Genomic DNA, 57671 nt, shown 5'->3' on the forward strand with positions numbered 1-57671 from the left:
AGGGAGACCTGGTGGCGGGCACTTGCAATCAGACATAGCGCCCCCTATTCGGTGCCAGTATTACGTTTGGACTGGTTCAGATAGTTTTGCAGCATGGACTGGATCACCCGCGGGTTCTGGCCATCCTGAATCCCCATAATGGCATCAAGGATCAGGGTACGACTGAGCTTCTCCTCCCCGCTGCGCAGCTCCAGCTTGTCGGCAATCGGGATCGCCAACATATTGGCCTCTATCGCACCGTACAGGGTGGTAAGCAAGGCCACCGCCATCGCTGGCCCGATCGACTTGGGGTCACTCATGTTGGCCAGCATGGCCACCAGACCCACCAACGTACCTATCATCCCCATGGCAGGGCCCAGATCCCCAAGGGTACGGAAGACCTTGATGGCAATGACATGGCGCTCGGCTGTCAGGTCGATATCCTTTTCCATCACGGCGCGCACCACTTCGGCATCGTGACCATCCACCAGCATATCGATCCCTTTTTTCATAAATGCATTGGGGATCTCTGCGGCCTCCAGCGCAAGAAAGCCCCCTTTGCGAGCCGCGTCAGCCAGTTCAACGGCTTTGGTAATCAGGTCTTCAAGCTTGTCGCCCTTGTACATAAAGGCTTTACCCGCCACCTTGAATGCCATCAGGAACTGGCCAAGGTTGAACTTCATCATGGCGATGAAGATTGATCCCAATACAGTGATGTAGACCGATGGCATATCAACATACATGCTCATGGGGCCACCCAACAGCATGCCGTACACCACCACCCCGAAACCCAGCACTATCCCTATCAGACTGCCTAGATCCACGTCCCTACTCCTGTCACCGGTTCTTATGTCTATTTATAGTCTGTTGAATTTTCTGCTATTGCGACCCATGCGGCAAGCATGCATCCACTGAGAATGATGGCTCATTATCGGCCAGTTTAGCGAGAGTTTGAGGGGGCAATGCTTTTCTGCCTCCCCCCTGTGGACGGTCGATGTTAATATAAGCCGTTTTTTTCAATCCCCGAGGATGGACATGGCCAGTAAAAAAATCGACCGTCTGAGTTTTGATGCCACTCTGGAAGAGCTGGAAACCATCGTTCATCAGCTGGAACAAGGTTCCCTACCCCTGGAAGAGGCACTCAAGCAGTTCGAGCAGGGCGTTCATCTGGTACGGGCCGGTCAGCAGAAGCTGGAACTGGCCGAACAGAAGATCCAGATCCTGCTCAGTCAAGCCGATGGCAGTGACCAGCTCGCCCCCTTCCAGCCAGAACAAGGAGAGGAGTGAGTGGCGCTGGACCATTTTTCCCGTCTGCATCGTCAGCGTATTGACGACTGTCTGTCAGCACAACTTGAATCCTTGCCCGCCATGGCGCCACGCCTGCGCGATGCCATGAGTTATGGCCTGCTGCTGGGCGGCAAGCGGGTTCGCCCGTTTCTGGTCTACGCGGTCGGCGAGATGCTGGGCGTCAAGAGCGAACTGCTGGATGGCCCCGCGGCTGCCGTGGAGTGCATCCACGCCTACTCCCTGCTGCACGATGACCTGCCCGCCATGGATAACGACGACCTGCGTCGTGGTCAGCCAACCGTTCACAAGGCGTTTGACGAAGGAACCGCCATTCTGGCCGGTGATGCGCTGCAGACCCTGGCGTTCTCCATTCTGGCCGACCATCCCATGCCCGATACCTTGATGGCCAACCGGGTGCGGATGCTGAGTACCCTCGCCCGCGCCTCCGGCTATCTCGGTATGTGTGGCGGTCAGGCGCTGGATCTGCAGGCCGAAGGGCGCCAGATCTCGCTCGCCGAGCTGGAGCAGGTACACCGCCACAAGACCGGTGCGCTGATTGAATGCGCCGTGGCGCTCGGCGCCCTGTGCAAAGCCGATGTCGATGACGCCACGCTGGCTGCACTGCAAACCTATGCCTCCGCGATTGGCCTCGCCTTTCAGGTGCAGGATGACATCCTCGACATCACAGGTGATACCGCCACCCTGGGCAAGCCACAAGGTTCTGACCTGGCGCTGGAGAAAAGTACCTATCCGGCCCTGCTCGGACTCGAAAATGCCCGTGAGCTGGCTCGCGAACTGCATGGGAAAGCCTTAACAGCCCTGCAATCCTTGCCCTACAATACCGACATTCTGGAAGCGTTTGCCGATTACATCATCGAGCGAACCCACTAAACGCTGGATAACAGTAACAATATGAGCGTTGATATTAGCAATTTCCCCAACCTGGCCCTCGCGGACACTCCGGTCGAGCTGCGTTCCTTGCCCAAAGATCGGCTGCCGGTGCTGTGCAACGAGCTGCGCGAATATCTGCTGCGCTCTGTCAGCCGCTCCAGCGGACACTTTGCCTCCGGTCTCGGCACGGTCGAACTGACCGTGGCCCTGCACTACGTCTACAACACCCCGTTCGATCGGCTGATCTGGGATGTGGGCCATCAAGCCTACCCCCACAAGATCCTGACCGGGCGCCGTGACCAGATCCACACCATCCGTCAGAAGGATGGCCTGCACCCCTTCCCCTGGCGTGGCGAGAGTGAATACGACGTGCTCTCCGTCGGCCACTCCAGCACCTCCATCGGTGCGGCGCTCGGTATGGCGGTCGCCGCCGAGAGCGAAGGGCTGGGTCGCAAGGTCGTTGCCGTGATCGGTGACGGCGCCATTACCGCTGGGATGGCCTTTGAAGCGCTCAATCACGCCGGCGATGTCCATAAAGACATGCTGGTGATCCTCAACGACAACGAGATGTCCATCTCCGAGAATGTCGGTGCGCTCAACAACCATCTGGCCCGGGTCATGTCCGGCAAGCTCTACACCACCATCCGCGAAGGCGGCAAGAAGGTGCTGGCGGGTTTGCCACCGGTCAAGGAGCTGGCCAAGCGGGCCGAAGAGCACCTCAAGGGGATGGTGGTGCCCGGCACCCTGTTCGAGGAGTTCGGCTTCAACTATATCGGCCCCATCGACGGTCACGATATCGAGGCACTGGTCGAGACCCTGCGCAACATGCGCAATCTCAAGGGCCCGCAGCTGCTGCATGTCAAGACCAAGAAGGGCAAGGGTTACGAGCCGGCCGAAAAAGACCCTATCGGTTATCATGCCGTGCCCAAGTTCAATCCGGACGAGTGCGCCCTGCCCAAGGCGAGCAGCGCCAAACCCACCTTCTCCGCCATCTTTGGCCAATGGCTGTGCGACATGGCTGCCAAAGACGAAAAGCTGGTCGGCATCACCCCCGCCATGCGCGAAGGCTCCGGTCTGGTGAAATTCAGCCAGCAGTATCCGGACCGCTACTTCGATGTGGCCATTGCCGAGCAGCATGCGGTCACGTTTGCTGCCGGTCTTGCCATCGCCGACAAGAAGCCGGTGGTGGCCATCTATTCGAGCTTCCTGCAGCGCGCCTACGATCAGGTGATCCACGACGTAGCGCTGCAAGATCTGCCGGTGCTGTTCGCCATCGACCGGGCCGGTCTGGTGGGCGCCGATGGCCCGACCCATCAGGGGGCGTTCGACATCAGCTTCCTGCGCACCGTGCCCAACATGGTGGTGATGACGCCATCTGATGAGAACGAGTGCCGCCAGATGCTCTATACCGGCTATCTCCATCAGGGCCCTGCCGCAGTGCGTTACCCACGCGGCAGCAGCCTGAGCGATGCCCCCATCTCATCAGAGATGCAGGCGCTGGAGCTTGGCAAGGGGCGTATCCTGCGAGAAGGCAAAGGCACCGCTATTCTGGCGTTTGGCACCCTTCTGCACCACGCCAAAGCGGCCGCCGAAGCGCTGGATGCCACCCTGGTGGACATGCGCTTTGTCAAACCGATGGATGAGGCACTGGTGCTGTCGCTGGCAGCCAGTCACGATCAGTTTGTCACCATCGAAGACAACGCGATCATGGGCGGCGCCGGTTCGGCGGTGAACGAACTGCTGATGCACAGCAAGCAGTGCAAGCCGGTGCTCAACCTCGGCCTGCCGGATCGCTTCGTCGAACAGGGCACCCAGCAGGAGATCTATGCCCTGCTCGGTCTGGACGATGCAGGCATCCAGCGCAGCATCGAAAGCTGGCTGCAAGCCTGATAAATATCTTTATTGCTAATGTGTAATGCCCGTCGAGTCACTACGACGGGCATTTCTACATAGCCCCCACCATCCTCAGAGTTCCGTTCTTCACAAAGTGTATCCTCGCCTTTCAGCAACGCCTCGTTATAAGTAGATAGACTCTCTGAAATTTTATCTCATGATGATGGTTAGCTATTTGATGAGCTCACCACGGTCAATATCTAACCTATCAATATAATCCCCTCTTGATATGAACAAATAAAGGCATGACAGGAAAACGTTTTACGTTAATTTAGTGTGCGGTAGTTCAAAGGTACAGCAGTTGTTTATTTTCATTCCTAACGTTATGTCTAAAATCTCTCCACTCCTGTTCGCTACGGAATCAACAGGACAATAACAATATGGGACTCTTACCAATGAAAAAGACACTACTAGCCGTCACTATCTCTTTATCTCTGTTTGGGCTAACAGCCTGCGATTCTGAAAATACCAGTAAAGAGCATATTCCTCTGGAACTGACTGTTGCCCATATCAATGATACCCATGCTCACCTAGATCCGACTGAAAACGCCTTGGCTATTCAACCGACAGGGCAACAACTGTTCAAGTTCAATGCCCAGCTGGGTGGTTATCCCCGTCTGAAATTCAAACTGGATGAACTGCGTGAGCAGGCTCGCAAAGATGGTCGTCACTTCCTGACCTTGTTTGGCGGTGATGCCTTCCAGGGCACTCTCTATTTCACAAAATTCGAGGGAGAGGAAGAATCACGCCTTCTATCTGAGATGGGGATTGATGCTGCGACCTTGGGCAACCATGAATTTGATCTCGGCAATACCCCCCTCAACAACTATGCAACCAAGGTCAACTACCCTATCGTGGCAGCCAACCTGGTCAAATCAAGCAGCAATGTTTTGAAAGACAACACGAATATTTACGAATATATCATTAAAGAAATCAATGGCGAAAGTGTCGGCATATTTGGCCTAGTGCTCGACAATATGCACGATATATCTTCACCAGATAAAGATACCCAGTTCCAGCCGATGATTGCATCCGCACAACGCACTGTTGATACCTTGAAGAAAAAGGGGGTCAATAAAGTCATCATGGTAACCCATATCGGCCTGCAAAATGACCAAGCTGTCGCCAAGGCTGTCAACGGTATCGACCTGATCGTCGGCGGTCACTCCCAAACATTCCTTGGCGATATCAATGAGATAAAATCCATCGGTTATAGCCAGCATAACCAGAATGAAAGCGATGATAATAGGTACGCCCAGCTGATCACCAATCCGGATGGTGGCAAAACCTGTATTGTTCAAGCCGGTGAGTGGGCCAAAGGCTATGGCTTGGTCAATGTTTCCCTGACTAAAGAAGGCACTATCACCAAGTGTGAAGGACGTAATACCCTGATGAGTGCTGACAACTTCACCAAGGAAGTAAACAAGAAGAAAGTTCCCGTGACAGACGCCGAGCAGACCAACGTTGTCGATTTTTTTGCCAAGTCGCCCATCATCGAGATAGTGCCGGAAAACCAGGCCATGCGCGATGTAATCAACACCGAATACAAACCCGCAGTTGAGGCATTGGAGAAACAGGTCATCGCCGATGTGCCCACCGAACTGAAGTGGGCAAGGATTCCGACTTCCGAAGGCTCTGATGGTGCCAGCCAAATTACCCCACTTGTAGCAGAGGGGCTGTACTGGAAATTAAATCAACTGGCAGACAACGGCCAACAAAAAATGCGCGTTGACTTCACTCTGCAAAACGCAGGCGGTGTCAGAACTAACGTTAATGCAGGCAGTCTGACCGTTGGTTATGTCATGGGGACACTGTTGCCATTTGGCAATAAGATCGCTGTTTTCAATATCAAAGGAAAAGATGTTCGAGATGCCATAGAATCAGCTGTTGATTACGCAGACTCATCAAGTGGGGCATTCCCCTATGTAGGCCACCTGAGTTACACGTATGATGGCAAACTTGCCAAAGGTTCCCGCCTTACCAAACTGGAAGTGATGGATGCCAACGGCCAATGGGCTCCATTAGATGATGCGAAAATCTACCGGATCGGTGCAAACACCTATATTGCTGCAGGCAAAGATGGCTATAGCGGTCTGCTAAAACGTTCCGAACTGCCGTTGGAGGGTGACTATATTGACTCTGGTGTCGGTGAGAACGAGATGTTTATGGATTACGCAAAAGATAAAGGAACACTCACTGCACTGCCCTATCCAACTGTTACCTACTACAAGAAGCCCTAATAAGCTTGCAGATAAATACAACGGCGCCTTAGGGCGCCGTTTTTATGGCATACTCCCTCCCCCATGCCCGAGGAGAGAGTTGATGGCCAAGTACGACAAGATTTCCCCTGAGACCCAGCAGGAGGCGATGAAAATTGCCCGTGCCAACCAGAAGCCGGGGCAGAGCAAGGAACAGACCCAGCTTATCGCGCAAGGGATCCAGAAAGGCATCGACGAATACAAGAAACAGATGAAGGCGCGGGCCCGTGAAGCGAGCCGCCAGAAAAAATTGCAGGCCAAAGCCAGGCAGCCACAGGGCGCGCCCCAAACCGAAGAACAAGACGATCAGCTGGAGCTGGTTGAAGTAAGCCATCAGCATCCCCTGCCCTGGATCTTGCTGGTGCTGAGCTGGCTGGGATTTGCTGCAGCCTGGCTCTGGTTGCACTAAGACGCGCTAGCAAACCTTTATCCGGGATCCTCTTCACAGCCCGGGCCTGGGCTGCTGGTGATTACCTGCGAAGAGTGGTTAAATCGCGCGCCTCTTGCACCGGACTCCCTGTTTTTTGACGATCAGTTTTCAGGAAAGATGTTATGAACCCCGCTCCGCTCTATCTGCTGGCCCCTTTTGTTCTGTTCCTTGTGACCATGCTGCTCTATCGCATTTCGCCGCTGCGGGCGGTCGCCGCCGGTGGGGTACGCTGGTTTATCCTGCCGGCCTTCACCCTGTTTATTTTGCTGATCATCATCAATGGAGCCGCCGATCCCGCCCTGCGCGATCCGGCATTCCACTGGTTGATGCCGGGGCTTGGCTTTGCCCTGAGCCTGTTTCCGGCCCTGCCCAAGGCGCTGGTGCCACGGCTCGCCATCAAGGAGGGGGCCTTTGCCGCCCTCGGTCTGATGCTGATGAGCCTGGCCATGGTCTACTGACCAACCGGCCACATGATGCAAGGGGCGCTCTGTGACGGGCGCCCCTTGTACAAACAATGGCCTGCAGGCATCTTGGTGACAGGATAACCAGCAAGGAGGCCAAATGGACAATCCGCCCGATTTCATGGCGCTGTGGGATTATCAGGATCCCGCCGCCAGCGCCCTGCGTTTTCACACCCTTCTTCCCGAAGCGCGCGCCGCCGCCGACCTGCAGCTCGAACTGGAGTTGCTGACCCAAATTGCCCGCACCCATTCGCTGCAGCGCCAGTTTGCCGACGCCCATCAGCTGCTCGACGAGATAGAGCCCCGCCTCACCGACACAACCCCCAGAGCGCGGATCCGGGCCCTGCTGGAACGAGGCCGCACCTTTAACTCGGCGGGCGACAAAGCCAGCGCCAAACCGCTGTTTGAACAAGCCTGGCAGTGGGGACTCAAGGAGAAGGAGACCTATCTCGCCATCGACGCCGCTCACATGATCGCCATCGCCGCACCACTTGAAGAGCAGAGCCGCTGGCATCAACTGGCGATGGAGCTGGCGGAACGCAGCAGTGACGAGAAGGTGCGTGGCTGGCTGGCCCCCCTTTACAACAATCAGGGCTGGACCCTGTTCGAATTGGGCCGCTTTGAGGAGGCGAAAATCCAGCAGCAGAAGTGTCTGGCCTGGCATCTACAACATAACCAGCCGGCCAAGGCGTTTATCGCTCGCTGGAGTCTGGCTCGCCTGACCCGGGCCCAGGGTCAGCACCAGCAGGCGCTGGCAGAGCTGCACCAGCTCAAGGCCGATATGGCCGAGGCTGGCGAACCAGAGGATGGTTATCTGTTCGAGGAGCTGGGGGAGAATGCCTTGGTGCTGGACGATCCGCTGGCCGCGGAATACTTCTCCCGTGCCTGGTTTCTGCTGTCGCAGGACCGCTGGTTCAGCGCCAACGAGGGGGAGCGACTGGCCCGCCTCAAGCGCCTCGCCAAACTCTGATCCTCAAAATAGAAAGGGCGGCACGCTAACCGCCCTCTCTGCTGGCAAGATGGTTCAGGCCCGATTGGACTCTTCCCACCCCTGCTTTTTACGGTAAATGGTGGAGGGGCTGATCTCGAGCAGGGCCGCCGCCTTGGGAATATTGCCGTCACAGCTGGCGATGGCCTGTTCGATCACCTCTTTCTCCACCAGCCAGAGCGGACGAATTGGCCCGTTAGCCACGCCGGTGGCGGCCGGAGCCGATACCACCGCTGCCGCAATCGCAGCCGGCAGCTGGGGACGAACCCCATTGAGCGGTGGCGGAAGAATATCCGGGCTCACCAACTCCTTATCGTTGAGCACCACGATATTGCGCACCACGTTTTGCAGCTCGCGTACGTTGCCAGGCCAGGGGTAGTCGAGCAGCACTCGCGCCGCCTCGACATCGAAATCCTTGAAGCGTTTGTTCTCCTCCTTGGCGTAGCTCTGCAACAGGGTACGCGCCAGCAGCAGGATATCCTCGCCCCGCTCCCGCAGCGGCGGCAGGGTGAGGGGAATGACGTGGAGCCGATAGTAGAGATCCTCGCGAAAACGGCCTGCTTTCACCTCCACCAGCGGATCACGGTTGGTGGCGCAGATAAAACGCACATCCACCGTCTCGAGCTTGCCGCTGCCGACTCGCTGCACTGTGCCGGTCTGGATAAAGCGCAGCAGCTTGCTCTGCAGATCCAGGTCCATCTCGCAGATCTCGTCGAGAAACAGGGTGCCACCATCAGCCAGACTGGCCGCCCCTTTGCGATCCCCCTGGGCGCCGGTAAAAGAGCCCTTCACATGACCGAAGATCTCGCTCTCCATCAGATCGTGGGGAATGGCGGCGCAGTTGAGGGCAATAAAGGGCTGTTCGCTGCGGGGACTGCACTGGTGAATCGCCTCGGCACACACCTCTTTGCCGGTGCCGCTCTCGCCAGTGATAAAGACGGTCGCCTTGCTGGGCGCAGCGCTCTCGATGATGCGATAGACCGCCTGCATCGACATGGAGGCACCGATAAAACCGAAGAAGGAGCTGCGTTCGAAATTCTCCCGATAGTGGGCAACCAGCGAGCTCAACTGCTGGTGTTTCAAGGCATTGCGAACGGTGGCGCAGAGTCGCTTGCTGTCAAACGGCTTGGTCAGAAAATCGAAGGCACCGAGGCGCATCGCCTCCACCGCCACATCCACCGAACCGTGGGCGGTGATCACCACCACAGAGCAGGGCAACTGCTGTTCGGTGATCATCTGCAGAATATCCATACCGGACATATCCGGCAGCTCCAGATCCAGCAGCACCACGGGGGGAGGACTTGCCAGCAACTGCGCCAACGCCTGCTGACCACAGTCGGCCAGCACTACCTCGTACCCCTCCTGGCGCAGGTACTGTTCATAGACCACCGCCAGACTACGGGTATCTTCCACCAGCAGGACACGCGATTTATTTTCAGCCACTGGACTCATCCTTGTATTTGATTCTGCGATCTATTTTGCCTTATTTTCGCGTGCAAACCCAACGCCAAGACAGCTCTGTTATCCCGCGATTGCAGGGAATACACAAGTAAAAACGGCTCCTTAAGGAGCCGTTTTTAACTACAAGAAGGGATTACTTCTTGGCGTCGTCAGCAGTAGGCTTCTCGATAGCCAGCAGCTCAACGTCAAACACCAGCACGGCATTCGCCGGGATGGAGCCTGCACCGTGCTCGCCATAGGCCAGCTTGGACGGCAGGAAGAACTTGAACTTGGAGCCAACCGGCATCAGCTGAACACCTTCGGTCCAACCCGGGATAACCTGGTTGAGCGGGAAGGTAGCCGGCTCGCCGCGATCGACGGAGCTGTCGAACTTGGTGCCGTCGGTCAGGGTACCGGTGTAGTGAACCTTGACGATGTCGGTAGATTTCGGCTTGGCGCCAGTGCCCATCTTCTCGACCACGTACTGCAGGCCGGATTCAGTGCTCTTCACACCCTCTTTCTTGGCGTTGGCAGCCAGGAACTCTTCGCCCTTCTTCAGATTCTCAACGGCGTCTTTCTCGGCCTTGGCCTTGGTCAGCTCGTTGATCTTGGCGTCGTAATCCTGCAGTACCTTCTGGATCTCTTCATCAGTCATCTTGGCTTCTTTGCCCAGACCGTCAGTCACCCCTTTCAGGATCACGGCGTTGTCCAGTTTGATGCCCAGTTCCTGCTGACGCTCCAGGGTATTGGCGATGTAACGACCCATGGAGAGGCCAATTGCGTAGCCAGATTGCTCTTCAAAGCTCTTGGCTTCGGCCTTGGTCGCCTCTGCCGGCTTGCTGGCTTCTGCCTTCACTTCGGCGGTATTGGCCGCAGCAGGCTTCTCGTCTTTTTGGCAAGCAGTCAGACCGACGGCAACGGCCGCCGCCAACAGGGACACCTTCAGAAATTTGTTCATCAGTTTCTCCAAACTCCAAATACCGCTCTCGGTTCCATCGTGAAATGAGAGGTTTATCGTGATAAGCGCCTTATACTAACGCCGTGATCGCAGGTAACAAAAGCGTGAGACCGCAAAAATGATAAAAAGTGCCATTTATCTGGTGAGCCTCTGTTTAATGCTCTCCGGTTGCGAGCAGAGCTCCCAACCCAACCAGCAAATGCCCCTCGCCAGCACGGGTCTGCTGACCGCAGATCTCTCCAGTGATGGCAAGCAGGCCATCGTCTCCAGCATCAGCCAAGGCATCATCGTCTGGGATCTGGAACAGAACCGTCAACGCTGGCGCTGGAAGCAATCCGACTCGGCGGATGATCTGGTATTCATTACCCGTTTTTCCGAAGGCAACAGCCATGCCGTCACCGCCACCCCAGACACCTTTGCAACCTGGCGGCTGAGCGACGGGCAATCACAAGGCTACTACTCACTTCCTGAATCCAGGCTGAGGGACATCGCGCTCTCTGCCGACGGTCGTTATGTGCTGATCGGGCGAGAAGATGGCAAAGCCGAGTGGCTCGATACCCGAAGCGGTCGTCGTCTGCAGTTTATGGGGCACACCGAACAGGTCAATACGGTGGATCTCTCCGCTAACGGTCGCTACGCCCTGACCGGCGGCAACGACTACAGCGCCTATCTGTGGGATACCCGTAGCGGGCAGGTGATTTGGCGCTTCAACCATGGTGGCCGGGTGATCATGGCCAGACTGGAGCCGAGCGGCCGCTACGCCTTCACCGCCGACAGCAGCCGGGCCAGCATCTGGGATCTGAAAACCGGCAAAGAGGTGAGTCAGCTGCAATATGATCACCGCTTCGAGGTCTACACCAGCGCCCGCTTTGCCAACGATGGCAAGTGGCTGATCACTGGCGCCCCTTCCCGTCAGCTCTCCCTGTGGCAAGTGAGCGATGGTGCCCTGCTGCAGAGCTGGCGCGTCTCGCCGCAACCCAAGGTGAAACCGCCCAGCGCAGTGGTCTACGGCGTCGCTTTGCGCGACAATAGCCACCTTGTCAGTGCCAGCTCCAGTGGTCTGGCCGAAATCTGGACAATCAAGTAAGGACCCGAAGGCCCATGAGTCAGCAACTTAACGATCGCATCGAAACCCTGGAAACCCGTCTCGCCTATGCGGAGTACACCATAGAGCAGCTCAACGACGAGGTAACCACCCAGGGCCGTGAACTCGATCGACTCAAATACCAGATCCAGCTGCTGATCGACAAACTGCAAAGCGTACAGCCCAGCCAGATTGCCAGCATGGCCGAAGAGACCCCGCCGCCGCACTACTGATGGGTGTGCAATCAACAAGCTGTCTGCTCAAGACCAATAAAAATCCGAAACCGGCCAAACCGGTTTCGGATTTTTTATCCAAATGACCTGATAGCTGCGACTCGGCGCCTCAGAATCAGCCCGCGTTAACCTTTGTAGATCTTGGGGTTAAACACATCCCGCAACCAGTCACCCAGCAGGTTGATGACCAGCACCAGCACCACCAGACAGATGCCCGGGAAGGCGGTGATCCACCAGGAGCCGGAGAAGATGTAGTTGAAGCCGACGCTGATAAGCGAACCGAGCGAGGGCTGATCAACCGGCATCCCCAGACCGAGGAAGGAGAGCGCCGCTTCGCTCATGATGGCGTTGGCCACCTGCACGGTGGATATCACCAGAATGGGCGACAAACAGTTGGGCAGAATGTGGCGGAACATGATGCGCGGTGCGCGGAACCCCATCACCTTGGCCGCTTCCACATACTCCTTCTTCTTCTCCGCCAGCACAGAGGCGCGCACGGTACGGGCATACTGCGGCCACTCTGCAATACCGATGATCACCACCAGCATCATGATGGCAAACTTCGAGTAAAACTCGGAGCCAAATGTTGCCTGAAAGATGGCGGAGATGATGATCGCCACCATCATGGTGGAGAACGACAACTGCACGTCGGCAAAGCGCATCAGTAGGTTGTCGATGCGGCCACCGAAGTAACCGGCAATCAGACCGATGACGATACCCAGCACCAGCTGCAGCGCCACCGCAAACAGGCCGATGGTGAGAGAGATACGGGCGCCATAGAGAATGGTGCTCCAGATATCCCGCCCCTGGTTATCGGTACCAAGCCAGAAGCGCTCCTCGCCGCCTTCGAGCCAAGAGGGGGGCAACTCGGCATCCATCAGATCAAAACTGGTCTGGTCATAGACGTTGTGCGGGGCGAGCCAGGGCGCCAGCAGCGCCGCCAGCACGAACACCACAAACACCGCAAAGCTGAACATGGCTACCTTGTCCCGCAGGAAGTAGTAGACGATGTCAGAGTTCTTGAATCGTGCCCAACGGCTTGGGCTTGCAGTTACAGCGTTACTCATGCTTACCCCTTGGCAGTCAGGTTAACGGTCGGGTTAATCAACCCGTAGAGCAGGTCGACCAGGGTATTGGTCACCACGAAGATCAGTCCCACGAAGATGACGTAGGCGGTGATGAGGGGCGTATCGACCCGGTGGATCGCCTCGAGGAACAGGAAGCCGGTACCCGGCCACTGGAACACACTCTCGGTCAGAATGGTGTAGGCCACCATGGTGCCGATCTGCACCCCGCCGACGGTAATAACCGGCAGCATGGTGTTCTTCAGAGCGTGCTGATAGTAGACCTTGTTGTTATCCAGCCCTTTGGCGCGGGCGAATTTGACGTACTCGGAGGAGAGCTGCTCCAGCATCTCGGAGCGCACCAGCCGGATAAACAGCGGCAGCATGATGGAAGAGAGGGACACCGCGGGCAGGATCAGGTGCAGGATGCCATCCCAGGTAAAGAAGCCCGACTCCCAGCCCAGCAGGTTATGGGTCTCGCCGCGGCCATAGGCAGGCAGCCAGCCCAGCTGGATGGAGAAGAGGTACATCAGCATGATGGCGGTCAAAAATACCGGGATCGAGATGCCGATACTGCTCCCCGCCATGATGATCTTGGTGGGAATGCTGCGCGGGCGGATCGCCGAATAGACACCGAGTGGAATGGAAACCACCACGATGATGAGCGCGGCAGCAAACACCAGCTCAAGGGTAGCCACCAGCTTGTCGAGGATCACCTCGAGAGCGGGTCGCTTGAAGAAATAGGAGGTGCCCAAATCCCCATGCACCGCATTTTTCAGAAAGCGGCTGTATTTGATGAGGAAGGGATCGTTAAGGCCCATCTTCTCGCGCAACTCGTGACGCTGGGCTTCGGAGACGGATTGTCCCACCAGCTCACGCAACGGGTCACCCAGGTTGTCCTGGATGGAGAAGGCGACCAGGCTGATGACGAACATCACTATCACGGCCTGATAGAACCGTTTCAGCAGGAATGTAAACATGCTTGTCCTTCTACGTGGCCTGTGTCGTGGCACAGGCTTCTGTTAGTGGGCGGAGTGGCCAGCTGACCACCCCGCCCCGTCCTTCCTTGCGACGTTCTCTTACTTGCTGACCACCAGGTCACCCAGGTAAGGGAAGTTCATCACGTTGACCACTGGCTTGATGTCGACGTTCTTCTTGGCGCCATAGGCCAGATCTTCCCAGTGCAACGGCACGTAGGCAGCATCTTCGATCAGCATGGCTTCGACCTTCTTCAGCATCTCTGCACGCTTGGCCGGATCGGTCTCGGCGTTGGCATCCATCACCAGCTTGTCAGCTTCGGCGTTGGCGTAACCGGCGCAGTTGTACTGACCCATACCGGTCTTGGCATCCTTGGTGAAGGTCAGGAACTCGAAGAAGTTCGCGGTATCTTCAGTGTCGGAGTGCCAGCCAATCAGCTGCATGTCTGCGGCGCACTTGTCAAACTCAGGCCAGTACTGGGCCACCGGCATGGTCTTCAGATCCACCTTGATGTTGATCTTGGCCAGCATGGCGGAGACAGCCTGGGCAATCTTGACGTCGTTGACGTAGCGGGCAGCCGGGGAGATGAAGGTCATCTTGAAGCCTTTCTCGTAACCGGCCTCTTTCATCAGCTCCTTGGCCTTGGCCAGATCATACTGGGGCACCAGCGCCTCGTTGTGACCGGCATAGCCTTTCGGGCTCAGCTGGCCAGCAGGGGTACCGAAGCCCTTGTTGATCTTCTCGACAATGCCCACCTGGTTGATGGCGTAGTTGATCGCCTGACGTACACGCTTGTCTTTCAGCGCCGGGTTGGTGTTCTGGTTCAGCTCGATGATGATGGCGCGGGTACCGGACAGGGTGACCAGCTGGGAATCCTTGCCATTCTTCACGCGCTCCAGATCGTTCGGCGCAACCGGATAGATCATGTCCACGTCGCCACCCAGCAGGGCTGCAACACGGGTCGCATCTTCCTTGATCGGCACCACGGTCAGGTTCTCGACGTTACCCTTGGAGGCTTTGTCCCAGTAGTTGGCGTTGCGGGCATAATCCAGCTTCACACCCTGCTCGCGGAACTTGACGGTGAACGGGCCAGTACCGGAGACGTGGGTAGAGGCATAGGAGTCGCCGTTTTTGACGATCTCGGCCTTGTCTTTGCCCGCTTCGGTCTTGCCGGTGTAGAACTTGGAGTCCATCGGGAAGATGTAGGTGACGGTCTGCAGCACCAGCGGGAACGGCTTGGCGGTGACGAGATCCACGGTGTAGTCATCGACCTTCTTCACTTCGCTGATGGGATCGAAGATCGCCTTGAAGTCGACGGAGGATTTCAGGCGGTTGACGGTCCACACCACGTCGTCTGCGGTGAAGTCGTTACCGGAGTGGAACTTGACCCCTTTGCGCAGATGGAAGCGGACGGTCTTGTCATCGACACGCTCGAACTTCTCGGCCAGACGGGGCTCGAACTGCAGGTCCTGGGTGTAACGCATCAGGGGATCGAATACCAGGTGCGACATCTCCAGGGTCTGACCGGAGAGCTGCTCCTGCGGATCCAGCGAAGTGGCGTCAGAAGCGACCCCCACCTTGATATCAGCGGCTGAGACACTGAAGGCGAAACCGGCGGCAAACAGCGCCAGGGCAATCTTGGACAATCCTTTCTTCATCTTGTTCTCCATGCTTTTGGCTTTCTTATGACACTTTTTTTGACAAGCAGACCGGCGCACCGGCGCTCTCCTAGCTTGCGATTTCCAGCCCCTCGCGGGACATTCCCTTGAACTCCGGCATGAGGGAGATCAGCTTGCGGCTGTACTCATGCTCGGCATTGGTAAAGAGTTTCTCGGTCTCGGCCACCTCCACCAGATGACCGTGCTGCATCACCCCGATGCGGTCGCACATCTGGCGGATCACCGGCAGATCGTGGCTGATAAACAGCATGGTGAGCTTGAGCTCCTGCTGCAGATCCTTGAGCAGGTTGAGGATCTGGGCCTGCACCGACACATCCAGCGCCGAGGTCGGCTCGTCGCAGATGAGGAAGCGCGGGCGAGTGGCCAGGGCGCGGGCAATGGAGATACGCTGGCGCTGACCGCCGGAGAACTCGTGGGGATACTTGACCCCGGCACCACGACCGAGACCCACGTGATCCAGCAGATCGCCGACGATCCCCTCAATCTGGCTCTCACTGCTCGCCAGCTGATGGAAGCGGATCGGCTCGGCAATGATGTCGCGCACCTTCATCCGCGGGTTCATCGAGGAATAGGGGTTCTGAAACACCATCTGCATCTGGCGACGCAGCGGGCGACGCTCGCGCTCGCTCTTGAGGGCAGTCAGATCGATCCCCTCGAAGAAAATCTTGCCGGTATCAGGCGGATAGAGACCGGTGATGGCGCGGGCAATGGTCGATTTACCGGAGCCCGACTCCCCCACCAGACCGAAGGTCTCCCCTTCGAAGATCTCGAAGCTGATGTTGTTGCAGGCGCGCACATACTGGCGGCGGCTCGGGAAAATGGAGTCCTTGGTGACGAACTTCAGATCGACGTTCTCCACCCGCAGCAGCGCCCCTTCATAGGCACGCTCGTCCTGACTCTGGCCGAGCCAGTGGGTCTTGAGGTCGATATTGGTATCCGGCGCACTGGCATCCTCGATATAGGAGACCAGCGGGAAACGCACCAGCTTCACGTCGGAGCGGGGTACCGCCGAGATGAGGCTGCGGGTATAGGGGTGATTGGGGCTGCCCAACACCTGTTCGGTCAGGCCGAACTCCACCAGATCGCCGCGATACATCACCGCCACCTTGTCGGTGACGTTGGAGACCACGCCCATGTCGTGGGTCACCAGCATGCAGCCCACCTGACGCTCTTTGCAGAGGGCGCGGATAAGCTGGAGGATCTGATCCTGAATGGAGACGTCCAGCGCCGTAGTCGGCTCATCGGCGATGATCAGCTCCGGATCGCAGGAGAGCGCAATGGCGATAACCACCCGCTGACGCATGCCACCGGAAAACTGGTGTGGATACTGCTTGATGCGCAGCTCCGGACTCGGGATCCCCACTGCCCCCATCAGCTCCAATGCCTTGGCAAAAGCAGCCTCGCGAGAGAGGTCGGTATTGGCCAGAATGGTCTCCACCAGCTGATGCTCAACGGTGAACAGCGGGTTGAGGGAGGTCATGGGGTCCTGGAAGATGAACCCGATACGGGAGCCACGGATGGCCCGCATCTCGTTCTGGCTCTTGCCGGAGATGAGCTCGCCATTGAGATAGATATCGCCACGGGCGATGCGACCCGGCGGGCTCAGGAGGTCGATAACGGCGTTGCCGATGGTGGACTTGCCGGCGCCGGATTCACCGACCACCCCGACAATCTCACCCTTTTCGATAGAGAAAGAGAGATCCTTCACCGCGGCCAGCACCCCGTAGCGGGAGGGGTACTCGATCCGCAAGTTCTTTACTTCGAGCAAGGACATGTTTACCTCTGCGGGGGACATCCGTCCCAAATAATTCGTCCGTAAATCAGCCGCAGATGCCGGTTGTTACCTTGGGCAATATTTGCTCAATCCATGAGGCAGCGAAACCAGCGATCCGGGCGGGTTTTTTGCATTTTTTTGGAATAACCCGCGAGTAACTTAGACGGTTTGACCACGGGTGTAAATGATTGAGTTATACAATTCCGCAATGTTTTGTGCAGATAACCACCAATTCATCAGAGATAAATGATGATTTTCATCACACAAATGGCCGGTGCGTCCGTACATCTATTGGTATCATTACTTTAATTTCAACAACAACGCAACAAGCAGCATTTATCACTATTTCCAAAACGATCACCAGCCCCGAATGAGTAGTGAATATTTATGTGAAATGGATGATAAACGGCAGCATATGCCGATGAATGAAAATTAAGCAGATATAAATCGGGGGATGCCAGAACGGTCATCCCCCGGAAGATGACTCTCAACCGAGCCAGAATGCCAGTAATTGCATACAAAACAGGGCGATCAGGCCAGCGATCAGATCGTCCAGCATGATGCCCAGACCACCGTGGATCCGGCGATCAAACCAGGAGATGGGCCAGGGCTTGAGCACATCAAACAACCGGAACAGCGCGAAGCCCGCCACCACCCACTCCCAGCCGGCTGGCGCTGCGATCATGGTGACGCCAAAGCCGATCACCTCGTCCCAGACGATGGCGCCGTGATCCGGCATGCCGATGGCATCGGTGGCGCTCTGGCAGATACGGATCCCCACAACAAAACCCACCGCCAGCAAGGCGATAAACCAATAGGTCGGCAGCCCGCTCACCAGCAGGTAGAGCGGAATGGCCGCCAGGGTTCCCATGGTGCCCGGCGCCTTGGGACTGAGACCGGAACCAAATCCCACCGCCAAAAAATGAAGCGGATTTTTCAGATCCAGTCGTGTCAGCTCGGGCTTTATCCTGAACAAACTCATGCGAAGTGATCCCACCCTTTCAGTTGCAACTCGACCGCTTGGTCGCCACGCAGGTAGTCGATGCCCGGCTCGCCCGCCACGATGCGGCCGATACGGCTGAACTTGACCCCGCTGTGGGCCAGCGCCGTATCGAGCGCGCCGCGGTGCTCCTCCGGTACGGTAAAGCAGAGCTCGTAGTCATCGCCACCGGCCAGCGCCAGTTGCCACGCCTCCTGCTCGCTCACCGCATCCTGCAGCACCGGCGAGAGCGGCAGCAGATCGAGATCGATCTGGGCCCGCACGCCGGAGGCCTTGAGGATATGGCCGAGATCCGATGCCAGCCCGTCGGAGAGATCCAGCGCACTGCCCGCCAGCCCGCGCAGCGCCTGACCGGCCAGAATGCGGGGATGGGGATGGTCGAGCCGTGGCAGCACCGCAGCCAGCTGGTTCTCGTTTAGGGTGCGTTTGCCCAGCAGGTGGGAGAGCGCCAGCGCGGCATCTCCCAGAGTGCCGGTCACATAGATGCCGTCACCGGCTTTGGCGCCGCTGCGCATCAGGGCGCGACCGGCAGGCACCGACCCCTTCACCGAGATGGTGATGGAGAGCGGCCCGCGGGTCATGTCTCCGCCCACCAGCGCGACGTTGTAGTACTCGGCCAGCTCCAGAAACCCTTCGGCAAAGCCGGCGACCCAGCTCTCGTTGATAGCCGGCAGGGTCAGCGCCAGCGATACCCAGCGCGGCTCGGCCCCCATGGCGGCGAGATCGGAGAGATTGACCGCCAGCGCCTTGTAGCCGAGATCCACCGGATCCATGTCGGGAAAGAAGTGTACGCCGCTCACCAGAGTGTCGGTGCTCACCGCCAGCTGGGTATCGGGGGGCAGGGTCAGCAGGGCACAGTCATCTCCAGGGCCCATCACCACGTCCTTGCGGGCGTGGGGGACCTTGAAGTACTTATCAATCAGCTCAAATTCACCCATACAGTAAAAAGCCAGCAATAAGCTGGCTCCTCTCTTAGATGCTGACGGACAGCAGGATCAACGCTTGTTCAGCGACTTGATCACCTTGTCCAGTACACCGTTGACAAACTTGTGGCTGTCATCGGCAGCAAAAGCTTTGGCCAGCTCGATCGCTTCGTTGATGACCACGCGCGGCGGTACATCATCACGACGGGTCAGCTCGTAGGTCGCCAGACGCAGGATCGCCTTGTCCACCATGTCCACTTCTTCCAGCGGACGGGAGAGGAAAGGTGCAAACACCTTGTCCAGCTCGCTGCAGTGGAGGGCTACCCCGAACAGCAGATCGCGGAAATAGTTCAGGTCTACACCCTTGGTGTCCTGATCGATCTTGAACTGCTCTTCGATGTCACCCACGTTAGCCTTGGTCATCTGCCACTGGTAGATGGCCTGGGTGGCGCAATGGCGGGCTTTACGGCGCTCAGACGGTTTCAATGTACTTCTCCTCGTTACACGTCCAGTTCTTTCAGGACGTTGATCATTTCGAGCGCTGCCAGTGCAGCCTCTGCACCCTTGTTACCCGCCTTGGTACCTGCACGCTCGATGGCTTGTTCAATGTTTTCAGTGGTCAGCACACCGAAGGCAACGGGAATTTCATATTCCATCATTACCTGGGCCATGCCCTTGCTGTTCTCGTTTGCCACCAGGTCGAAGTGGTAGGTGCCGCCACGGATGACAGTACCGACCGCCACGATGGCGTCGTATTGACCACTCTTGGCCAGCTTCTTGATGACCAATGGCATTTCAACCGCGCCCGGCACTTTTACCAGTGTCAGGTTGCTGTCCTGCACTTGACCTTGACGCTTCAGTACGTCCACCGCGCCGTTCACCAGACTGTCGTTGATGAAGCTGTTGAAACGGGCAACAACAATAGCAACGCGCGCCTCAGGAGCGGCGATATTTCCTTCGATAACCTTCATTGGAAATCCTGTATCTGTGCAATCAAAAGGGCCGGAGTCAAAAGTGCGCACATTCTAGCACAACAGACCCACGACAAAAACCATGGCCGCAATAGACGGCCATGATCGCGATGTAACCAGTCCGGCGCACTTGCTCGCCGGTAAATTCCACGACTTCCAGACCGAAACCGCCCGGAAGGGGATGGTACTTCTCTGGTAGTATGTTACTCGCCGATGTACTCAACCACTTCCAGACCGAAACCGCCGAGGGCATGGTACTTCTTCGGCGAGCTCAACAGGCGCATCTTGCTCACGCCAAGGGCCTTGAGGATCTGGGAACCCACACCAACACGGCGCGAGGTGCCTTGCCACTTGGCTCCTTCCGGCGCCAACCCCTTGTCGGCGGCTTCAAAACCCTTGACCCTAGCCAGCAGCTCGGCGCCATGGGATTCCGCCCCCAAAATCACCAGCACGCCGCCCTCGTCAGCGATGCGGGCCATGGATTTTGGCAGCGGCCAGCTTCGGGCTGCATGGCGGTCGGTCAACAGCAGATCGCTCAGCACATCGTGCAGATGAACCCGCACCAGGGTCGGCTGATCGGCCTGTACCTCACCCTTTTTGAGGGCGAAGTGCACCTGATTGTCGATGGTATCGCGGAAGGTGATGAGATCGAACTCGCCAAACTCGGTGGGCAGCTTGCACTCGGCCACCTTCTCGACCGTGGTCTCGTGCTGGTTGCGGTACTCGATAAGGTCGGCGATGGTGCCGAGCTTGATGCCGTGCTCCTCGGCGAACAGCTCCAGATCCGGACGGCGCGCCATGGTGCCATCTTCGTTGAGGATCTCGACGATGACGGCGGCAGGCTCGAAACCGGCCAGACGGGCCAGATCACAGCCCGCTTCGGTGTGACCGGCACGGGTCAGCACGCCGCCATCCTGCGCCATCAGCGGGAAGATGTGGCCCGGCTGCACCAGATCGGCCGCCTTGGCATTGGCCGCCACAGCCGCCTGCACGGTCACCGCGCGATCGGCGGCGGAGATACCTGTGGTCACCCCTTCTGCCGCCTCAATGGAGACGGTAAAGGCGGTGGAGAACTGAGCATTGTTGCGATCCACCATCAGCGGCAGCGCCAATTGCTTGCAGCGATCCCGGGTCAGGGTCAGGCAGATAAGGCCACGGCCGTAGCGGGCCATGAAGTTGATATCCTCCGGACGGACGCAGGAGGCGGCCATGATGAGGTCCCCTTCGTTCTCCCTGTCCTCGTCATCCATCAGGATCACCATCTTGCCAGCCTTGATATCGGCAATGATTTCCTGGGTTGTGCTCAGCGCCATGGGCTACTCCATCAGTGTGCTTGGGGGTTGAGCCCGCAGGCTCAACGCAAATGCGTGTGTATGTTGCTCTAGATTGGGGCTAGCGGCTCCATTTCAATCAGAGCGGGATCACAGAAAATCGTTTTGGTGGCCAGATTCAGCGCACACCGTCAGAGAAAACCGGCCTTGGCCAGCGTCTCCATGGTCAGGGTCGAGGCGCTGCTCTCCTGACTTTTCCCCATCATCAGCCGCTCCAGATAGCGGGCGATCTGATCCACCTCGAGGTTGACCTTGTGGCCCGGCTTCCAGCTGGCGATGGTGGTCTCCTGGGCTGTGTGGGGCACGATGGTCAGACGGAAAAGGTCCCCCTGCACGGCGTTGACGGTGAGGCTGATGCCATCTACCGCAATGGAGCCCTTCTCGGCGATATAGCGGGAGAGCTCGCCCGGCGCCTTGATCCAGTACTCGATGGCGCGGCCGCTGCTGGAGACGCTTTTCACCTCCCCTACCCCGTCCACGTGGCCGGAGACCAGATGGCCGCCGAGGCGGGAGGTGGGCATCAGAGCCTTCTCGAGATTGACCCGATCGCCCACCTTGGCGGCGGCAAAGCCGGTTCGGGAGAGGGTTTCCAGCGACACGTCGGCGGTATAGCTCTTGTCGCCCAGCGCCACCACGGTGAGGCAGACGCCGTTGGTGGCGATGGAGTCGCCCAGTTTGACGTCGCTAAAATCCAGACCTGGTGCGTGGACGGTGAGGGCCATGTCATCGCCCTGACGACGCAGTTCGGCCAGGGTTCCCACCGCTTCGATAATTCCGGTAAACATGCAGATCACCTTGCTGATGACGGGGGCTGATTATGCCCCCTTGAACATTGATAAATCAGGCTATTTTGGCGGTAATGCGAATATCCGGCCCCACCATGCGCACGTCCTTGATGGCGAGCTTGGGCGCCTGGAACAGCCGGGTCAGGCCCGGCAGATGGAACAGGCCGCGCCCTTCGTCACCCATCAGTTTGGGTGCCTGATAGAGCACCAGCTCATCTACCAGCCCTTTTTCCAGCAGAGCGCCGCAGAGCCGCGGGCCCGCCTCGATGAGTACCGAGTTGACATTCTGCTTGGCCAGCAGCATGAAGAGGCTGACCAGATCCAGCTTGCCATCCAGCAGCGGCAGCTCCAGCTGCTGCACCCACTCGGGCCACTCGCCGGACGCCTTGTGACGGGCCAGCAGCACTGGGCTCTCGCTCTGGAACAGCGGCAAGTCGGGTGTGAGGCGGTTTTGCGAGTCGACGATGACCCGCAGCGGCTGGCGCAGGGTCTCTTTGGGATAACTTGCCTTGACCGAGGGGGAAGCTCGTCCCAGCGCACGGTCAGAGAGGCACCGTCAGCCAGCACGGTTTCGGCGCTGGAGAGCACCGCATCGTGGCGGGCCCGCAGCCGCTGCACGTCACGGCGCGCATCCGGGGAGGTGATCCACTGGCTCTCGCCGCTCGCCATGGCGGTGCGGCCATCGAGGCTGGCCCCCAGCTTGACGGTCACCCGCGGGAAGGCGGTACGCATCCGCTTGAAAAAGCCCGGGTTGAGCGCTTCGGCTTCACTCGCCAGCAGGCCGAAATCGGTCTTGATCCCCGCTTCGGAGAGCATCCGCAGCCCGCGTCCGCCCACCTGGGGATTGGGGTCAACCATGGCCGCGACCACTCGGGCTACACCGGCCTTGATCAAGGCTTCAGCGCAGGGGGGAGTACGGCCGTGGTGGGAACAGGGTTCGAGGGTCACATAAGCGGTGGCGCCACGGGCGTTGTCACCGGCGGCGCGCAGGGCGTAAACCTCGGCATGGGGCTCGCCCGCCTTCTGATGCCACCCTTCGCCAACCGCCACGCCATCTTTGACCAGCACGGTGCCGACGCAGGGGTTGGGGGCCGTGGTGTAGCGACCGCGGCGGGCCAGTTCGAGGGCCCGACTCATCCATTGGTAATCATCTTGACTAAACATTCGGGCTCCTTTGACAACACATCTCGGCTTTACGCAGTATCGTAGGTTCGATTAGCGCAGCGTAATCGGACGCGGCAACATGGGTGAGAATGGCGGTTTACTTCTCCAGCTTGGCAATCTCTTCACCGAACTCGCGAATATCTTCGAAGCTGCGATAGACGGAGGCAAAGCGGATATAGGCCACCTTGTCCAGACTCTTGAGCTCATCCATCACCAGATTGCCCACCAGCTCGGAGGCGACTTCGCGCTCGCCGGTGGCACGCAGACGGGATTTGATATGGTTGACCGCCTTTTCGATGGCCTCCATGCTCACCGGCCGCTTCTCCAGCGCCCGCAGGATGCCGGCACGCAGCTTGTCTTCGTTGAACGGCTCGCGGGAACCGTTGGACTTGATGACGCGGGGCATCACCAGCTCGGCCATCTCGAAGGTGGTAAAACGCTCGTGACAGAGCAGACACTCACGACGGCGGCGCACCTGATGGCCTTCTGCCACCAAGCGGGAATCGATCACCTTGGTATCAACCGCACTACAGAATGGGCAATGCATCGGACCTCCGGCGTTAATGGAACAGGGACCGGCCCGGCGGGCCAGGATCTAGGTCGGCCAGTGTAGCACGGCCATCCAAAACCGGTAAAAGCCAGAAAAAACAATGCCACCCGCAGGTGGCATTGGTCTCAAACCGGATGGTCTGACTTATCAGCCATAAACCGGGAAGCGGCGGCAGATATCCAGCACCTTCTCGCGCACGGTGGCCAGCACGGCATCGTTATCGTGGTTGTCCAGTACGTCGCAGATCCAGTGGGTCAGCTCGATGGACTCGGCTTCCTTGAAACCGCGGCGGGTAATGGCCGGGGTACCGATCCGCACACCGGAGGTGACGAACGGGGAACGCGGGTCGTTGGGCACGGAGTTCTTGTTGACGGTGATGTTGGCTTTGCCCAGCGCAGCGTCAGCATCCTTACCGGTCAGCTCGCGGCCGATCAGATCAACCAGCATCAGGTGGTTGTCGGTACCGCCGGAGACGATCTTGTAACCGCGCTCGATAAAGGTGGCAGCCATCGCCTTGGCGTTTTTCACGACCTGAGCCTGATAGGTCTTGAACTCCGGCTCCAGCGCCTCTTTGAAGGCAACGGCTTTACCGGCAATGACGTGCATCAGCGGGCCACCCTGACCACCCGGGAAGACGGCGGAGTTGAGCTTCTTGTAGAGCTCCTCGTCGTCAGCGGCGGAGAGAATCAGACCACCGCGCGGACCGGCCAGGGTCTTGTGGGTGGTGGAGGTGACCACGTGAGCGTGGGGAACCGGGTTCGGGTAAACGCCAGCGGCAATCAGACCAGCCACGTGGGCCATGTCGACAAACAGGTAGGCACCGACCTTGTCGGCGATTTCGCGCATGCGGGCCCAGTCAACGATGCCGGAGTAGGCAGAGAAGCCACCGATCATCATCTTCGGCTTGTGCTCGACAGCCTGACGTTCCATGTCGTCGTAGTCGATCTTGCCGGACTCATCGATACCGTAAGGCACGATGTTGTAGAGCTTGCCGGAGAAGTTGACCGGAGAGCCGTGGGTCAGGTGACCACCGTGGGCCAGGTTCATGCCCAGTACTGTGTCGCCCGGCTGCAGCAGGGCCATGTAGACGGCACTGTTGGCCTGGGAGCCGGAGTGCGGCTGCACGTTGGCGTAAGTGGCACCGAACAGCTCTTTGGCGCGCTCGATAGCCAGGGTTTCGACCACATCCACATACTCGCAACCACCGTAGTAACGCTTGGAGGGGTAACCTTCGGCGTACTTGTTGGTCAGCTGGGAGCCCTGGGCTTCCATGACACGGGGGCTGGTGTAGTTCTCAGACGCAATCAGCTCGATATGCTCTTCCTGACGACGGGTTTCGTCTGTGATGGCCTGCCACAATTGCGGATCATAATTGGCGATGGTCATGTCACGTTTCAACATCCGTTTCTCTCCTGAAAATCGTTTGCGCGTTAGGTGAAGTGGGCGCGGGCATTGTAACGTGAGCTGGATCAAAGAGACAGTCCAACCACCTAAAAAAATGTTGAATTTATGTTGTAAAAAGCAAGATTCCCTCCCAGTTCAATACTCTGGCCGCTCCGCCAAACGGCACATTTTTCATCCCGCTGCGGGCGGGCAAAACCCGAAGGGGATCACAACGCCCTCTTTATCCATCCTGTAACATATTCATTCGAAACAAATTTAATGATGATGGAGCTGATTGCAGCCATGCATCCGAGGGGCTGCACCTAACCGGAGGAGTTCAAGATGGACCATCTGCTGACATTCGTGATCCTGGCTGTCTTTTTTCTGTTCTACTGGGTCTACTACACCAGCCAACGCAAACATCTCCCCACCACCTCGTGGGATCAACTCCCCACCAAAGCCGAATATCTGGCGGCCCACCCTGAATCAGTCGATGGCGACATCATCTTCTGTTATCACTGCGGCCACCACGAGTTGCTGGAGGTAGGTATGGTGCACCTGACCGATTTTCGCCGGGAATGGGTCTGCGCCAAGTGCAAGCAGGTGCTATTTCGGGAGATCGAATAACGGCGCAGGGGCTGGCCACCCTCCCTAAACGCCGTACATCGCCAGCAGGGATCAGAACGGCGCATCCCTGTTGGCCACCAGCCACTGCTGCAACCCGCTCAACGCCGCGTCAAATTGCGCCCCGATTGCCGCAGCCTCACCGCCCCCCGCCTCAAGAGCAGCACAGTGGCTGGCAAATTCGGTCAACCCCAGCGCCAGCGCACTCCCCTTGAGCTTGTGCGCCAGCTGACGTTGCTCTTTCCCCTCACCCTGAGCCAACTTATCTACCAACACCCGCCCTTGCGACTCAAACAGCGCGACCAGCTGGCGGATCCGCGCCATGCCGAGCAGGGGCAGATCGGCATCCAGTACCGGATTGGCCCACCCGGGCTGGTTAGTTGGGGGCACGGCTACTGATAACTGCACCTGCGGCTCGATAGAGGCCCCTTCTTGCCGAAATAGTTGATCTATGGCGTTCGCCAGCACCGCCAGCCGCACCGGCTTGCCGACAAAATCGACAAACCCGGCGGCAAGGCAGTGGCGGATATCCTCCGGATACATCTGGGCCGAGATGGCGATGGCGGGCAGCGGCCGCTCATGCATCTCCTCGCTGATGGCGGCCAGATCCTCGCGCAGGCTCATGCCGTCCATATCGGGCAGATTGATATCGAGCAGCGCCAGCTCGAAGGGATGCTCGGTCACCAGCGCCAGTGCGCTGCGACCATCCTCCGCCAGGGTGACGCGATGGCCGAGGCGGGTCAGCATGCCGTGCGCCACCAGCCGGTTGATCTCGTTATCCTCCACCAGCAGGATGTCGCGGGACTGACCAAGGTGCAGCGGCTGTGCCTCGGCGGGCAATTGAGCACTCGAGCGTTGCAAGGGCAGGCTGAAGCTGAATTCACACCCCTTGCCCGGTTCGCTGGCAAGGATCAGCTCGCCCCCCATGGCGGCCACCAGCTTGCGGCTGATCGCCAGTCCTAGCCCGGTGCCGCCCTGATGGCCTATATCGCGCTTGCGCTGGCGAAACGCCTCGAACACCGCCTCCTGCTCATCGCCCGGAATGCCGGGGCCGGTATCGCGCACCATGAAGCGGATGCAGGGCTCGGCGCAAGGACCTTGGCAGGCAAGAGGCGCTACCATCAGGGTAATCTGGCCACGGGCGGTAAACTTGACCGCATTGCCGAGCAAGTTGCCGAGCACCTGGCGCAGCTTGCCCAGATCTCCCTCGACCACAGGCGCCAGCCCGGGCGCATATTCCAGCGCCAGAGTGACCCCCTTGGCCGCAGCCTTTGGCCGAAACAACGCGCTGAGCTCATCCACCAGCTGGAACAGGGGGAAGGGTTCGCGGCGTGCCTCCACATGGCCCGCCTCTATCTTGGAGTAGTCGAGAATGTCGTTGAGGATCTCCAGCAGGGATTCGCCGCTGTGCTCGATGGCGGCCAGATAGCGCTGCTGGGTATCGCTGAGATGGGTATCTTCCAGCAGTGTCAATCCGCCCAGAATGCCGTTCATGGGGGTGCGGATCTCGTGGCTCATGGTGGCGAGAAACACCGACTTGGCGCGGTTGGCCTGCTCTGCCTCGGCGCGGGCCTGCCGCTGCTTCTCCACCTCCTCATTGAGCCGCTCGTTGGCGTGGCTGAGCTGGCCAGTGCGCTCCTCGACCCGCGACTCCAGCTCGCGCTGATAGCGGCCCAGCTCCACCGCATTGTCACGAAACACCTGCAAGGCCCGGCCCAGCTCCGCCAGCTCATCGCGTCCCGCTCCGGCGATCGGCTCAAGGGGAGCCAGATCTCCGCGAGCCAACCGGCTCATCCCCGCCACAGCCCGTTGCAGCGGCCAGACGATCCGGCCATAGACCATGCGCCACATCAGCAGCATCAGTAGTAGCAGGGTGAGCAGGCCAATGGCCATCAACGCCTGCTCCAGCAGCCTGAGACGCTGGCTTAGCGCCTGCTGGCTCTGCCCCAGCGAATCGCGGGCACGGCTGACCAGCTCTCCGACTTGCTGGTTGAGACTGCTCATCAGGGCTTCATTGGCATTGGCCAGCACCCGCAGCGCCTCCCCCTTGCCGAGCCAGTCACTGCGCAGTTGCACCAGCTTGTCGCTCTGCGCCAGCACGGTCAGCGCCTGCTCCACCGCCTGACGGCGAGCCGGATCGGTCACCGCACCGGCTCGCAGTTGCAAGATAGCAAGCTCCCGCAGCCCCTCTTGCAATAGCGTTTGCAACTGTTCCTGTCGTTCGCTGCGCCACATCTCCTCGATGCGCTGCTGCTGCATCAGGGTACGATGACGCAGCTCGGTCATCTGCTCCAGCCAGTCAAGATCTTGCTCCAGCAGGCGGTCCAGCGTCCGGGTCGCCTGCGCACCTTGCTGTTGGTAGAGGGAACCCAACCCCGCCACCATCACGGTTTCGGCGTTCTCCATCTGGCTTCTCGCCAGCTCGGCGATCTGCCCAGCCGCCGCCACCAGACGGGCCCGCTGCGCCTCCCCCTGCGCCATCAGGGTCAGTCGCTCTCCCACCAGCCAGCCCTGCTGACCCAGATTACCGATAATGCTCTTGCTGAGCTGATCGAGGCTTGTTGAACCCTGCCCACGGCCAAGTTGTGCCAGTACCTGCTGCAACTGTTGCCCCTGCAGAGTGAGCAAGCGCCCCTGATGCGCCCGCTCCTGCTCGCTGGTTGCGGTGGCCAGCAGCCGTGACGCGCTCTGGATCTCGCCGCTGAGGCGAGAGAGCGTGCGGGCCAGCTCCTGATCGGCCAGAGTCTGCTGCACCCCTTGCTCCAACTGGCGCAGATGGCTAAGCCCCACCCAGCCCAGCAGTGAGGCACTCAGGGTCAGCAACGCCATCAGGGAGAAGGCCAGCAGCAACTTGCCACCCAAGCCAGAAAAGATTCTCACGGGAAGTCCCTTGGTTGTGGTCGGCTTTGACCGGATAATATGGCCCAACACTTTAACAAAACCCCTGACCATGCGAAGCGTCTATCTCTCCCCGTTGTTGCTGATCTGGTTGCTAATGCTTCCCCGCGCCGCCCTCGCCTTTGCGGTCGATATCTGGACCGGCGGCGAATTCAGCGGCAAGCCGGTGCGCCAGCAGTGGCAGGAACCGGCCGCCGCAACCAAACCGCTGACCCTCTGTGCCCTCTACCCCCATCTGCGCGACGCCTACTGGCTTTCGGTCAATCAGGGCATGGTAGACGAGGCGAAGCGGCTGGGAGTCAAGTTGCAGATCCACGAAGCAGGGGGTTACGGCGCCCTCGCCGAGCAGCGCCAGCAGTTGCTGCGCTGCGTGCAGGAAGGGAGCGATGCCATCTTGCTCGGCGCGGTGAGCTATCAGGGCCTGCGCGAGGCAATCAAGGCCACGCCGCTGCCGCTCTTTGGACTGGTCAACGATCTGCCCAGCGGTCTGGTGCAGGCCAAGGTGGGGGTCTCCTGGTACCAGATGGGCTGGCAGATTGGCCACTGGCTGGCGCAGCGTCACCCCGCCGGCAGCAAGCCGGTCTCGGTCGCCCTCTTCCCCGGCCCGCAGGCGAGTGGCGGCAACAACTTCGTAGAGCCGGGCTTTGCCGATGCCATCAAGGGGAGCGCCATCAAGCTGGTCACCACCGAGCGCGGCGACAACAGCCGGGAAATCCAGCGCACGCTGGTGCAGCAGACGCTGGCCCGCTATCCCGACCTCGACTATCTGGTGGGGGGCGCCATCGCCGCCGAAGTGGCGGTCAACGAGCTGGCGCAGCGCCATCTCGACAGACCACGGGTGCTGAGCACCTACTTCAGCCACGGGATACAGCGGGGACTGCGCCGGGGCAAGATCCTGGCCGCCAACAGCGATCAGATGCGGCTGCAGGGGCGCCTTGCGGTCGCTCAGGCGGTCTGCCTGCTGCAACACCCTGATGCCAGTGCCGAACAGTGTCCGCGGGTGATGGGGCCACCCATTCTGACGCTGTCTGCGCCGCTGGCCGACCCCGCAGATTCCCTCTCGGATGGCGCTTTTCGTCCCGTCTATCGGGTCGAATAGCCGTTCCAAATCCGATTAGCACACTCAAGGAGAAGAGATGAAAGAGTTACATGCAAGCTGCCTGTGCGGCGCCATCGCCCTGACCCTGCCGGATCAGTTCGACTATATGGGGAACTGCCACTGCAGCGAATGCCGCAAGTTTTCAGGGGGAGATTACGCCTCGGTCGGCGGACTGGATGGCAACAAGGTCACCATTGTGAAGGGGGAAGAGGCCATCAGCCGCTACCGGAAATCGGCAGAGACCACCCTGGCCTTCTGTCGTCACTGCGGCTCCAGCCTGTTCAGCCAGAAGAGCAGCAGCGGCAAGATCAATCTGCGACTAGGGGTGCTGGACGATGTACCGAGCCAGCGACCCGCGTTTCACATCTTTGTCGGCTCCAAGGCGCCCTGGCACCAGATTGGCGACGACTGCCCGCAATTTGATACCCGCCCGCCGGTCTGAGAGCCGGTCAAACAGGTCAAGGCCACCGCAACGGGGTCAGGAGGCTATCTCACCGGCAAACAGATAGCCTTCACCATGGACGGTGACAAACAGCTGGGGATCCCGCGGATCCGCTTCCATCTTGCCGCGCAGCCGCCGGATCAACACGTCTATGGTGCGATCGCTCGGGCCATCGCCGCGATGGCTGATAAGGGTCAGGATCCGCTCCCGACTGAGCACCCGCCCGGCATGGGCGACAAAGGCCACCAGCACTTCATATTCGGCCTTGGTCAGACGCACCGGCACTCCGTCCTTGCTGAGCTGGCGGCGGGGAATATCAAAACGCCAGGGGCCAAAGCGCACCGCATCGTCAGCCACCGCAGGCTCGCTCGGCGCGGCGGCCGCCAGCGAGATCCGCCACAGCAGATTCTTGACCCGCACCAGCAGTTCCCTGAGCTCGAACGGCTTGGTGACATAGTCGTCGGCCCCCATCTCGAGGCCGACAATCCGGTCCACCGCATCGCTGCGGCCGGTGACCAGAATGATCCCCACCGTGCTGCGCGCCCGCAGTTCACGGGTCAGCAGCAGACCATCTTCTCCCGGCAGGTTGATATCCAGCATCACCAGATCGACCGTCTGCTCCGCCAGCACGGCGCGCATCTCCTGGCCATTTTCGACCGCCGTCACCCGATAGCCCTCCCGCTCGAAATAGCCGGTCAGCTTCTCGCGGGTAACCGCATCATCTTCAACAACCAGAATGTGGTAGCTCATGGGCAGGGTTCACGATGGTCGACAAGGGAGGATTATTCTATTCACATTTTGTCATAAATACCCCTATTTCATTAATTTGTGGCGGCAGCCCTGTTCACAACGCCTCCCTATCATGGCTCCCATCAAAAAAGTGATGTGAGAGAGCATGATGAAAAAACTGTGGCACTTCCTGCGCACCCCCAGCCGTCGCTGGTCGGTACTGGCACTGCTTCTGGTGGGCGTCGGCGTCACCCTCGCGGGCACCGTCGGCCTGCACTACGGCTTTGAGAAAACCAGCAGCCTCGAATTCTGTATCTCCTGCCACTCCATGAAAGACACCGTCTATCCGGAGTACAAGGAGTCCATCCACTTCAAGAATGCCTCAGGGGTACAGGCGGTCTGTACCGACTGTCACCAGCCGAAGGATTTCGTCGGCAAGGTGGCCCGCAAGATGGAGGCAGCCAACGACCTCTATCAGGAGTACATAGGCCACAGCATCGACACCCAGGAGAAGTTCGAGGACCGGCGCCTGCATCTGGCCGAGAAGGTGTGGGCGCGGATGAGTAGCCAGAACTCCAAGACCTGCAAGTCCTGCCACAGCTACGACAACATGGATCACGCCAAGCAGTCCCCGGCGGCTGCGCTGGCGATGAAAGATGCGGCGGCGAAGAACATGAACTGCATCGAGTGCCACAAGGGCATCGCCCACGAACTGCCCAACATGGCGGGCGGCTTCCGGGCCACTTACGCCACCCTGGTCAACGACGCGCAAGAGGCGCCAGCCACCGAGACCCTCTACAACCTGGGTGAAAAAGATCTCTATGCCAGCGAACAGAGCAGCGACCCGGTCGGCAAACTGCTGCCCGCCTCCCGCATCGACGTGGTGGACCGCAGCGGCGATCGCCTCAAGGTGACCATCGAAGGGTGGCGCGAGAGCGATGGCAAGGGCCGGGTGCTGAGCGAATACATGGGCAAGCGGGTCTTCGTCGCCACCATCCGTGACGAACTGAAAGCGAGCGAGAAAGTGCTCAAACAGGAGACCGACAGCGCCACCCATATCAAGTGGGAACAGGTTCAGGTGCAAGCCTGGGTCGATGGCAAGGGCTTTGAGTCCTCGCTCAAGCCAATCTGGGATTACGCCGGCGAGATGTACAAATCCACCTGCAACTCCTGCCACGGCGCGCCGGATCCCGCTCACTTCACTGCCAACGGCTGGATCTCGGGGCTCAAGGCGATGTCTGCCTACTATCGCCTGAGCAAGGAAGAGGAGCGCACCCTGCTCAAATACCTGCAAAACCATGCCGCCGATACCGGTGGTCAGGGCAGCCACTAAGTCCGGATTCGAAAGAGGAATAACAAGATGATCAATATTTCCCGTCGTGGTTTTCTGGGTGGCTTGCTGGCCAGCGGTGCCTCTGCCCTGATCGGCCCCTCCCTGCTCGGTCGCGCCGTGATGGCCGCCGAGTCTGGCGACAAGCTGGTGCAGTCCGGCTCCCACTGGGGCGCCTTCCGTGCCCGGGTGGTCGATGGCCGCTGGGTCGAGACCCTGCCGTTCGAGCACGACAAGCACCCCACCGACATGCTCAAGGCCTTGAGTGAGGTGGTCTACAACCCCTCCCGCATCCGCTACCCCATGGTGCGACTGGACTGGCTGCGCAAGGGCCACCAGTCCGACACTAGCGAACGCGGCCAAAACCGCTTCGTGCGGGTCACCTGGTCCCAGGCGCTCGATTTTTTCTATCACGAGCTGGAGCGGGTACAGAAGACCTATGGCCCGAGCGCCCTCTATGCCGGCCACTCCGGCTGGCAGTCGGTGGGCAAGCTGCACTCCGCTGGCGCCATGCTGGGGCGTGCCATGAACCTGCACGGCACCTATCTGGCCAAGGCCGGTGACTACTCCACCGGTGCCGCCCAGGTGATCCTGCCCCACGTGGCGGGCGCCATGGAGGTGTATGAGCAGCAGACCTCCTGGCCGCTGGTGCTGGAACACAGCAAAACCATCGTTATCTGGGGCTCAGATCCCATCAAGAATCTGCAGGTGGGCTGGCTGGTGCCGGATCACAGCGTCTACGACTACTGGGCACAGCTGAAAGAGAAGGTGGCCAAAGGCGAGATCCGGGTGATCAGTGTCGACCCGGTCAAATCCAAGACCCAGAAGTACCTCAATTGCGATCAGGTGACCCTGAATCCGCAGACCGACGTACCGCTGATGCTGGGCATCGCCCACACCCTCTACAGCGAGAAGCGCCACGACGAGGCGTTTCTGAAGAACTACACCACTGGCTTTGACAAGTTCCTGCCCTATCTGCTGGGCACCAGCGATGGTCAGGTGAAGGATGCCGAGTGGGCCGCCGCCATCTGTGGCGTCCCTGCCGAGACCATCCGCGAGCTGGCCCGCGCCATGAGCAGCGGCCGCACCCAGCTTATCGGCGGCTGGTGTGTGCAGCGCATGCACCACGGCGAGCAGTACGCCTGGATGCTGGTGGTTCTGGCCTCGATGATTGGCCAGATCGGCCTGCCGGGGGGCGGTTACGGCTTTGGCTGGCACTACAACGGGGCGGGCACCATCACCTCCAGCGGCCCCATCATGTCCGGTTTCAGCTCGGTCATTCCCGGGGTCAAGCCGCTCCATGACGGCGACTGGAAGGGCTACTCCAAATTCATTCCGGTGGCCCGTTTCGTCGACTGCATCCTCAATCCGGGCAAGCAGATCGCCTTCAACGGCCAGACCATCACCTACCCCCACATGAAGATGGCGGTGTTCTGCGGCAACAACCCGTTCCACCACCAACAGGATCGCAACAAGATGGTCGCCGCCTGGCGCAAGCTGGAAACCGTGGTCAGCATCGATCACCAGTGGACCGCCAGCTGCCGCTTCGCCGATATCGTGCTGCCCGCCACCACCACTTATGAGCGGGATGACATCGAGCAGTGGGGTTCTCATTCCAACGCGGGCATTCTGGCCATGTACAAGGTGGTGGAGCCGCTGTTCGAGGCGCGCGATGACTACGACATCTTCGCCGATCTCTGCCGTCGCTTCGGTCGCGAGGCCGAGTTCACCGGTGGCAAGAGCAAGCTGGAGTGGATCCAGAGCATCTATGACGACGCCCGCCTGCAGGGTCGCGGTATCGGCATTCGTCTGCCCCGTTTCAGCCAGTTCTGGCACGGGGAAGGCTTCGTCACCTTCCCGGCAGGCCAACCCTGGGTGCGCCACGAGTCGTTCCGTCAGGAGCCGGATCTGGAACCCCTCGGTACCCCGTCTGGCCTTATCGAGATCTACTCCAAGACCATCGCCGACTACGGCTATGGGGATTGCCCGGGCCACCCGGTCTGGATTGAACCCTACGAGCGCTCCCACGGCGGGCCGGGCAGCAAACAGTACCCGCTGCACCTGCAATCCTGCCACCCGGACAAACGGCTGCACAGCCAGCTCTGCTCCTCCGACAACTACCGAGCCACCTACACGGTGCAGGGGCGCGAACCTGTCTATATGAATCCGCAGGATGCCAAATCCCGCGGCCTCAAGGACGGCGATCTGGTGCGGGTGTTCAACGGCCGCGGTCAGGTATTGGCCGGGCTGGTGGTGAGCGATGACTACGCCCCCGGCGTGGTGCGCATTCAGGAAGGAGCCTGGTATGGCCCGCAAGAGGGCGGCAAGGTAGGGACTCTCTGTACCTACGGCGATCCCAACGTGCTGACTGCCGACATCGGCTCCTCCAGCCTGGCGCAGGCCACCACGGCCCATACCGCGCTGGTGGAGATCGAGAAGTTCCGCGGGCAGGCACCTGCTGTCACCGCCTTCGGCGCGCCGGAATCGGCCAAGGGCATCGACCCCATGTTCCCGGCACTCTGACCCCGGGGGGACGAAAGCACCCCCTTGAGTTTCCTTTATTTTTAAAGTCGTTAGAATCGGGAGCCATCAAGGCTCCCGATTGCCATCCACGGAGGAAAAATGCAGGAATTTATGGCTACCAGCGAACGCAGGGCCGAACTCTACTGGTGGTTCTCCACCCTGTTCGCCGCCGAACTCAGTGATGAGCAGATCGCCGAATATGACACCTATGATGTGCGAAGCTTCCTGAAAAGCCTCTCCACCCTGGATCCGATGCGCGAAGCCGTGGCCGAACTCAACGACGCCATCGCCCGCCTGCTGGTGCGCCCGGATCGCCAGCTCGAACTCGCCGCCGACTTCGCCGGTCTGTTTCTGGTGGATCCCAAGCAGGGCGCCCTGCCCTACGAATCGCTCTACCGTGGCGAGGCCAAGCTGCTGATGCAGGCCCCGATGGCCGAGATGCAGGCCCGCCTCGATCGCCTCGGCATCAATGTTAGCGATAAATACAAAGAGCCTGCCGACCATCTGGCCATCGAGCTGGATCTGATGGGCAATCTCATCATCCGCGCAGCGGAAGCCAAGAGCGCGGCCGAGCGGGAACGCTGGCTCGACGAGCAGGAAGCGCTGCTGCACGGCCATCTGCTGGGCTGGTTTGACAAGTTCGAAAGCGCCTGTCGCGCCGCCGACCGGTTTGGCTTCTACGGCGCCAGTGCCCGTCTGCTGGGGGTCTTCCTCAAGATGGATGCCAACTACCTCTCTCTGGTCAAACCGGCACCGTCTGCCGACTGAGGCCGCGATGAAGACAGCCCTGCTTCTGATTGCATGCTGGCTGCTGGCCCTGATCCCGCTGGATCAGGGCATTACTCCGCTGATTGCGCTGCTGTTCAACCCGGATCGCGAGCTCTATGGCACCGCCCAGCTCACCGGCTTTGCCGGCATCCTGCTCACCCTCTACCTTGCCAATCTCGGCGTCGAGGTGGTGTTGCGCCGCCGCTTCCAGATTGCCGGCATGCTGGCGCTGCTGGCCGCCTGGATCGACTTCATCAACAGCAGCGGCAGCGAGTCGCACTTCCTGCTGCTCTATCTGCTTGCCCTCCCGTTCCATCTGCTCGGCTGGCTGGTACTGGTGCGCGGCATTCAGGCGTTTGGTCGCCAGAAGGGATAACCACTCGCCCCCTTTTTCCACCCTTTTTATCAGGTTTTTCTGCCTATTCTTGCCGTCAAAACAACCAGATAACTCCGCTTGACTCCCGGCCAAACAGTTCGTGCCATACTGACAACTGATGCAAGTGATAAAACAATCAATGCCGAGGTCATCATGGATGGGAAACTTTTCAACGCCGACACCGAGGCAATGTTGACCCAGCTGTCAGATCACACCGTCCTGGAACAGCTGATGGATAATGCCCCTCTGGGCATCGGCGTCTTTGACTGCGAATTTCGCTACCGTAAAGTCAATCAGGTGCTGGCCGACATCAATGGCAAGAGCATCGAGGAGCATCAGGGCAAGCACCTCCGAGAGGTGGTTCCCAAGCTGGCACCGACGCTGGAGCCCATGTTTCAGCAGATCATGCGAAGCGGCATGCCCTACGTGGATATCGCCATCACGGGCCAAACCGCGGCGTACGACAGCAGCTCCCGCCGCTTTCAGGCCACCTACAGCCCGATGCGTGATGAGAAGGGAGAGCTGAACGGCATCCTCGCCATCGTGCGGGACATCACCGAGCAGTACGAAACCGAACAACGGCTGCAACTGGCAATGCGAGCGGCCCAAATCGGGGTGTGGGAGTGGCACGTAGCGGAGGACAGATTACTGTTCGACGGTCAAATTGAGCCGCTGCTGGGCATCGAGGCCAACCAATTCCACGGCGGGCTGCAAGCGTTCGTCGACTGTTTTGAACCGGAATCCGGCAGCCAGCTCAAGGCCGCCCTGCAAAGTCATGACCCCATCCATCTCACCCTGAGCTACCTCACCGCGCTCAACGAGCGCCACTGGGTCGATATTCATGCCGACCATGTCCCCGCCACCGAGTCGGTCGGCCACCGGGTCATGGGGGTCATTCACAATGCCACCGCCCGCCGCCGTCAAGAGGAGCGGCTCCATCAGGCCAACGTGGTATTCGATACCACGGCCGAGGGGATCATCATCCTCGACAGCGAGCACCATATTCTGTCGGTCAACCCGGCCTTCACCATGCTGACCCAATACAATGCCGAGGAGGTGATTGGCCGCACCCCGGATATCATCATGCATCCCAGGCGCTACACCGACCTCGACTATCCCTGGTATCACCTGCGCCCCGGCAACAACGCCTGGCATGGCGAGATGGTTTGTCTGCGCAAGGATGGCAGCTACTTCTCCTCCTGGCAGCAGATCAGCGCTGTCTATGACAACTTCAACAACACTACTCACTATGTGATCGCCCTATCCGACATCAGCGCCATTCGCAAGGTGGAGGCCGAACTGAATCACCTTGCCTATCACGATCCCCTGACCGAGCTGGGCAATCGTCATCTGTTGCAGGAGCGGCTAGCCCTTGAGCTGAAAACCGCGCAGCTCAATCGCAAACGGTTGGGGCTGCTCTTTATCGATCTGGATGGCTTCAAGCTGATCAACGACAGCCTGGGCCACGGAGTTGGCGATGAGCTGCTCAAGCGGCTGGCAGAGAGGATCCGCAGCTGCCTGCAGCACAACGATCTGGCGACCCGCCTCGGGGGAGACGAGTTTCTGGTGCTGATCCCCTATCTGGAGGAGCCTGACGAGCTGGCAACCCTGGCCAATACCCTGCTGACCGTGTTGCGTGAACCGGTTGAGCTGGCCCATGAGCTGGTGGCGATCTCGGCAAGTATCGGTATCGCCATCTATCCGGATCATGCAGACAGCCCGGAAACCCTGGTCAGCGCCGCCGACAGCGCCATGTACGAGGCGAAAAGTCAGGGGCGCAACGGATTCCAGTTCTATACCCCCTGCATGGCGGCTCGAGCCCGCGAGCGGATGCAAATTGAGCAGGGTCTGCTCAAGGCCCTGGAGCTCGAACAGCTTTGCATTTTCTATCAACCCATGACCAATCTGGCCAACGGCCACCTGAGTGGACTGGAAGCCCTGCTGCGCTGGCAGCACCCCAATGAGGGGATTATAGCGCCGACCCGCTTTATTCCGGTGGCAGAGGAGTGCGGCCTGATCGAGAAAATTGGGGAGTGGGTGATGCGCAACGCCTGCGAGCAGGGACAAAACTGGCTGGCCGCCGGACTGCCGGTGCCTCGCTTGTCAGTCAACGTCTCGGTGCGGGAGATGCGCTCCCCGGGCTACGTTGAACGGGTCGCCGCCATTCTGGCCGAGACCGGATTTCCGCCAGAACGGCTGGAGATAGAGGTGACGGAGAGCATCATCCAGCGGGTCGAACAGAGTCTGGATCTCTTTACCCGCCTGAAAAATCTCGGCGTGCAGATTGCCATCGATGACTTTGGTACCGGCTTCTCGTCACTGAGTCTGCTCAAGACCCTGCCGATCGATCGCATCAAGATCGACCGGGCGTTTGTGCAAGCATTACCGGAGGACAAGAACAGTCGGGAGCTCTGCCGCACCATCATCAATCTGGCCGACAGTCTGGATATGGAGGTCACCGCCGAAGGGATTGAAACCAAGGCACAACACGCCTTCTTGCAGTCACTCAACTGCGGCGAAGGACAGGGTTATCTGTTCAGCAAACCACTGCATGTCGAACATATGGGAGATCGCCTGCATCAACGCTACGTCTCATAGCGGCAGGCAATCATCATCACCAGCCGGTCGGCATCCGCCTCCTGGCTGCCGACCGGATTACCACTCGATCTGCAAGCGGGATTCCCTACCATCATCACGATCATTGAGCATGCGCGTCAACGGTGATTCGCCAGCATAACGGGGAGCTGGCTCGCTGAAGGTGAGTCTGGTACCGGGCTCCTTGGCCTGCCATGCATGACCAAGCTGATCGGCCACCCGATCCCGCAGCGCAGGTGAAGCCTCCTGATGGGTGATCGCAAACTCTTTCGGAGGTTCGCCAGCGGGCACTGGCGCATCAAACTGCCAGAGGGATGCACAGAGCAACAGAGAAAACATCATGACCTCCAATTAATCGACACGGCCCCCTTTTACTCAACCACCGATTAATTGTCACTCTTTGTCCTGCAACCAACTGTTGCCGCCTATCCAAAAGTCTAATTGCCCCCCGCAACCAAAGGTATAAGTTGTTAAGAAACCATAAAAAGATCTATTCAAAGGAGTGAGTGATGAGCGAGAGCAAGGTCTACCCGGTCAAACCCCACATCAGCAGCAATGCACTGCTCGACAAGGGCGACTATGCCGCCATGTATCAGGCTTCCGTCGAGGATCCCGATACCTTCTGGGGAGAGCAGGGAAAAATTCTCGACTGGATGAAACCCTATACCAAGGTCAAGAACACCTCCTACGATCCGGGCCATGTCTCCATCAAATGGTTTGAAGATGGCCAGCTCAACGTCTCGGCCAACTGTCTCGATCGCCATCTCGCCGAACGGGGTGACAAGGTCGCCATCATCTGGGAAGGGGACAACCCTGCCGAAGATCGCAAACTCACCTACCGCGAGTTGCACAGCGAAGTGTGCAAGTTTGCCAACGTCTTGAAAGCACAAGGGGTTCACCGCGGCGACGTGGTCTGCCTCTATATGCCCATGGTGCCCGAAGCCGCCATCGCCATGCTGGCCTGTACCCGCATCGGCGCGGTACACAGCATCGTATTCGGCGGCTTCTCGCCAGAAGCGCTGGCCGGCCGCATCATCGACTCGGGCTCGCGCATCGTGATCACCGCCGACGAGGGGCTGCGTGGTGGCCGTCCGGTGCCGCTCAAGAAGAATGTGGATGAAGCGCTCACCAACCCGGAAACCCAGGTCAACAAGGTGATCGTGCTCAAGCGCACCGGCGGCAATGTCGCCTGGCACAACCACCGCGACATCTGGTGGCACGAAGCGACCGCCACCGTCAGCAGCGACTGCCCGCCCGAGGCGATGAACGCCGAAGATCCGCTCTTTATCCTCTATACCTCCGGCTCTACTGGCAAACCCAAGGGAGTGCTGCACACCACAGGCGGCTATCTGGTTTATGCCAGTCTCACCTTCAAATATGTGTTCGACTACCACGAAGAGGATATCTACTGGTGTACCGCCGATGTGGGCTGGGTCACCGGTCACTCCTATCTGGTCTACGGGCCGCTTGCCAACGGCGCCACCACCATCATGTTCGAAGGGGTGCCCAACTACCCGGCCACCAACCGCATGAGTCAGGTGGTGGACAAGCACCAGGTCACCATCCTCTATACCGCCCCTACCGCCATCCGCGCCCTGATGGCCAAAGGCAACGAAGCGGTCACCGGCACCTCGCGCCAGAGCCTGCGCATCATGGGGTCGGTGGGTGAACCCATCAACCCGGAAGCCTGGGAGTGGTACTACCGCACCATTGGCGATGAGCGCTGCCCCATTGTCGATACCTGGTGGCAGACCGAGACCGGCGGCATCCTGATTACGCCGCTGCCCGGCGTCACCGACCTGAAACCGGGCTCGGCCACAAAACCCTTCTTCGGGGTGCAACCGGCGCTGGTGGACAACATGGGCGAACCGCTGGAAGGGGCCACCGAGGGTAACCTGGTGATCACCGACTCCTGGCCAGGCCAGATGCGCACCGTGTTCGGCGATCACGAACGCTTTGAGCAGACCTACTTCTCCACCTTCCCGGGCCGCTACTTCACCGGCGACGGTGCCCGTCGCGACGAGGACGGCTACTACTGGATCACCGGTCGGGTGGATGATGTACTGAACGTCTCCGGCCACCGCATGGGTACCGCCGAAATTGAATCGGCACTGGTGGCCCATCCCAAGATCGCTGAAGCCGCGGTGGTGGGGGTTCCTCACGAGATCAAGGGTCAGGGTATCTATGCCTATGTCACCCTGATCTCCGGGGAAGAGCCGAGCCGTGAGCTGCACAAAGAGGTGAAGGAGTGGGTGCGCAAGGAGATCGGTGCCATCGCCACGCCGGATGTCATTCACTGGGCGGAGGGGTTGCCGAAGACCCGTTCCGGCAAGATCATGCGCCGCATCTTGCGCAAGATCGCCACCGGCGAAACCGACAGCTTGGGGGATATCTCCACCCTCGCGGATCCGGGCGTAGTAGACAAACTCATTCGCGAGAAGTCGGAAGCTGCCTGATCCCGCTTCGTTTGTTGCTCAATAAAGCCGGCCCTGTGCCGGCTTTGTCGTTTCTCATCCGCCAGCAAACAGCAAGGTGGCAGCGACGAAGTATCTCAGGCCGAAGCGTGCAATAAATAGCCAAATGTAGAGATTAGACCAGTAAAATGCTGCTAATTTTCACGAAATCAATATAATTGCGAAATCTGTGTGCCAGGGCACACCGATTTGCGCAGAAAATGGCTAGATTTCTGGTAGTCCACAAGATAGCTGATAGATAGCAGCATTATCATCGAGGATGTACTCAATATGTCGCAAAATCACCGAATTCTCCTGCTCAACGGACCAAACCTGAATCTGCTGGGCAAACGGGAACCGGGTATCTACGGCAGCAAGACGCTTGATGAGATCGTCGCCGATCTGAAGCTTAACGCCAGCGAACTCGGTGTCACTCTGGAACATCTGCAATCCAACGCCGAACATGAGTTGGTCAGCTGCATCCATCAGGCCATGGGCCAGGTGGATTTTATCATCATCAATCCAGCCGCCTTCACCCACACCAGCGTCGCCATTCGCGATGCGCTGCTGGGTGTAGCCATCCCTTTTATCGAGGTTCACCTGTCAAATGTCCATGCCAGGGAGCCGTTCCGTCATCACTCCTATCTGTCTGATGTCGCCAAAGGGGTCATTTGTGGTCTGGGGGCCGATGGCTACCAATTCGCTTTAACCGCGGCCGTGCACCATCTGCGCGCGGCTTGATAATCACTGATCAGATAAAGAAGAAAGAGAATGCTAATGGATATCCGCAAAATCAAGAAGCTGATTGAACTGGTTGAAGAGTCCGGCATCGCCGAACTGGAGATCTCCGAAGGTGAAGAGTCCGTTCGCATCAGCCGCAACTTCTCCGGTCAGGTGACCACCGCCATGCCGCAGATGATGATGCAGCAAGCCGCTCCGGTTGCCGCACCTGCCGCTGCCGCCCCGGTTGCCGCCGCACCGGCCGCAGATGCCGCCCCGAGCGGTCACCTGATGCGCTCCCCGATGGTTGGCTCCTTCTACCGCTCCTCCAGCCCGGATGCCAAGCCGTTCGCGGAAGTGGGTCAGCAAGTCAATGTCGGCGACACCCTGTGCATCGTCGAAGCCATGAAAATGATGAACCAAATCGAGTCTGACAAGGCCGGTGTGATCAAAGCGATCCTGGTTGAAAATGGTCAGGCCGTCGAATTTGACGAGCCGCTGTTCATCATCGAATAAGGGAAATCGCCACCCATGTTGGACAAAGTAGTCATCGCCAACCGCGGTGAAATTGCCCTGCGGATCCTGCGCGCCTGTAAAGAGCTCGGGATCAAGACAGTGGCCGTTCACTCCACCGCCGACCGGGAGCTCAAACATGTGCTGCTGGCCGACGAATCCATCTGTATCGGCAGACCGGCCAGTACTGAATCCTACCTCAACGTCCCGGCCATCATCGCCGCTGCCGAGGTAACCGGTGCCGTGGCCATCCACCCGGGTTACGGCTTCCTCTCCGAGAACGCCGATTTCGCCGAAGTGGTCGAAAAATCCGGCTTCATCTTCATCGGCCCGCGCGCCGAGACCATTCGCCTGATGGGTGACAAGGTCTCCGCCATCGAAGCGATGAAGAAAGCGGGCGTACCGTGTGTACCGGGCTCTGACGGCCCCGTCGACAACGACGCCAAGCACAACGCCGCCATTGCCAAGCGCATCGGCTATCCGGTGATCATCAAGGCCGCCGGTGGCGGTGGTGGTCGCGGTATGCGTGTGGTGCGCAATGAAGCGGAACTGGCGGGCGCCATCGCCCTGACCAAATCCGAAGCAGGCCAGTTCTTCAAGAACGACATGGTCTACATGGAGAAGTACCTGGAAAACCCGCGCCACATCGAAATTCAGGTGTTGGCAGACGGCCAGGGCAACGCCCTCTATCTGGGCGAGCGTGACTGCTCCATGCAGCGTCGCCACCAGAAAGTGGTGGAAGAGGCGCCGGCACCGGGCATCACCGCCGAAATGCGCAAGTTCATCGGTGAGCGCTGTGTGCGTGCCTGTATCGAGATCGGCTACCGCGGTGCGGGTACTTTCGAGTTCCTGTACGAGAACGGCGAGTTCTATTTCATCGAAATGAACACCCGTATTCAGGTTGAGCATCCGGTCACCGAGATGGTCACCGGTATCGATCTGATCAAGGAGCAACTGCGCATCGCCGCCGGCCAGCCCCTGTCAATCACCCAGCAGGATATCCGCATCCGTGGCCATGCCATCGAGTGCCGGATCAACGCCGAAGATCCGGCCACCTTCATGCCCTCTCCGGGTCTGGTGCAGCGCTTCCACGCGCCGGGTGGTCTGGGCGTGCGTTGGGACTCCCACATCTATACCGGTTACAAGGTACCGCCCCACTACGATTCAATGATCGGCAAGCTGATCTGCTACGGCGAGAATCGTGACATTGCCATCGCCCGCATGCGCCATGCGCTGGACGAGCTGGTGGTAGAAGGGATCAAGACCAACGTACCGTTGCAAAAAGAGATCATGAAAGACGAAAACTTCCAGCACGGTGGCACCAATATCCACTATCTGCACAAGAAGTTGGGTCTGTAAGATCTCGCAGGCAGAACAATCACTTCTGGCCGGATAGCAGCCAGCTGTTTATCTGCAATCCAGCCGGAAGTTGGCTCCGTAAGGGGCCTCTGCTGAAAAAGGGCCATGGCGACATGGCCCTTTTTTGTTATCCTTGCGCCCCTCAAATTTGTCGGAGGCCAAGGTGAACCGTTTTGCTCTCGCCCGCCGGGAAGCAGCTTTCTGCCTGCTGCTGACCCTGTTCTACTTCTTTGCCTGGTATGGCACCGCCTATTTTATCCCGCTCCAGCTGGAGTTGTGGGGGCTGCCGCTGTGGTTCCTGCTCAGTTGCATGGTGATGCCGCTGCTGTTCATTCTGCTCTGCGCCCTGATGGTGAACCGGCTGTTTGTGGAGATCCCCCTCGATACCCACACCCCTTCCGGCAAGGAGTCATCCCATGAATCTTGAGCTGATGCTGCCGCTCGTCATCTATCTGGTACTGGTGCTGGGGGTGGGTTTCTGGGCCAGCCGCCATCGCGCAGAAGGCAACTTCGTGCAGGAGTACTTCATCGGCAACCGCAGCATGGGCGGGCTGGTGCTGGCGATGACGCTAGTGGCTACCTACACCTCGGCCTCCTCCTTTATCGGTGGGCCGGGCGCGGCCTACAAGATCGGTCTGGGCTGGGTGTTGCTGGCGATGATCCAGCTGCCCACCGTCTGGCTCACTCTGGGGGTACTGGGCAAGAAGTTCGCCATCATCGCCCGCCGGGTCAATGCGGTGACCATCAACGATATGCTGTGGGCCCGCTACCAGAGCAAGGCGGTGGTGATCCTCGGCTCCGTTACTATCATCCTCGCCTTTATCGCGACCATGGTGGTGCAATTCATCGGCGGCGCCCGCCTGCTGGAGACCGCCACCGGCCTCTCCTACCAGCAGGGCTTGATGCTGTTTGCCAGCTGCGTACTGCTCTACACCATCATCGGCGGCTTTCGCGCGGTGGTGATGACCGATGCCCTGCAGGGGATCATCATGCTGATCGGCACCGGCGCCTTGCTGGCGGGGATTTTAATTGCCGGTGACGGCCTGCCGAACCTTATCCACCAGCTCAGGGAGATCGACCCCAAGCTGGTGAGCCCGCAGGGGGCCGGCGACATGTTGACCCAGCCCTTTATGCTGAGCTTCTGGATCCTGGTCTGTGTCGGGGTGGTGGGGCTGCCCCACTCGGCATTGCGCTGCTTTGGCTATCGCGACAGCAAGGCGCTCCATCGCGGCATTCTGATCGGCACAGTGGTCAGCGCCCTGCTGATGTTCGGCATGCATCTGGCGGGTGCCCTTGGCCGCGCCATCCTGCCGGGCATGGACAGCCCAGACAAGATCATGCCCTCCCTGATGATGGAAGTGCTGCCCCCCTGGCTGGCCGGGGTCTTTCTGGCGGCGCCGATGGCGGCCATCATGTCCACCATCGACTCCCAGCTGATCCAGGCTTCCGCCACTCTGGTGAAAGATCTCTATCTCAACTATCTGAGTCCAAAGCAGGAGAAGCTGGAAGTGCGCATTCCGCGCCTCTCCCTGCTCTGCACCCTGATCTTGGGCACCCTGGTACTGCTGGCGGCGCTGCAACCGCCCGAGATGATCATCTGGCTCAACCTGCTCGCCTTTGGCGGTCTGCAGGCGGTGTTCCTCTGGCCGCTGGTGCTCGGCCTCTACTGGTCACGGGCCAACGGCCCGGGCGCGCTGGCCAGCATGGTCAGCGGCATCGTCAGCTATGGGGCACTGAGTCAGTGGGGGATCAAGCTGGCTGGTCTGCACGCCATCGTGCCAAGCCTCACGCTGGCGCTGGTGGTCTTTATCACGGTCAGCTTGCTGACGGCACCGCCCTCGCGGGAAGTGCGCGAGCTTTTCGGGCAGAAATAATAAAAATATAAATTAGGGGTTCCAAAACTATCCCCAAATAGGTGTTTTCCGGTTAAACTGTGCGCCAAGTCACAGAACGTAGCCGCTGTATGCCCGTTAAAGCCACTCGACAAGTCGTTACTCAAGCCCTGCAGCGGCTCGGTTATGCCCTGCTGCTGCCCGTCTCCATCCTGCCGATGGCGGCGCTGATATACCGGCTTGGTCAACCCGACGTGCTCGATTTGGCGGTGCTCTCCCTCACCGGTCAGGCGATCTTCAGCCAGATGCCGCTTATCTATGCGGTGGCGATCGCCTTTGGCCTGAGTCGGCAAGAGCTGGGCGGACAGACATTAGCGGGTGCGGTCAACTTCCTGCTGCTCAGCACCGCTTTCAATACGCTGGCCCCCAACCTGCACGCCGACATGATCTGCGGTCTGCTGGCGGGGCTCACCACTGCCATCATCTACCCCTGGGTTCACCAACAAACACTGCCCCGCTGGCTGCAGATCGCCAAGGGGGAGTTTCCCAGCCTGCTGGTGTCGGCCTTGGCCTGCCTGCTGATCGCCATCCCCCTCTCGCTGCTGTGGCCGCCGCTGGAGCGCGGGCTGACCCTGCTCACCTCCGAGCTGCTTACCACGCCGTTTGGCGCCTTCTGCTACGGCACCCTCAACCGGCTGCTGATCCCGCTCGGGCTCCATCAGGTATTGGGCAGCGTCATCGGCCTTGGCGAGAGCAACCTGCAGGCGCTGGCCACCGCCCAACCCCTTCATGAAGGGTATGTGGCCGGTCTCTACCCCATCATCATGTTCGGCCTGCCGGGCGCCTGTTTTGCCATCTGGCTGCACCGCCAGCGGATGCAGCGGCTGCCACAGGGCGGGCTGCTGCTGACCCTGGCGCTCACCTCGGCACTGGTGGGTATCACAGAGCCCATCGAGTTTCTGTTCGCCTTTACTGCCCCTTGGCTGTTTCTCGCCCACGCCCTGTTGACCGGGCTATCGCTCGCTGTCTGTAGCGGGCTGGGGATCAAGGTGGGCAGTTACTTCTCCGCCGGTCTGCTGGATCTGGTGCTGAGCTATCAGGCAGGGGAGCACAGCTTCTGGCTCATCCCGGTCGGTATCCTGTTTTTCGTCGCCTACACCCTGCTCTTTTACCAACTGCTGGAGCGTGCGCCCCTCAGCATGCCGAGCAAGCCCATCGCGGTGGAGCATCCGCGCCTTGCCAGCGTTGCCCCCTCCGACCCGCAGATGCTGGCGATCCAGTACCTCAAGGTGCTGGGCGGGATGGACAATCTGGTGGCGATGAGTGTCTGTATCACCCGCCTCAGCCTGCGGGTGCGCGATATTTCACTGGTGGATGAATCTCGCCTGCTCGGCCTGGGCTGCCTCTCCTGGATCCAGCTCAACGACCACCAGCTGGTGCTGGTGCTGGGCCCCAGCGCCAGCCTGATTGAAGGGCAGATCCGCATGCTGGCGGAGCGCCAGTCGGTCCCCCTCGGCCTCAAACCCAATCAGGAGTCGGCCAGCCAGAGCAGCTGGTAACTCAGGCAAACGGCAACCGCTCGGCCACGAAATCCATCAGGGTGCGCAGAGCGGGGGCCAGATACTCCCGACTCGGATAGATAAGGTAAAACGGGTTGGCCGGAATGGGCTGATCCGGCAACACCTTCTGCAGCCACCCCGCCGCCAAATCCCCTTCACAGACATGGTGGGGCAACAGGGCAATCCCCCCGTCATGAAGCGCCATCTCCCGCAGCGCCAGCAAGCTGTTGCTGACACAGGCCCCCTGCGGCCGCCAGCCACCGTCCTGCAATGGCCACACCGGCATGGCCGAGTGCACCAGACAGGCATAACGACCCAGCTCGCTCAGCTGTTGCGGCATGCCGTGGGCAGCCAGATAGGCGGGCGCCGCCACCAGATGGCGCGCCACCTCACCGATACGCCGACAGATGAGGCTGGAGTCTTTCAGCGGCGCCGCCCGCAGCGCCAAATCATAACCTTCCCCCACCAGATCGAGCTGTTCATCGCTCAGGGTCAGTTCCAGCACCACCTCGGGATAGAGGGCGCGAAACTCGGCGAGGATCCGGCCAAGCAATAGAGTACCGGTCGCCTCGGGGGCGGTGATCCGCACCCGCCCCGCCGGGGCCGAGCGCAGCCGTGCCATCGCCAGATTGGCACTGCGGGCCAGTGCCAGCAGCCCCTGACAGTGCTCCACATAGAGCTCCCCCTGCGGGGTCAGGCTCAACCTGCGGGTGGTGCGCTGCAACAGCCGCACCCCGAGCTGGGATTCGAGCCGCGAGATCTTCTGGCTCACCGACGACTTGGGCATACCAAGCAGCTCGGCGGCCCGGGTAAAGCTCCCCTGCTCCACCACGGTGGCAAACAGCCCCATCAACTCCAGATCGACATTGTTCATATATTCAAACAGTCTTTACCGATTACCCATCTTAATCTTGATAATCAACCAGACTAGAGTGAGTGGCAATCCCGAACACAGCGATTTGAAAGGAAAAACCATGAAAGCCATTGCCCTGACTCACTATCTGCCAAGCGACCACCCCGACTGCTTCATCGCCGCCAACCTGCCCGATCCGGTTCCGGGTCCGCGGGATCTGCTGGTGCGGGTCACCGCCACCTCCGTCAATCCGGTGGATACCAAGGTGCGTTCCCCCAAGGCCAAAATTGAAAGCTCGCCCCGGGTACTCGGCTGGGATGCGGTGGGGGAAGTGATCGCCACCGGCAGCGAAGTCACCCTGTTCAAGACGGGCGACCGGGTCTGGTATGCCGGTGATATCAGCCGCCCGGGCAGCAACAGCGCCCTGCAACTGGTGGATGAGCGCATCGCCGCCATCGCCCCCACCAGCTTGAGCGATGTGGAGGCCGCCGCCCTGCCGCTCACCGCCATCACCGCCTGGGAGACCCTGTTCGAGCGCTTTGCCCTCGCCCGCGAGAGCAGTGGCAAACTGCTGATCATCGGCGGCGCCGGTGGCGTTGGCTCCATCGCCATCCAGCTGGCCCGCCAACTCACCGGTATGGAGGTGATTGCGACCGCCTCCCGCCCCGAGAGCCGCGAGTGGTGCCTCGAGATGGGCGCCCATCAGGTCGTGAACCATCACAAGTTGCAGGAGGAGCTGACCGCCCTTGGCATCACTCAGGTCGATGCCATCTTCTGCACCAACGCCACCGCCGAGCACTGGGCCACCATGGCAGGGCTGATCCGCCCGTTTGGCCATATCTGCACCATCGCCGAATCGAGCGAGCCGTGGGATCTCTCCCTGCTCAAGAGCAAGAGCGTCACCTTCAGCCAGGAGTTCATGTTCACCCGCTCCCTGTTCCAGACGCCGGACATGATCGAGCAGCACCGCCTGCTCGGCCGGGTGGCGGTACTGGTCGATGAAGGGGTATTGCAGACCACCCTGACCAGAACCATCCCGTCACTGACCCCGGTCACGCTGGCTCAGGCCCATGCCGAGGTGGAAGCAGGCCGCATGGTAGGCAAGCTGGTGATCGACATGAGCGGCTTTGCCAACTAAGCCTTCAAACGCACCATGATGGGATAAGTTCACCAAGGAGATGCCCCAAACGGGCACAACCAGCGGCACTCATGACTGCCTGTGGCAGGCCAACGTCCGACAATCAGCCAAAAAAGAGGCCATTTCGCGAGAAATGGCCTGAATACCTGAACATTGGGGTAACAATCACACACATATCCTTATGCAGGACATATTAGTCTTTGCATCTGGCGTGCCAACAGCAGCATGAATGCGCCAAAACGGCGCTAGCCCGTCCTTGAGCAAGGTGCCAACCTTGCTCTTTTTTTGTCTGGCAGACTGTTTACTAGGCAAACAAGTGCAGATAAAAAAATGCCACCCGAGGGTGGCAGTGAAAGATGACGGAACTTGAGCAAAGCGTTCAGCGAAAACCGGTCGTCTTCGCCTGCATAGTGCAATACAGGAACCGTGCCAATCCGGCAAAAGCCCCCGTATCCCTCCACGTCATGGGCAAACCACGACAGCACTGCCCCATGATGGTAGAATCTCGCGGTTTCACATTTATGAAGAGTCGACGCCATGCCCTGGATACAAATTCGAATCAACGCCACTGCCAAGACCGCAGACAAGGTGAGCAACATGCTGCTGGGGCGTGGAGCCCAGGCTGTGACCTTTATGGATGCCAAGGATGTGCCCGTCTACGAACCCATGCCCGGTGAAACCCCGCTCTGGGGCGAGACCGAAGTGATGGGTCTGTTCGATGCCGAAACCGATCCGGCTCCCACCATCGCCTTCTTCCAGCAGATCTTCGGCGAAAATGTCGGCTACAAGGTCGAGCAGCTGGAAGACAAGGATTGGGTGCGCGAGTGGATGGATCACTTCCACCCCATGCAGTTTGGCGAGCGCCTCTGGATCTGCCCGAGCTGGCGCGACGTGCCGAATCCCGATGCGGTCAACGTCATGCTGGATCCGGGCCTGGCCTTCGGTACCGGTACCCACCCCACCACGGCACTTTGCCTGCAGTGGCTGGACGGGCTGGATCTGACCGGTAAAACCGTGGTCGATTTTGGTTGCGGCTCCGGCATTCTCGGCATCGCCGCCCTGAAACTGGGTGCCGCCCGCGTCATCGGCATCGACATCGACCCGCAGGCCATTCAGGCCAGCCGCGACAACGCCGCGCGCAACGGCGTCGCCGACCAGATTGAGCTCTATCTGCCAGCCGACCAGCCACAAGACGTCGAAGCGGACGTAGTGGTCGCCAACATCCTGGCCGGCCCGCTGCGCGAACTGGCTCCGCTGATCGCCGGCCACGGCAAAGCGGGCAGCCTGATGGCCCTCTCCGGCGTGCTGGAAAGTCAGGCCCCGGAGCTGGAAACTATCTACGGCCAGTGGTTCGAGATGGACCCGACCGCCGTCAAGGAGGAGTGGTGCCGCCTCTCCGGCCGCAAGCACGGCTAAACATAGCTCCCGCTCTCAAGGCGGCAAGTCAGCATCTTTATTAAACAAGAGCACCCGCGGGTGCTCTTGTTGTTTCTCCCCCCTTTCCTACTCTGGGGGACGGTTCACGCTTCTCTAGCCAATGAGGGATTAACATCGTTCTTCCACATTATTGAGGCCCTGCCATGAGCGAATACCAGAAGATGATCAGCAGCCAACCGTACAACTGCATGGCACCCGAGCTGGCCCAGTTGCGCCGGGAGGCGGCCCAGCGCTATCGCCGTTTCAATCAGGCGGAAGAGGAGGCAGAGCAGCGGGCACTACTGGCGGAGCTGATTGGCGAACTGGCAGAAAACGCCTTTATCTGCCCGCCCCTCTACTGCACCTATGGCCGCCACATCCACCTTGGCGAGCGCAGCTACATCAACATGGGGGCCACCCTGCTGGACAATGCCCCGATTCGCATCGGCGCCCATGTGATGATTGGGCCAAACGTGCAGATCTATACCGCAGCCCATGCGCTGGAGGCCGACGAACGGATTCAGGGAACAGAGACGGCGCTGCCGGTCACCATTGAAGACAAGGTCTGGATTGGGGGCTGCGCCATCTTGCTGCCCGGCGTCACCATAGGGCGGGAGGCGATCGTCGGCGCGGGCGCAGTAGTCACCAAAGATGTACCGGCCGGAGCTCGGGTAGTCGGCAATCCAGCCCAGATCCTGCCAGCCAAAAACATGGCATAAGGTAGCCAACCGGGCGTGAGCCGATGCCGCCATCAGCGCACCGCCGCCCCGACACCCCATAAAAAATAAAGCCCAATGTCACGAAGACGTTGGGCTGTTAAAAGGTGCTACGGAATTGCGACTCTCATCGCAGAAAAATTAGAAGGAGTGCCCTTCTAAACTGGCAGGGAGATATTAGCGAATGCGCAAACGTTTTACATAGTGAAATACAACAGGATTGCGAGGTACATCGCACTATTTAAATAATTACCTGCTATGGCGTGCGAAGCCTCTTTGAGCCATTTATTTTCCCCAATTTCTCTGGTTACTATTCACGGTTAAACAGAAAAGCCCCGATTTCTCGAGGCTTTGCTTCTCTCAACCGCAACGTGGCCGAAAAGTCAGAAACGGCGGACAAACTCATCGAGCGGCAGCTCGCGCAGTTTACGCGCTTCCAGCATGGGGGTACCGAGGTAGAGGAAACCCACCAGCTGATCCTCTGCCGCCAGCCCCAGTCCCTTGTTGATCTGCTCATCGAAGATAAACCAGCCGGAGCGCCAGATACCGTTGAAGCCCTGTGCCTGCGCCGCCATCTGCATCGCCATCAGGGCACAACCGGCAGAGAGCTCCTGCTCCAGTTTCGGCACCTTGGGGTGATCCTGATAACGGGTTGCCACTGCGACGATCAAGGGCGCCCGCAGCGGGGCTTCGCTGCACTTCTTGATGCTCTCTTCATCTTCGCCACGGGCACGGGCCGCCTCGGCCAGCAGCTTGCCCAGCCGCTCGCGCCCCTCTCCTTCAAACAGAATGAACTGCCAGGGAGTCAGGGTGCCGTGATCCGGCGCGCGCAGGCCCGCCTTGAGGATATTGTCGAGCACCTCACCGCTCGGGGCGGGATCGGCGAGACGGCCACAGGAGTGGCGATTGAGCAACAGGGTGAGGGCATCCATGGGCAATTCCTTCTCTGGGGCAATGATGGCGCTACCTTAGCACAGCACCGAATGAAGAAAACCCCTGAGGCTCAGGGGTTTATCGCACTATAAAGGACAAGAGGGCACAGTTGGCTAGATGATCGCAGCCAGCTCGGCCCCTTGCCGGATGGCGCGCTTGGCATCCAGCTCGGCAGCCACGTCGGCTCCGCCGATGATATGCACCGGCTTGCCTGCCGCTTGCAACCCGGCCTGCAGCTCCTTGAGGGGCTCCTGCCCGGCGCAGACTATCACCTGATCCACCGGCAGACACTGCTTGCTCTCGCCCACCTGAATGTGCAAACCCTCGTCATCGATCCCCAGATATTGCACCCCGGAGAGCATCTGCACCTTGCGGTTCTTGAGCACGGTACGGTGGATCCAGCCGGTGGTCTTGCCAAGGCCGTCACCCACCTTGCTCTCCTTGCGCTGGAGCAGCCAGATCTGGCGCTCGGGGGCGTCGATTTCAGGAGCCGTGAGGCCACCGCGCTCGCCAAGCTGTTTGTCGATGCCCCACTCCTTGAGCCAGTGATCACGGTGCCCATCGGCATCCGTCTCCACCTTTTTCTCAACTAGATATTCAGCCACATCGAAACCGATGCCGCCTGCACCGATCACCGCCACCTTCTGGCCGACCGGTTTGTGATCCCGCAATACATCGAGGTAGTTCAATACCTTAGGATGCTCGATCCCCGGGATATTGGGGGTGCGCGGACGAATACCGGTAGCGAGGATCACCTCGTCAAAACCGCCGCCGAGCAGGCTCTCGGCACTCTGGCGCTGACCAAGGTAAAGCTCGACACCGCACTTCTCCAGCCGTTTGGCGAAATAGCGCAGAGTCTCGTGAAACTCCTCCTTACCCGGGATCTGCTTGGCGAAGTTGAACTGGCCGCCGATTTCGCTGGCCTGATCGAACAGGCTCACCTGATGACCGCGCTCGGCAGCGTAGCAGGCAAACGCCAGCCCGGCCGGGCCCGCCCCCACCACCGCCAGCTTCTTGGGCTGGGGCACGCGGCCAAAGGTCAGCTCGGTCTCGAAACAGGCGCGGGGATTGACCAGACAAGAGGCGCGCTTCTGCTTGAACACATGGTCAAGGCAGGCCTGGTTGCAGGCGATGCAGGTGTTGATCTCGTCCGCCCGGTTCTCAGCCGCCTTGATGACAAACTCGGGATCCGCCAGGAAAGGGCGCGCCATGGAGACCATATCCGCCTCGCCACCCGCCAGAATGCGTTCGGCCACCTCGGGGGTGTTGATCCGGTTGGTGGTAATGAGGGGCACCTTGAGGTGTTTTTTCAGCTCTGCAGTGACCCAGCTGAAGGCGCCGCGTGGCACGCTGGTGGCGATGGTGGGAATACGCGCTTCGTGCCAACCGATGCCGGTGTTGATGAGGGTCACCCCCACCGCTTCCAGCGCTTTGCCAAGGGCGATCACCTCTTCCAGGGTCGAGCCCTGCTCCACCAGATCCAGCATGGAGAGGCGGAAGATAATGATGAAGTCGGTGCCGACCCGCTCGCGGATGGCGCGGACAATCGCCACCGGGAAGCGCATCCGGTTTTCACTGCTGCCGCCCCAGCCATCGGTGCGCTTGTTGGTGCGCTCGCAAATGAACTGGTTGATGAGATAGCCTTCCGAGCCCATCACCTCGACGCCGTCATAACCGGCCGCCTTGGCAAGCGCAGCTGTAGCCGCGAAGTCGCGAATGGTGCCGCGGATCTGCCGCTCGCTCATGGCGCGCGGTTTGAACGGGGAGATGGGGGCCTTGAGGGCGCTCGGCGCCAGACTGAACGGATGATAGGCGTAACGACCGGCATGGAGGATCTGCAGCGCTATCTTGCCCCCCTCCTGATGCACGGCGCTGGTCACCTTCTTGTGCTTGCTCACCTGCCAGGGAAAGCTCAGCTGGGAGCCGTGAGGCACCAGCCGACCGCGCAGATTGGGGGCAATGCCGCCGGTGACGATAAGGCCAACACCACCACGGGCGCGCTCAGCATAAAAGGCGGCCAGCTTGTCAAAACCGCCCTTCTCCTCTTCGAGGCCGGTATGCATGGAGCCCATCAACACACGGTTGCGCAGCTGGGTAAAACCAAGGTCGAGCGGGGTCAGCAGGGTCGGATAGCGGCTCACGATGCCTCCAGTTAATTTTTTGTTATCAAACTGAGGCTAGAGTAAAGAATCGAAAATTCTTTTTCAAACAAATGTTTGGACAATTTTTCAGCGAACAGCCGTGCCCTGAACGAAGATAGGCGGGATCCGCCAGTCGGAAATGGCAATTTCGCCCGCAACTGGTTAATAATGGCTCTTCTCTACCCATTAACAGGGCGATAACGCGACTATGTCTATTTTCAAAGGTCTGGGTTGGTTGTTCCGCAGCCTGTGGCGCCTGCTCAATTTCACCCGGCTGATGCTGGTCAATCTGCTGTTTCTCATCGTAGTGCTGGTCATCGTCTTCAGCATCAGCCAGAAAGAGGCCCCCAAGGCGCCCATCGAAGGGGCGCTGACCCTCAATCTCAACGGCGTGCTGGTGGAGCAACGCTCCCAGACAGATCCCACCGTACAACTGCTGCGCCAGATGGACAGCAGCGACGAGCAGCCGAGCGAGATCGTTCTCTCCGACCTGCTATGGGCCATCAAGAGTGCCAAGGATGACGAGCGCATCAAGGCGTTGGTGATCAAGCCACAAGGGCTGCAGGGAGCAAACTTCACCAAACTGCAGGAGGTGGCGAGCGCCATCGACCAGTTCAAGGAGAGCGGCAAACCGGTGATCGCCATGGCTGACTTTTACACTCAGGGGCAATACCTGCTGGCGGCCCACGCCGATCACGTGCTGCTCAACCAGAGCGGCGCCGTGGTGATCGAGGGGCTCGGTGTCTACCAGACCTACTTCAAGTCGGCGCTGGAGAAGCTCAACATCACCCCGCACGTATTCAAGGTCGGCACCTACAAATCCTTCGTCGAGCCCTATACCCGCGACGAGATGTCCCCCGAGAGCAAGGAGGCGAACCAGCGCTGGCTGGATCAGCTGTGGCAATCCTATGTGGCTGACGTAGCCGAGCAGCGGGAGATCGAACCCGATGCGGTCGCGCCGGGCAAGGATCGCTTCCTCGAGCTGCTGCGCAAGGCCGGTGGCAATGCCGCCAACTACGCCCTCGACAACGGGCTGGTGGATCAGCTGGCTACCCGCGACGAGATGACCCAGGCGGTCATTAAAGAGGTGGGTGAAGCGGACGACCACGGCTGGAAAGGGGTCGGCCTGAAAGAGTATCTGGCTGCCATTCCGGAACAATATCCCCAGAGCGGCAAGGATGAGGTGGGTCTGGTGGTCGCAAGCGGCGCCATCATGGATGGCGTCCAGCCTGCCGGCACCATCGGCGGCGACAGCCTCTCCGACCTGCTGGCCGATGCCCGTCGCGATGACAAGGTTAAAGCCGTGGTCCTGCGGGTCGACAGCCCCGGCGGCAGCGCCTTCGCCGCCGAGCAGATCCGCGCCGAGCTGCTGGCACTGAAACAGGCTGGCAAGCCGGTAGTGGTCTCCATGGGCAGCTATGCCGCATCCGGTGGCTACTGGATCTCCGCCGATGCGGACAAGATCTTCGCCTCCCCGACCACCCTCACCGGTTCCATCGGGGTGTTCGGCATGTTTGCCACCATCGACAAGGCGTTGGCCCAGTTCGGGGTGCATACCGACGGGGTCGGCACCACAGATTACGTTGGCGTCGGCCCGACCCGCGCCCTGCCGGATCACGTCGGTCAGGCAATCCAGCTGAGCGTGGAAGATACCTACCAGCGCTTCATCGGTCTGGTCAGCAAGGGCCGTGGTCTGAGCCCGGAAGAGGCCGAGAAAGCGGCCGAAGGGCGAGTCTGGACCGGCGAAGATGCCAAGGCCCTGGGGCTGGTGGACGAGTTCGGCAATCTGGATGACGCCATCAAGGCCGCCGCCGACCTCGCCAACCTCAAGGAGTGGCAGGTCACCCCCATCGAGCAGGAGGAGTCCACCAAGGACAAGTTCCTGCGCCAGCTGTTTGACAGCAGTGCCCAAGTGCTGGCCCCCCAGTTGCAAAGCTGGCTGCCGGCAGGATTTGGCAAGGCATTGGTGGAAGTGAACCGCAGTCTCGACCCGCTCACCCGCTTCAACGATCCGCAAGGCACCTACGCCTTCTGCCCGGTCTGCGTGCAGTGAGCAAGCGGTGACTCTCCCCATAAAAAACGGCGACCATCTGGTCGCCGTTTTCTTTATTCAGCCAGTGCGCGCGGCACCGCCAACTTGCTCAATCAGGGATTGAGGCGGGTCGGCATACCGGTACGCTGTTCCAGCACCTGCTTGACCACGTTGGAGTCAGACTCGGCGTGAGCGATGAAGCGGGTGATGGCCGGTGTCATCGGGAGCGGCACGGAGGCGGTGGAGTTGAACTCCTCCTCGGTGCGCGACAGCGGCTCGTGTACTTCCATGTAGCGACCGCCATCCGGCTCGACCGTGGTCTTGACCGGCTGGTTGACGAACTGGACGCGGGTGCCGACCGGCACGTTGTCGAACAGATACTTGATGTCGTCAGCGCGCAAACGCACGCAACCGCTGCTCACCCGCAGACCGATACCGAAGGTGGCGTTGGTGCCGTGGATGGCATAGAGGTTGCCGATATAGAGGGCGTGCAGACCCATGGGGTTATCCGGACCGGCTGGCCATACTGCCGGCAGAGTCTTGCCCTGGGCGGCATAGCGACGACGGATGTTCTCGGTCGGGGTCCAGGTCGGGTTGGCGCGCTTGCGCTCTACCTTGGTGATCCAATTCTCCGGGGTGTTGACCCCCAGCTGACCGATGCCGATGGGCAGCACTTCCACCACGTTCTTCCCTTTCGGGTAGTAGTAGAGACGCATCTCGGCAACGTTGATGACGATCCCTTCGCGGGGCGCGTTGGGCAGGATCAGCTGATGAGGGATGATCAGAGTGCTACCCGCTTTCGGCAGATAGGGATCAACGCCCGGGTTGGCTTCCATGATGTTGGTCAGACCCAGCTGGAAGTCAGCAGCGATCTGCTCCAGCGGACGGTTGTCCGCAGGCACCACGTATTCCTGGTTTTCACCGATCAGGCGGCTATTGGCCGCAGGCAGACGGTACTCGACGGCGGCAGCCTGCTGGCTGACCAGCGCAAGTGTGCATAAAAGGGCCGAAGCGGCAGTGCGAAGGGGATTCATAAAATTCCTGTGTGGTTTCCTGTACCAAATGGGCCGGGGGCCGTCTCATCCTCGGTCTGCCGGTGGCGGGTCAACCTGCCCCAC

Annotated in this window: 51 protein-coding genes and 1 pseudogene (1 of these 52 cut by a window edge); 28 read left to right on the top strand and 24 right to left on the bottom strand. The window is 59.7% G+C overall.

Translation table 11 applies throughout. From position 1 onward, the window contains the following. Positions 1–36, bottom strand: the 5' portion of a protein-coding gene (locus tag ACTG19_RS08240) for a flagellar motor protein MotB (protein WP_005349528.1). Its footprint begins 858 nt before the window's first position; only the first 36 of its 894 coding nucleotides appear in the window; it begins with the start codon at positions 34–36; its stop codon lies off the left edge, out of view. 8 nt (positions 37–44) lie between these two features. Then, entirely contained in the window at positions 45–803 is a 759-nt protein-coding gene (pomA, locus tag ACTG19_RS08245; RefSeq protein ID WP_005349525.1) for a flagellar motor protein PomA, read from the bottom strand. Between the two features lie 211 nt (positions 804–1014). Between pomA and xseB the strand changes: the two genes are divergently transcribed. The 7 genes from xseB to ACTG19_RS08280 all read left to right on the top strand — a co-directional run bounded on the left by xseB (position 1015) and on the right by ACTG19_RS08280 (position 8169). After that, positions 1015–1266 carry an exodeoxyribonuclease VII small subunit gene (gene xseB / locus ACTG19_RS08250; protein WP_005338838.1) on the top strand — a complete coding sequence of 84 codons (252 nt, stop codon included), beginning with the start codon at positions 1015–1017 and terminating at the stop codon, positions 1264–1266. Then, positions 1267–2157 carry a (2E,6E)-farnesyl diphosphate synthase gene (gene ispA, locus ACTG19_RS08255; protein WP_047438128.1) on the top strand — a complete coding sequence of 297 codons (891 nt, stop codon included), beginning with the start codon at positions 1267–1269 and terminating at the stop codon, positions 2155–2157. 21 nt (positions 2158–2178) lie between these two features. Then, positions 2179–4047, top strand: a complete 1869-nt coding sequence (gene dxs / locus ACTG19_RS08260; RefSeq protein ID WP_439988965.1) for a 1-deoxy-D-xylulose-5-phosphate synthase — start codon at positions 2179–2181, stop codon at positions 4045–4047. Between the two features lie 398 nt (positions 4048–4445). After that, on the top strand, positions 4446–6290 hold the full coding sequence (locus tag ACTG19_RS08265) for a bifunctional metallophosphatase/5'-nucleotidase (protein WP_113739049.1): 1845 nt from the start codon (positions 4446–4448) through the stop codon (positions 6288–6290). A gap of 82 nt (positions 6291–6372) precedes the next feature. Next, positions 6373–6717: a DUF2956 domain-containing protein gene (locus ACTG19_RS08270; RefSeq protein ID WP_113739050.1), complete on the top strand. Its 345-nt coding sequence runs from the start codon at positions 6373–6375 to the stop codon at positions 6715–6717. Between the two features lie 143 nt (positions 6718–6860). Beyond that, positions 6861–7196 (top strand): hypothetical protein, encoded by a 336-nt coding sequence (locus ACTG19_RS08275; RefSeq protein WP_005358483.1) that lies wholly within the window; start codon positions 6861–6863, stop codon positions 7194–7196. Between the two features lie 103 nt (positions 7197–7299). Then, positions 7300–8169: a hypothetical protein gene (locus ACTG19_RS08280; RefSeq protein WP_113739051.1), complete on the top strand. Its 870-nt coding sequence runs from the start codon at positions 7300–7302 to the stop codon at positions 8167–8169. A gap of 54 nt (positions 8170–8223) precedes the next feature. On the opposite strand, the gene ACTG19_RS08285 is transcribed toward ACTG19_RS08280, so the two are convergent. Both ACTG19_RS08285 and fkpA read right to left on the bottom strand, forming a co-directional pair. Next, positions 8224–9630 (bottom strand): sigma-54-dependent transcriptional regulator, encoded by a 1407-nt coding sequence (locus ACTG19_RS08285; protein WP_111899894.1) that lies wholly within the window; start codon positions 9628–9630, stop codon positions 8224–8226. A 151-nt stretch (positions 9631–9781) separates the two neighbouring features. Further along, positions 9782–10585 carry an FKBP-type peptidyl-prolyl cis-trans isomerase gene (gene fkpA / locus ACTG19_RS08290; protein ID WP_005335283.1) on the bottom strand — a complete coding sequence of 268 codons (804 nt, stop codon included), beginning with the start codon at positions 10583–10585 and terminating at the stop codon, positions 9782–9784. Positions 10586–10703: 118 nt separating this feature from the next. Here fkpA and ACTG19_RS08295 point away from each other — a divergent pair, with 118 nt between their 5' ends. Together ACTG19_RS08295 and ACTG19_RS08300 are read left to right on the top strand one after the other, a co-directional pair. Next, entirely contained in the window at positions 10704–11672 is a 969-nt protein-coding gene (locus ACTG19_RS08295) for a hypothetical protein (RefSeq protein WP_113739052.1), read from the top strand. A 14-nt stretch (positions 11673–11686) separates the two neighbouring features. Beyond that, positions 11687–11902 (top strand): SlyX family protein, encoded by a 216-nt coding sequence (locus ACTG19_RS08300; RefSeq protein ID WP_005335285.1) that lies wholly within the window; start codon positions 11687–11689, stop codon positions 11900–11902. A 125-nt stretch (positions 11903–12027) separates the two neighbouring features. On the opposite strand, the gene ACTG19_RS08305 is transcribed toward ACTG19_RS08300, so the two are convergent. The 13 genes and pseudogenes from ACTG19_RS08305 to glyA form a co-directional block, all read right to left on the bottom strand. Further along, positions 12028–12969, bottom strand: a complete 942-nt coding sequence (locus ACTG19_RS08305; RefSeq protein ID WP_040068611.1) for an ABC transporter permease — start codon at positions 12967–12969, stop codon at positions 12028–12030. 2 nt (positions 12970–12971) lie between these two features. Then, on the bottom strand, positions 12972–13946 hold the full coding sequence (locus ACTG19_RS08310) for an ABC transporter permease (RefSeq protein ID WP_113739053.1): 975 nt from the start codon (positions 13944–13946) through the stop codon (positions 12972–12974). A gap of 99 nt (positions 13947–14045) precedes the next feature. Then, positions 14046–15602: an ABC transporter substrate-binding protein gene (locus ACTG19_RS08315; RefSeq protein ID WP_021230378.1), complete on the bottom strand. Its 1557-nt coding sequence runs from the start codon at positions 15600–15602 to the stop codon at positions 14046–14048. A gap of 70 nt (positions 15603–15672) precedes the next feature. Beyond that, positions 15673–17397: a dipeptide ABC transporter ATP-binding protein gene (locus ACTG19_RS08320; protein ID WP_005349510.1), complete on the bottom strand. Its 1725-nt coding sequence runs from the start codon at positions 17395–17397 to the stop codon at positions 15673–15675. Between the two features lie 487 nt (positions 17398–17884). After that, positions 17885–18379, bottom strand: a complete 495-nt coding sequence (locus tag ACTG19_RS08325) for a phosphatidylglycerophosphatase A family protein (RefSeq protein ID WP_113739054.1) — start codon at positions 18377–18379, stop codon at positions 17885–17887. Then, a complete protein-coding gene (gene thiL, locus ACTG19_RS08330) occupies positions 18376–19335 on the bottom strand; it encodes a thiamine-phosphate kinase (RefSeq protein ID WP_113739117.1) in 960 nt (319 codons plus the stop codon). The genes ACTG19_RS08325 and thiL overlap by 4 nt, the downstream gene beginning before the upstream one ends. 57 nt (positions 19336–19392) lie before the next feature. Continuing rightward, the gene (nusB, locus tag ACTG19_RS08335) at positions 19393–19806 is read right to left on the bottom strand and encodes a transcription antitermination factor NusB (protein WP_005343514.1); all 414 of its coding nucleotides are present in this window, start codon (positions 19804–19806) and stop codon (positions 19393–19395) included. Between the two features lie 14 nt (positions 19807–19820). Next, a complete protein-coding gene (ribH, locus tag ACTG19_RS08340) occupies positions 19821–20291 on the bottom strand; it encodes a 6,7-dimethyl-8-ribityllumazine synthase (RefSeq protein WP_005338866.1) in 471 nt (156 codons plus the stop codon). 203 nt (positions 20292–20494) lie between these two features. After that, positions 20495–21604 carry a bifunctional 3,4-dihydroxy-2-butanone-4-phosphate synthase/GTP cyclohydrolase II gene (ribBA, locus tag ACTG19_RS08345; RefSeq protein ID WP_113739055.1) on the bottom strand — a complete coding sequence of 370 codons (1110 nt, stop codon included), beginning with the start codon at positions 21602–21604 and terminating at the stop codon, positions 20495–20497. Between the two features lie 149 nt (positions 21605–21753). Then, positions 21754–22407, bottom strand: a complete 654-nt coding sequence (locus ACTG19_RS08350) for a riboflavin synthase (protein WP_113739056.1) — start codon at positions 22405–22407, stop codon at positions 21754–21756. Between the two features lie 55 nt (positions 22408–22462). Continuing rightward, positions 22463–23571 (bottom strand): annotated as a pseudogene (gene ribD / locus ACTG19_RS08355) (bifunctional diaminohydroxyphosphoribosylaminopyrimidine deaminase/5-amino-6-(5-phosphoribosylamino)uracil reductase RibD). A gap of 97 nt (positions 23572–23668) precedes the next feature. Next, entirely contained in the window at positions 23669–24118 is a 450-nt protein-coding gene (gene nrdR, locus ACTG19_RS08360) for a transcriptional regulator NrdR (RefSeq protein ID WP_005338880.1), read from the bottom strand. 150 nt (positions 24119–24268) lie between these two features. Then, positions 24269–25522, bottom strand: coding sequence for a serine hydroxymethyltransferase (gene glyA / locus ACTG19_RS08365; RefSeq protein ID WP_005338884.1), 1254 nt, complete (start codon positions 25520–25522; stop codon positions 24269–24271). A gap of 324 nt (positions 25523–25846) precedes the next feature. On the opposite strand from glyA, the gene ACTG19_RS08370 reads away from it, so the two are divergent. Next, the gene (locus ACTG19_RS08370; protein ID WP_100654434.1) at positions 25847–26131 is read left to right on the top strand and encodes a hypothetical protein; all 285 of its coding nucleotides are present in this window, start codon (positions 25847–25849) and stop codon (positions 26129–26131) included. Between the two features lie 51 nt (positions 26132–26182). On the opposite strand, the gene torS is transcribed toward ACTG19_RS08370, so the two are convergent. After that, positions 26183–29008 carry a TMAO reductase system sensor histidine kinase/response regulator TorS gene (gene torS / locus ACTG19_RS08375; RefSeq protein ID WP_113739058.1) on the bottom strand — a complete coding sequence of 942 codons (2826 nt, stop codon included), beginning with the start codon at positions 29006–29008 and terminating at the stop codon, positions 26183–26185. A gap of 70 nt (positions 29009–29078) precedes the next feature. Here torS and torT point away from each other — a divergent pair, with 70 nt between their 5' ends. Both torT and ACTG19_RS08385 read left to right on the top strand, forming a co-directional pair. Next, positions 29079–30125: a TMAO reductase system periplasmic protein TorT gene (gene torT, locus ACTG19_RS08380; protein WP_439988967.1), complete on the top strand. Its 1047-nt coding sequence runs from the start codon at positions 29079–29081 to the stop codon at positions 30123–30125. Positions 30126–30162: 37 nt separating this feature from the next. Further along, positions 30163–30567 carry a GFA family protein gene (locus ACTG19_RS08385; protein ID WP_064338669.1) on the top strand — a complete coding sequence of 135 codons (405 nt, stop codon included), beginning with the start codon at positions 30163–30165 and terminating at the stop codon, positions 30565–30567. Between the two features lie 36 nt (positions 30568–30603). Here the strand turns inward: ACTG19_RS08385 and torR are convergent, their stop codons facing one another. Then, positions 30604–31317: a two-component system response regulator TorR gene (torR, locus tag ACTG19_RS08390; protein WP_042080622.1), complete on the bottom strand. Its 714-nt coding sequence runs from the start codon at positions 31315–31317 to the stop codon at positions 30604–30606. Positions 31318–31462: 145 nt separating this feature from the next. Between torR and torC the strand changes: the two genes are divergently transcribed. The 5 genes from torC to ACTG19_RS08415 all read left to right on the top strand — a co-directional run bounded on the left by torC (position 31463) and on the right by ACTG19_RS08415 (position 38891). Next, a complete protein-coding gene (gene torC, locus ACTG19_RS08395; protein WP_083243727.1) occupies positions 31463–32629 on the top strand; it encodes a pentaheme c-type cytochrome TorC in 1167 nt (388 codons plus the stop codon). A gap of 27 nt (positions 32630–32656) precedes the next feature. Beyond that, entirely contained in the window at positions 32657–35149 is a 2493-nt protein-coding gene (gene torA / locus ACTG19_RS08400) for a trimethylamine-N-oxide reductase TorA (RefSeq protein ID WP_139740025.1), read from the top strand. A gap of 99 nt (positions 35150–35248) precedes the next feature. Then, positions 35249–35917, top strand: coding sequence for a molecular chaperone TorD (gene torD / locus ACTG19_RS08405; RefSeq protein WP_058057287.1), 669 nt, complete (start codon positions 35249–35251; stop codon positions 35915–35917). A gap of 7 nt (positions 35918–35924) precedes the next feature. Further along, positions 35925–36293, top strand: coding sequence for a hypothetical protein (locus ACTG19_RS08410; RefSeq protein ID WP_005349490.1), 369 nt, complete (start codon positions 35925–35927; stop codon positions 36291–36293). 153 nt (positions 36294–36446) lie between these two features. Continuing rightward, positions 36447–38891, top strand: a complete 2445-nt coding sequence (locus ACTG19_RS08415) for a sensor domain-containing protein (RefSeq protein ID WP_439988968.1) — start codon at positions 36447–36449, stop codon at positions 38889–38891. A 57-nt stretch (positions 38892–38948) separates the two neighbouring features. Here the strand turns inward: ACTG19_RS08415 and ACTG19_RS08420 are convergent, their stop codons facing one another. Continuing rightward, entirely contained in the window at positions 38949–39230 is a 282-nt protein-coding gene (locus ACTG19_RS08420; protein ID WP_421322612.1) for a hypothetical protein, read from the bottom strand. A 167-nt stretch (positions 39231–39397) separates the two neighbouring features. Between ACTG19_RS08420 and acs the strand changes: the two genes are divergently transcribed. The 7 genes from acs (at position 39398) to ACTG19_RS08455 (ending at position 47324) form a co-directional block, all read left to right on the top strand. After that, positions 39398–41344, top strand: coding sequence for an acetate--CoA ligase (acs, locus tag ACTG19_RS08425; RefSeq protein ID WP_439988969.1), 1947 nt, complete (start codon positions 39398–39400; stop codon positions 41342–41344). A 288-nt stretch (positions 41345–41632) separates the two neighbouring features. After that, the gene (gene aroQ / locus ACTG19_RS08430) at positions 41633–42082 is read left to right on the top strand and encodes a type II 3-dehydroquinate dehydratase (protein ID WP_058057284.1); all 450 of its coding nucleotides are present in this window, start codon (positions 41633–41635) and stop codon (positions 42080–42082) included. Between the two features lie 36 nt (positions 42083–42118). Beyond that, on the top strand, positions 42119–42577 hold the full coding sequence (accB, locus tag ACTG19_RS08435; RefSeq protein ID WP_005338908.1) for an acetyl-CoA carboxylase biotin carboxyl carrier protein: 459 nt from the start codon (positions 42119–42121) through the stop codon (positions 42575–42577). 15 nt (positions 42578–42592) lie between these two features. After that, complete coding sequence (accC, locus tag ACTG19_RS08440) at positions 42593–43933, top strand: acetyl-CoA carboxylase biotin carboxylase subunit (protein ID WP_439988970.1); 1341 nt, start codon at positions 42593–42595, stop codon at positions 43931–43933. A 163-nt stretch (positions 43934–44096) separates the two neighbouring features. Beyond that, positions 44097–44360, top strand: a complete 264-nt coding sequence (locus ACTG19_RS08445) for a YhdT family protein (RefSeq protein WP_058057282.1) — start codon at positions 44097–44099, stop codon at positions 44358–44360. Further along, positions 44350–45807, top strand: a complete 1458-nt coding sequence (gene panF / locus ACTG19_RS08450; RefSeq protein WP_439988972.1) for a sodium/pantothenate symporter — start codon at positions 44350–44352, stop codon at positions 45805–45807. The genes ACTG19_RS08445 and panF overlap by 11 nt, the downstream gene beginning before the upstream one ends. Before the next feature lie 89 nt (positions 45808–45896). Then, a complete protein-coding gene (locus tag ACTG19_RS08455; protein WP_100654445.1) occupies positions 45897–47324 on the top strand; it encodes a PTS transporter subunit EIIC in 1428 nt (475 codons plus the stop codon). Between the two features lies 1 nt (position 47325). Here ACTG19_RS08455 and ACTG19_RS08460 read toward each other — a convergent pair whose 3' ends face one another. After that, positions 47326–48198, bottom strand: a complete 873-nt coding sequence (locus ACTG19_RS08460; RefSeq protein WP_162628353.1) for a LysR family transcriptional regulator — start codon at positions 48196–48198, stop codon at positions 47326–47328. 100 nt (positions 48199–48298) lie between these two features. On the opposite strand from ACTG19_RS08460, the gene ACTG19_RS08465 reads away from it, so the two are divergent. The 3 genes from ACTG19_RS08465 to ACTG19_RS08475 all read left to right on the top strand — a co-directional run bounded on the left by ACTG19_RS08465 (position 48299) and on the right by ACTG19_RS08475 (position 51450). Further along, a complete protein-coding gene (locus ACTG19_RS08465; RefSeq protein WP_113739068.1) occupies positions 48299–49315 on the top strand; it encodes a zinc-binding alcohol dehydrogenase family protein in 1017 nt (338 codons plus the stop codon). Between the two features lie 537 nt (positions 49316–49852). Continuing rightward, positions 49853–50731: a 50S ribosomal protein L11 methyltransferase gene (gene prmA / locus ACTG19_RS08470; RefSeq protein WP_005338919.1), complete on the top strand. Its 879-nt coding sequence runs from the start codon at positions 49853–49855 to the stop codon at positions 50729–50731. 164 nt (positions 50732–50895) lie between these two features. After that, positions 50896–51450, top strand: a complete 555-nt coding sequence (locus tag ACTG19_RS08475) for a sugar O-acetyltransferase (RefSeq protein ID WP_439988973.1) — start codon at positions 50896–50898, stop codon at positions 51448–51450. Between the two features lie 380 nt (positions 51451–51830). On the opposite strand, the gene ACTG19_RS08480 is transcribed toward ACTG19_RS08475, so the two are convergent. Both ACTG19_RS08480 and ACTG19_RS08485 read right to left on the bottom strand, forming a co-directional pair. Beyond that, entirely contained in the window at positions 51831–52379 is a 549-nt protein-coding gene (locus ACTG19_RS08480; protein ID WP_042080611.1) for an NAD(P)H nitroreductase, read from the bottom strand. A gap of 114 nt (positions 52380–52493) precedes the next feature. Next, complete coding sequence (locus ACTG19_RS08485; protein WP_201989663.1) at positions 52494–54521, bottom strand: oxidoreductase; 2028 nt, start codon at positions 54519–54521, stop codon at positions 52494–52496. A gap of 208 nt (positions 54522–54729) precedes the next feature. Between ACTG19_RS08485 and sppA the strand changes: the two genes are divergently transcribed. After that, entirely contained in the window at positions 54730–56574 is a 1845-nt protein-coding gene (sppA, locus tag ACTG19_RS08490) for a signal peptide peptidase SppA (protein WP_113739072.1), read from the top strand. A gap of 92 nt (positions 56575–56666) precedes the next feature. Here the strand turns inward: sppA and ACTG19_RS08495 are convergent, their stop codons facing one another. Next, a complete protein-coding gene (locus ACTG19_RS08495; protein WP_042080607.1) occupies positions 56667–57587 on the bottom strand; it encodes a L,D-transpeptidase family protein in 921 nt (306 codons plus the stop codon). Positions 57588–57671: the final 84 nt, after the last annotated feature.

Origin of the sequence: Aeromonas sp. 3P (assembly GCF_051919745.1) — a bacterium.
Classification (GTDB): domain Bacteria; phylum Pseudomonadota; class Gammaproteobacteria; order Enterobacterales; family Aeromonadaceae; genus Aeromonas; species Aeromonas veronii.

Excerpts from the sequence above, each read along its gene's own strand:
- xseB (WP_005338838.1), top strand. The coding sequence starts at position 1,015 with ATGGCCAGTAAAAAAATCGACCGTCTGAGTTTTGATGCCACTCTGGAA.
- dxs (WP_439988965.1), top strand. The coding sequence starts at position 2,179 with ATGAGCGTTGATATTAGCAATTTCCCCAACCTGGCCCTCGCGGACACT.
- ACTG19_RS08265 (WP_113739049.1), top strand. The coding sequence starts at position 4,446 with ATGAAAAAGACACTACTAGCCGTCACTATCTCTTTATCTCTGTTTGGG.
- ACTG19_RS08270 (WP_113739050.1), top strand. The coding sequence starts at position 6,373 with ATGGCCAAGTACGACAAGATTTCCCCTGAGACCCAGCAGGAGGCGATG.
- ACTG19_RS08275 (WP_005358483.1), top strand. The coding sequence starts at position 6,861 with ATGAACCCCGCTCCGCTCTATCTGCTGGCCCCTTTTGTTCTGTTCCTT.
- ACTG19_RS08280 (WP_113739051.1), top strand. The coding sequence starts at position 7,300 with ATGGACAATCCGCCCGATTTCATGGCGCTGTGGGATTATCAGGATCCC.
- fkpA (WP_005335283.1), bottom strand. The coding sequence starts at position 10,585 with ATGAACAAATTTCTGAAGGTGTCCCTGTTGGCGGCGGCCGTTGCCGTC.
- ACTG19_RS08295 (WP_113739052.1), top strand. The coding sequence starts at position 10,704 with ATGATAAAAAGTGCCATTTATCTGGTGAGCCTCTGTTTAATGCTCTCC.
- ACTG19_RS08300 (WP_005335285.1), top strand. The coding sequence starts at position 11,687 with ATGAGTCAGCAACTTAACGATCGCATCGAAACCCTGGAAACCCGTCTC.
- ACTG19_RS08305 (WP_040068611.1), bottom strand. The coding sequence starts at position 12,969 with ATGAGTAACGCTGTAACTGCAAGCCCAAGCCGTTGGGCACGATTCAAG.
- ACTG19_RS08310 (WP_113739053.1), bottom strand. The coding sequence starts at position 13,946 with ATGTTTACATTCCTGCTGAAACGGTTCTATCAGGCCGTGATAGTGATG.
- ACTG19_RS08315 (WP_021230378.1), bottom strand. The coding sequence starts at position 15,602 with ATGAAGAAAGGATTGTCCAAGATTGCCCTGGCGCTGTTTGCCGCCGGT.
- ACTG19_RS08320 (WP_005349510.1), bottom strand. The coding sequence starts at position 17,397 with ATGTCCTTGCTCGAAGTAAAGAACTTGCGGATCGAGTACCCCTCCCGC.
- ACTG19_RS08325 (WP_113739054.1), bottom strand. The coding sequence starts at position 18,379 with ATGAGTTTGTTCAGGATAAAGCCCGAGCTGACACGACTGGATCTGAAA.
- thiL (WP_113739117.1), bottom strand. The coding sequence starts at position 19,335 with ATGGGTGAATTTGAGCTGATTGATAAGTACTTCAAGGTCCCCCACGCC.
- ribH (WP_005338866.1), bottom strand. The coding sequence starts at position 20,291 with ATGAAGGTTATCGAAGGAAATATCGCCGCTCCTGAGGCGCGCGTTGCT.
- ribBA (WP_113739055.1), bottom strand. The coding sequence starts at position 21,604 with ATGGCGCTGAGCACAACCCAGGAAATCATTGCCGATATCAAGGCTGGC.
- ACTG19_RS08350 (WP_113739056.1), bottom strand. The coding sequence starts at position 22,407 with ATGTTTACCGGAATTATCGAAGCGGTGGGAACCCTGGCCGAACTGCGT.
- nrdR (WP_005338880.1), bottom strand. The coding sequence starts at position 24,118 with ATGCATTGCCCATTCTGTAGTGCGGTTGATACCAAGGTGATCGATTCC.
- glyA (WP_005338884.1), bottom strand. The coding sequence starts at position 25,522 with ATGTTGAAACGTGACATGACCATCGCCAATTATGATCCGCAATTGTGG.
- ACTG19_RS08370 (WP_100654434.1), top strand. The coding sequence starts at position 25,847 with ATGGACCATCTGCTGACATTCGTGATCCTGGCTGTCTTTTTTCTGTTC.
- torT (WP_439988967.1), top strand. The coding sequence starts at position 29,079 with ATGCGAAGCGTCTATCTCTCCCCGTTGTTGCTGATCTGGTTGCTAATG.
- ACTG19_RS08385 (WP_064338669.1), top strand. The coding sequence starts at position 30,163 with ATGAAAGAGTTACATGCAAGCTGCCTGTGCGGCGCCATCGCCCTGACC.
- torR (WP_042080622.1), bottom strand. The coding sequence starts at position 31,317 with ATGAGCTACCACATTCTGGTTGTTGAAGATGATGCGGTTACCCGCGAG.
- torC (WP_083243727.1), top strand. The coding sequence starts at position 31,463 with ATGATGAAAAAACTGTGGCACTTCCTGCGCACCCCCAGCCGTCGCTGG.
- torA (WP_139740025.1), top strand. The coding sequence starts at position 32,657 with ATGATCAATATTTCCCGTCGTGGTTTTCTGGGTGGCTTGCTGGCCAGC.
- torD (WP_058057287.1), top strand. The coding sequence starts at position 35,249 with ATGCAGGAATTTATGGCTACCAGCGAACGCAGGGCCGAACTCTACTGG.
- ACTG19_RS08410 (WP_005349490.1), top strand. The coding sequence starts at position 35,925 with ATGAAGACAGCCCTGCTTCTGATTGCATGCTGGCTGCTGGCCCTGATC.
- ACTG19_RS08415 (WP_439988968.1), top strand. The coding sequence starts at position 36,447 with ATGGATGGGAAACTTTTCAACGCCGACACCGAGGCAATGTTGACCCAG.
- ACTG19_RS08420 (WP_421322612.1), bottom strand. The coding sequence starts at position 39,230 with ATGATGTTTTCTCTGTTGCTCTGTGCATCCCTCTGGCAGTTTGATGCG.
- acs (WP_439988969.1), top strand. The coding sequence starts at position 39,398 with ATGAGCGAGAGCAAGGTCTACCCGGTCAAACCCCACATCAGCAGCAAT.
- aroQ (WP_058057284.1), top strand. The coding sequence starts at position 41,633 with ATGTCGCAAAATCACCGAATTCTCCTGCTCAACGGACCAAACCTGAAT.
- accB (WP_005338908.1), top strand. The coding sequence starts at position 42,119 with ATGGATATCCGCAAAATCAAGAAGCTGATTGAACTGGTTGAAGAGTCC.
- accC (WP_439988970.1), top strand. The coding sequence starts at position 42,593 with ATGTTGGACAAAGTAGTCATCGCCAACCGCGGTGAAATTGCCCTGCGG.
- panF (WP_439988972.1), top strand. The coding sequence starts at position 44,350 with ATGAATCTTGAGCTGATGCTGCCGCTCGTCATCTATCTGGTACTGGTG.
- ACTG19_RS08455 (WP_100654445.1), top strand. The coding sequence starts at position 45,897 with ATGCCCGTTAAAGCCACTCGACAAGTCGTTACTCAAGCCCTGCAGCGG.
- ACTG19_RS08460 (WP_162628353.1), bottom strand. The coding sequence starts at position 48,198 with ATGAACAATGTCGATCTGGAGTTGATGGGGCTGTTTGCCACCGTGGTG.
- ACTG19_RS08465 (WP_113739068.1), top strand. The coding sequence starts at position 48,299 with ATGAAAGCCATTGCCCTGACTCACTATCTGCCAAGCGACCACCCCGAC.
- prmA (WP_005338919.1), top strand. The coding sequence starts at position 49,853 with ATGCCCTGGATACAAATTCGAATCAACGCCACTGCCAAGACCGCAGAC.
- ACTG19_RS08475 (WP_439988973.1), top strand. The coding sequence starts at position 50,896 with ATGAGCGAATACCAGAAGATGATCAGCAGCCAACCGTACAACTGCATG.
- ACTG19_RS08480 (WP_042080611.1), bottom strand. The coding sequence starts at position 52,379 with ATGGATGCCCTCACCCTGTTGCTCAATCGCCACTCCTGTGGCCGTCTC.
- sppA (WP_113739072.1), top strand. The coding sequence starts at position 54,730 with ATGTCTATTTTCAAAGGTCTGGGTTGGTTGTTCCGCAGCCTGTGGCGC.
- ACTG19_RS08495 (WP_042080607.1), bottom strand. The coding sequence starts at position 57,587 with ATGAATCCCCTTCGCACTGCCGCTTCGGCCCTTTTATGCACACTTGCG.